This is a genomic window from Mycobacterium sp. 852014-52450_SCH5900713, from assembly GCF_001667075.1.
In the GTDB taxonomy this organism is placed as follows: domain Bacteria; phylum Actinomycetota; class Actinomycetes; order Mycobacteriales; family Mycobacteriaceae; genus Mycobacterium.
On the sequence record NZ_LZIL01000007.1, the window covers coordinates 1 to 57,671 of the forward strand.

Annotated in this window: 54 protein-coding genes (1 of these 54 running past the window's edge); 33 read left to right on the plus strand and 21 right to left on the minus strand. The window is 68.4% G+C overall.

The genetic code is table 11. The features are described from left to right. Nucleotides 1–128 precede the first annotated feature (128 nt). The 3 genes from A5773_RS02160 to A5773_RS02170 are packed head-to-tail and all read right to left on the minus strand — an operon-like array spanning nt 129 to nt 3,766. Nucleotides 129–1,403, minus strand: a complete 1,275-nt coding sequence (locus tag A5773_RS02160) for an alpha/beta hydrolase (protein ID WP_066958148.1) — start codon at nt 1,401–1,403, stop codon at nt 129–131. Beyond that, the gene (fadD12, locus tag A5773_RS02165; RefSeq protein WP_232001787.1) at nt 1,403–2,965 is read right to left on the minus strand and encodes an acyl-CoA ligase FadD12; all 1,563 of its coding nucleotides are present in this window, start codon (nt 2,963–2,965) and stop codon (nt 1,403–1,405) included. Before fadD12 ends, A5773_RS02160 begins: the two co-directional genes overlap by 1 nt. Nucleotides 2,966–3,025: 60 nt before the next feature. After that, a complete protein-coding gene (locus tag A5773_RS02170; protein ID WP_232001788.1) occupies nt 3,026–3,766 on the minus strand; it encodes a lysophospholipid acyltransferase family protein in 741 nt (246 codons plus the stop codon). A gap of 259 nt (nt 3,767–4,025) precedes the next feature. Between A5773_RS02170 and A5773_RS02175 the strand changes: the two genes are divergently transcribed. The 9 genes from A5773_RS02175 (at nt 4,026) to A5773_RS02215 (ending at nt 14,986) form a co-directional block, all read left to right on the plus strand. Continuing rightward, a complete protein-coding gene (locus A5773_RS02175; RefSeq protein ID WP_066958153.1) occupies nt 4,026–4,502 on the plus strand; it encodes a hypothetical protein in 477 nt (158 codons plus the stop codon). A 142-nt stretch (nt 4,503–4,644) separates the two neighbouring features. After that, nucleotides 4,645–6,456 carry a DUF3556 domain-containing protein gene (locus A5773_RS02180; protein ID WP_067789209.1) on the plus strand — a complete coding sequence of 604 codons (1,812 nt, stop codon included), beginning with the start codon at nt 4,645–4,647 and terminating at the stop codon, nt 6,454–6,456. Further along, a complete protein-coding gene (locus A5773_RS02185; protein WP_067789212.1) occupies nt 6,453–7,880 on the plus strand; it encodes an NAD(P)/FAD-dependent oxidoreductase in 1,428 nt (475 codons plus the stop codon). The genes A5773_RS02180 and A5773_RS02185 overlap by 4 nt, the downstream gene beginning before the upstream one ends. 116 nt (nt 7,881–7,996) lie before the next feature. Next, complete coding sequence (gene gap / locus A5773_RS02190; RefSeq protein WP_067789216.1) at nt 7,997–9,016, plus strand: type I glyceraldehyde-3-phosphate dehydrogenase; 1,020 nt, start codon at nt 7,997–7,999, stop codon at nt 9,014–9,016. Between the two features lie 2 nt (nt 9,017–9,018). Continuing rightward, a complete protein-coding gene (gene pgk, locus A5773_RS02195; RefSeq protein ID WP_067789219.1) occupies nt 9,019–10,257 on the plus strand; it encodes a phosphoglycerate kinase in 1,239 nt (412 codons plus the stop codon). After that, entirely contained in the window at nt 10,254–11,039 is a 786-nt protein-coding gene (tpiA, locus tag A5773_RS02200; protein ID WP_066958164.1) for a triose-phosphate isomerase, read from the plus strand. Before pgk ends, tpiA begins: the two co-directional genes overlap by 4 nt. A gap of 31 nt (nt 11,040–11,070) precedes the next feature. After that, the gene (gene secG / locus A5773_RS02205) at nt 11,071–11,304 is read left to right on the plus strand and encodes a preprotein translocase subunit SecG (RefSeq protein WP_040624202.1); all 234 of its coding nucleotides are present in this window, start codon (nt 11,071–11,073) and stop codon (nt 11,302–11,304) included. A gap of 45 nt (nt 11,305–11,349) precedes the next feature. After that, nucleotides 11,350–14,157, plus strand: coding sequence for a phosphoenolpyruvate carboxylase (gene ppc / locus A5773_RS02210; RefSeq protein WP_067789221.1), 2,808 nt, complete (start codon nt 11,350–11,352; stop codon nt 14,155–14,157). Between the two features lie 16 nt (nt 14,158–14,173). Continuing rightward, nucleotides 14,174–14,986 (plus strand): DUF1206 domain-containing protein, encoded by an 813-nt coding sequence (locus tag A5773_RS02215; protein ID WP_067789223.1) that lies wholly within the window; start codon nt 14,174–14,176, stop codon nt 14,984–14,986. A 12-nt stretch (nt 14,987–14,998) separates the two neighbouring features. Here A5773_RS02215 and A5773_RS02220 read toward each other — a convergent pair whose 3' ends face one another. From A5773_RS02220 to tkt, 6 genes are all read right to left on the minus strand, one after another. Then, a complete protein-coding gene (locus A5773_RS02220; protein WP_066958169.1) occupies nt 14,999–15,388 on the minus strand; it encodes an ATPase in 390 nt (129 codons plus the stop codon). Nucleotides 15,389–15,416: 28 nt separating this feature from the next. Next, nucleotides 15,417–16,172, minus strand: coding sequence for a 6-phosphogluconolactonase (pgl, locus tag A5773_RS02225; protein WP_066958171.1), 756 nt, complete (start codon nt 16,170–16,172; stop codon nt 15,417–15,419). Beyond that, nucleotides 16,169–17,080, minus strand: coding sequence for a glucose-6-phosphate dehydrogenase assembly protein OpcA (gene opcA / locus A5773_RS02230; RefSeq protein WP_066958279.1), 912 nt, complete (start codon nt 17,078–17,080; stop codon nt 16,169–16,171). The genes pgl and opcA overlap by 4 nt, the downstream gene beginning before the upstream one ends. Before the next feature lie 73 nt (nt 17,081–17,153). Continuing rightward, a complete protein-coding gene (gene zwf / locus A5773_RS02235) occupies nt 17,154–18,698 on the minus strand; it encodes a glucose-6-phosphate dehydrogenase (RefSeq protein ID WP_066958173.1) in 1,545 nt (514 codons plus the stop codon). Beyond that, nucleotides 18,695–19,813 (minus strand): transaldolase, encoded by a 1,119-nt coding sequence (gene tal, locus A5773_RS02240; RefSeq protein ID WP_067789227.1) that lies wholly within the window; start codon nt 19,811–19,813, stop codon nt 18,695–18,697. The genes zwf and tal overlap by 4 nt, the downstream gene beginning before the upstream one ends. Nucleotides 19,814–19,828: 15 nt before the next feature. Then, nucleotides 19,829–21,919, minus strand: a complete 2,091-nt coding sequence (tkt, locus tag A5773_RS02245; protein WP_067260554.1) for a transketolase — start codon at nt 21,917–21,919, stop codon at nt 19,829–19,831. A gap of 255 nt (nt 21,920–22,174) precedes the next feature. Here tkt and A5773_RS02250 point away from each other — a divergent pair, with 255 nt between their 5' ends. Then, nucleotides 22,175–23,104: a heme o synthase gene (locus A5773_RS02250; protein ID WP_066958179.1), complete on the plus strand. Its 930-nt coding sequence runs from the start codon at nt 22,175–22,177 to the stop codon at nt 23,102–23,104. A 9-nt stretch (nt 23,105–23,113) separates the two neighbouring features. Here the strand turns inward: A5773_RS02250 and A5773_RS02255 are convergent, their stop codons facing one another. Next, entirely contained in the window at nt 23,114–24,088 is a 975-nt protein-coding gene (locus tag A5773_RS02255) for a quinone oxidoreductase (RefSeq protein WP_067789230.1), read from the minus strand. Nucleotides 24,089–24,107: 19 nt separating this feature from the next. Between A5773_RS02255 and A5773_RS02260 the strand changes: the two genes are divergently transcribed. Next, a complete protein-coding gene (locus A5773_RS02260; protein WP_066958184.1) occupies nt 24,108–24,779 on the plus strand; it encodes a hypothetical protein in 672 nt (223 codons plus the stop codon). Here the strand turns inward: A5773_RS02260 and A5773_RS02265 are convergent. The 4 genes from A5773_RS02265 to mptB form a co-directional block, all read right to left on the minus strand. After that, entirely contained in the window at nt 24,729–25,673 is a 945-nt protein-coding gene (locus A5773_RS02265) for a heme A synthase (RefSeq protein ID WP_197507843.1), read from the minus strand. The two genes, A5773_RS02260 and A5773_RS02265, sit on opposite strands and share 51 nt — an antisense overlap. Before the next feature lie 140 nt (nt 25,674–25,813). After that, nucleotides 25,814–26,593, minus strand: coding sequence for an ABC transporter permease (locus A5773_RS02270; RefSeq protein ID WP_066958188.1), 780 nt, complete (start codon nt 26,591–26,593; stop codon nt 25,814–25,816). Then, entirely contained in the window at nt 26,590–27,525 is a 936-nt protein-coding gene (locus A5773_RS02275; protein ID WP_197507840.1) for an ABC transporter ATP-binding protein, read from the minus strand. The genes A5773_RS02270 and A5773_RS02275 overlap by 4 nt, the downstream gene beginning before the upstream one ends. After that, nucleotides 27,522–29,234, minus strand: a complete 1,713-nt coding sequence (gene mptB, locus A5773_RS02280) for a polyprenol phosphomannose-dependent alpha 1,6 mannosyltransferase MptB (protein ID WP_067789259.1) — start codon at nt 29,232–29,234, stop codon at nt 27,522–27,524. The genes A5773_RS02275 and mptB overlap by 4 nt, the downstream gene beginning before the upstream one ends. 87 nt (nt 29,235–29,321) lie before the next feature. Between mptB and A5773_RS02285 the strand changes: the two genes are divergently transcribed. After that, on the plus strand, nt 29,322–30,152 hold the full coding sequence (locus A5773_RS02285) for a HugZ family protein (RefSeq protein ID WP_067260590.1): 831 nt from the start codon (nt 29,322–29,324) through the stop codon (nt 30,150–30,152). Between the two features lie 42 nt (nt 30,153–30,194). Here A5773_RS02285 and A5773_RS02290 read toward each other — a convergent pair whose 3' ends face one another. After that, nucleotides 30,195–30,485: a hypothetical protein gene (locus A5773_RS02290; protein WP_066958195.1), complete on the minus strand. Its 291-nt coding sequence runs from the start codon at nt 30,483–30,485 to the stop codon at nt 30,195–30,197. A 126-nt stretch (nt 30,486–30,611) separates the two neighbouring features. Between A5773_RS02290 and A5773_RS02295 the strand changes: the two genes are divergently transcribed. Genes A5773_RS02295 through A5773_RS02325 form a run of 7 tightly spaced genes read left to right on the plus strand, consistent with a single transcriptional unit; the run spans nt 30,612 to nt 36,868 of the window. Next, complete coding sequence (locus A5773_RS02295; RefSeq protein WP_082948051.1) at nt 30,612–31,400, plus strand: metalloregulator ArsR/SmtB family transcription factor; 789 nt, start codon at nt 30,612–30,614, stop codon at nt 31,398–31,400. Then, nucleotides 31,397–32,857 (plus strand): Fe-S cluster assembly protein SufB, encoded by a 1,461-nt coding sequence (gene sufB, locus A5773_RS02300; RefSeq protein ID WP_066958201.1) that lies wholly within the window; start codon nt 31,397–31,399, stop codon nt 32,855–32,857. Before A5773_RS02295 ends, sufB begins: the two co-directional genes overlap by 4 nt. Next, on the plus strand, nt 32,854–34,020 hold the full coding sequence (gene sufD / locus A5773_RS02305) for a Fe-S cluster assembly protein SufD (RefSeq protein WP_067789238.1): 1,167 nt from the start codon (nt 32,854–32,856) through the stop codon (nt 34,018–34,020). The genes sufB and sufD overlap by 4 nt, the downstream gene beginning before the upstream one ends. Beyond that, nucleotides 34,017–34,799 (plus strand): Fe-S cluster assembly ATPase SufC, encoded by a 783-nt coding sequence (gene sufC, locus A5773_RS02310; protein WP_066958206.1) that lies wholly within the window; start codon nt 34,017–34,019, stop codon nt 34,797–34,799. The genes sufD and sufC overlap by 4 nt, the downstream gene beginning before the upstream one ends. Nucleotides 34,800–34,801: 2 nt before the next feature. Next, nucleotides 34,802–36,049, plus strand: coding sequence for a cysteine desulfurase (locus A5773_RS02315; RefSeq protein WP_067260524.1), 1,248 nt, complete (start codon nt 34,802–34,804; stop codon nt 36,047–36,049). After that, a complete protein-coding gene (sufU, locus tag A5773_RS02320) occupies nt 36,046–36,546 on the plus strand; it encodes a Fe-S cluster assembly sulfur transfer protein SufU (protein ID WP_066958212.1) in 501 nt (166 codons plus the stop codon). The genes A5773_RS02315 and sufU overlap by 4 nt, the downstream gene beginning before the upstream one ends. Then, nucleotides 36,521–36,868, plus strand: a complete 348-nt coding sequence (locus A5773_RS02325) for a metal-sulfur cluster assembly factor (protein WP_066958214.1) — start codon at nt 36,521–36,523, stop codon at nt 36,866–36,868. Before sufU ends, A5773_RS02325 begins: the two co-directional genes overlap by 26 nt. A 22-nt stretch (nt 36,869–36,890) precedes the next feature. On the opposite strand, the gene A5773_RS02330 is transcribed toward A5773_RS02325, so the two are convergent. The 3 genes from A5773_RS02330 to A5773_RS02340 form a co-directional block, all read right to left on the minus strand. Then, complete coding sequence (locus A5773_RS02330) at nt 36,891–37,628, minus strand: DUF5666 domain-containing protein (protein ID WP_197507841.1); 738 nt, start codon at nt 37,626–37,628, stop codon at nt 36,891–36,893. 103 nt (nt 37,629–37,731) lie between these two features. Further along, nucleotides 37,732–38,523, minus strand: a complete 792-nt coding sequence (locus A5773_RS02335; protein ID WP_067265233.1) for a DUF5666 domain-containing protein — start codon at nt 38,521–38,523, stop codon at nt 37,732–37,734. Between the two features lie 84 nt (nt 38,524–38,607). Next, nucleotides 38,608–40,434, minus strand: a complete 1,827-nt coding sequence (locus A5773_RS02340; RefSeq protein ID WP_067265229.1) for an acyl-CoA dehydrogenase — start codon at nt 40,432–40,434, stop codon at nt 38,608–38,610. Between the two features lie 267 nt (nt 40,435–40,701). Between A5773_RS02340 and trxA the strand changes: the two genes are divergently transcribed. From trxA to A5773_RS02360, 4 genes are read left to right on the plus strand one after another with little or no spacing between them, the layout of a single operon-like run. Beyond that, complete coding sequence (gene trxA / locus A5773_RS02345; protein ID WP_066958286.1) at nt 40,702–41,055, plus strand: thioredoxin; 354 nt, start codon at nt 40,702–40,704, stop codon at nt 41,053–41,055. A gap of 55 nt (nt 41,056–41,110) precedes the next feature. After that, on the plus strand, nt 41,111–41,920 hold the full coding sequence (locus A5773_RS02350) for an enoyl-CoA hydratase (protein WP_066958222.1): 810 nt from the start codon (nt 41,111–41,113) through the stop codon (nt 41,918–41,920). A 22-nt stretch (nt 41,921–41,942) separates the two neighbouring features. After that, nucleotides 41,943–43,571, plus strand: coding sequence for an ABC-F family ATP-binding cassette domain-containing protein (locus A5773_RS02355; RefSeq protein WP_067789243.1), 1,629 nt, complete (start codon nt 41,943–41,945; stop codon nt 43,569–43,571). Nucleotides 43,572–43,628: 57 nt separating this feature from the next. Continuing rightward, nucleotides 43,629–43,874 carry a helix-turn-helix domain-containing protein gene (locus A5773_RS02360; RefSeq protein WP_255360758.1) on the plus strand — a complete coding sequence of 82 codons (246 nt, stop codon included), beginning with the start codon at nt 43,629–43,631 and terminating at the stop codon, nt 43,872–43,874. Between the two features lie 38 nt (nt 43,875–43,912). On the opposite strand, the gene A5773_RS02365 is transcribed toward A5773_RS02360, so the two are convergent. Continuing rightward, on the minus strand, nt 43,913–44,494 hold the full coding sequence (locus A5773_RS02365; protein WP_066958233.1) for a TetR/AcrR family transcriptional regulator: 582 nt from the start codon (nt 44,492–44,494) through the stop codon (nt 43,913–43,915). Between the two features lie 9 nt (nt 44,495–44,503). After that, a complete protein-coding gene (locus A5773_RS02370; protein WP_197505480.1) occupies nt 44,504–47,323 on the minus strand; it encodes an aconitate hydratase in 2,820 nt (939 codons plus the stop codon). A 189-nt stretch (nt 47,324–47,512) separates the two neighbouring features. On the opposite strand from A5773_RS02370, the gene A5773_RS02375 reads away from it, so the two are divergent. From A5773_RS02375 to A5773_RS02415, 9 genes are all read left to right on the plus strand, one after another. Beyond that, on the plus strand, nt 47,513–48,055 hold the full coding sequence (locus A5773_RS02375) for a DUF6676 family protein (protein ID WP_067789246.1): 543 nt from the start codon (nt 47,513–47,515) through the stop codon (nt 48,053–48,055). Nucleotides 48,056–48,295: 240 nt separating this feature from the next. Further along, entirely contained in the window at nt 48,296–49,732 is a 1,437-nt protein-coding gene (gene ripA / locus A5773_RS02380) for an NlpC/P60 family peptidoglycan endopeptidase RipA (protein WP_066958241.1), read from the plus strand. Nucleotides 49,733–49,757: 25 nt separating this feature from the next. Then, a complete protein-coding gene (ripB, locus tag A5773_RS02385) occupies nt 49,758–50,495 on the plus strand; it encodes an NlpC/P60 family peptidoglycan endopeptidase RipB (protein ID WP_066958243.1) in 738 nt (245 codons plus the stop codon). Nucleotides 50,496–50,647: 152 nt separating this feature from the next. Beyond that, a complete protein-coding gene (locus A5773_RS02390; RefSeq protein ID WP_067789249.1) occupies nt 50,648–51,781 on the plus strand; it encodes a MoxR family ATPase in 1,134 nt (377 codons plus the stop codon). 38 nt (nt 51,782–51,819) lie between these two features. Further along, entirely contained in the window at nt 51,820–52,731 is a 912-nt protein-coding gene (locus A5773_RS02395) for a DUF58 domain-containing protein (protein ID WP_067789262.1), read from the plus strand. After that, nucleotides 52,728–53,735 (plus strand): VWA domain-containing protein, encoded by a 1,008-nt coding sequence (locus tag A5773_RS02400; protein WP_067789253.1) that lies wholly within the window; start codon nt 52,728–52,730, stop codon nt 53,733–53,735. The genes A5773_RS02395 and A5773_RS02400 overlap by 4 nt, the downstream gene beginning before the upstream one ends. 148 nt (nt 53,736–53,883) lie before the next feature. Beyond that, nucleotides 53,884–54,651 (plus strand): 3-oxoacyl-ACP reductase FabG1, encoded by a 768-nt coding sequence (gene fabG1 / locus A5773_RS02405; RefSeq protein WP_066958257.1) that lies wholly within the window; start codon nt 53,884–53,886, stop codon nt 54,649–54,651. 34 nt (nt 54,652–54,685) lie between these two features. Further along, on the plus strand, nt 54,686–55,495 hold the full coding sequence (inhA, locus tag A5773_RS02410; RefSeq protein WP_066958259.1) for an NADH-dependent enoyl-ACP reductase InhA: 810 nt from the start codon (nt 54,686–54,688) through the stop codon (nt 55,493–55,495). Nucleotides 55,496–55,501: 6 nt separating this feature from the next. Continuing rightward, a complete protein-coding gene (locus A5773_RS02415; protein ID WP_066958261.1) occupies nt 55,502–56,512 on the plus strand; it encodes a ferrochelatase in 1,011 nt (336 codons plus the stop codon). Nucleotides 56,513–56,601: 89 nt separating this feature from the next. Here A5773_RS02415 and A5773_RS02420 read toward each other — a convergent pair whose 3' ends face one another. Next, entirely contained in the window at nt 56,602–57,528 is a 927-nt protein-coding gene (locus tag A5773_RS02420; RefSeq protein WP_067789256.1) for a hypothetical protein, read from the minus strand. A 57-nt stretch (nt 57,529–57,585) separates the two neighbouring features. Between A5773_RS02420 and A5773_RS02425 the strand changes: the two genes are divergently transcribed. Next, nucleotides 57,586–57,671: the start of an NfeD family protein gene (locus A5773_RS02425; protein WP_066958268.1), read on the plus strand. The gene runs 352 nt beyond the window's last position; 86 of the gene's 438 nt are visible here — the first part of the coding sequence; the start codon lies at nt 57,586–57,588; its stop codon lies off the right edge, out of view.

Consider the following 57,671-nt stretch of genomic DNA (forward strand, 5'->3'; position numbering starts at 1 on the left):
CGATCTCCTCACGACTACTGACACCCACCCCTCAAACCCTACGAACACCCACCGACAAAAAAGACCACATTGTGACCTCTGAAGCCAAAGTGACACAAGGGATTTGCGAGAAAGTGCGGGATGCTCGGCTAGTCGCGGTCGGGTGGGTTCGTCGCGTACACCCAGGACAGGAACCGCGCGACGGCCTCGGCGGATCGATGCGCCCTGGGCGAACTGAAGATGTCGAAAGCGTGCTGCGCGCTTGGTAATTCGGCGTACGCGACAGGGGACTTCGACACCGCGCGCAGCTCCTCGATAAACTCCTGGGCCTCGCCGACGGGGATCAGCGAATCGTCGCAGCCGTGCAGGACGAAGAACGGCGGCGCGTCGGCCCGCAGCCGCCGGATCGGCGAGGCGTCGACGTAGACGTCGCGGTGCGCATCGTATTCCCGCTTCACCACGAACTTTTCGAGCAGGGAAACGAATTCGGGGCGGCCTTCGCCCTCGGTGGAAAACCAGTCGTAGCGGCCGTAGATCGGGACGGCGGCCGCCACCGAGGTGTCGGCTTCTTCGAAGCCCGGCTGGAATTGCGGGTCGTTGGGGGTCAACGCCGCCAATGCGCACAGGTGTCCGCCCGCGGAGCCGCCGGTGACCGCGACGAAGTCGGGGTCACCGCCGTAGTCGGCGATGTTCTCCTTGACCCACGCCAGCGCGCGTTTGACGTCGACGATGTGGTCCGGCCAGGTATGGCGGGGGGAGACGCGATACCCGATCGACACGCACACCCAGCCGCGGGCGGCCAGGTGGCTCATCAGCGGGTAGGCCTGCGGCCGGCGCATCCCGATCATCCAGGCCCCGCCCGGCACTTGCAGCAGCACGGGAGCCTTGGCGTCCCGCGGCAGGTCGCGGCGGCGCCAGATGTCGGCGAGGTTGGCGCGGCCGTTCGGGCCGTAGGACACCACGTTCGTCTTCTCGACGTACCGCCGGCGCGCCACGGTGTTGCCCAGCGGGAGGCTGCGCCGCCCGCTGCGCGTGGGCTTGGCGTGCGGCAGCTTGCCCAGCGCCTCTTCGTAGTCGTGACCGAGCTGCTCGCGCAGGCCCGCCTCGAGCACCGGGCCGGGGGTGGTGATGGCGCGGTAACGGATCACCCCCAGGATCGCCCACGACGCGGCCGTCATGGCCAGCGCCGCCTTGCCGCGCCGCCCCGCGAAGTGGCCGCGCCGCGCGCGTCGCAGCGCGTCCAGCAGCGAGACGGAGAAGTAGATGCCAGGCACCTCCGACGTCGGCCAACCGAACCAGAAGACCAGCACGGTGCTGTAACCCTTGCGCGCCAGCGGCCGTAATCCGTTGGCGGCGTTGGCCAGTTCCAGTGCGGCGCGTGCCAGCGGCCGGGGGCGCCGCAGGTCCGAGAGGCGGCGGCGCATCAGCCGTTGACCCGAGATTGCAGTTCGTTGCGCTGGATCTTGCCGGTGCTGCCCCGCGGGAGTTCGTCGAGGACGGCGATCTCGCGGGGCACTTTGTAGTTGGCCAGGTTTTCCCGGACATGCTGCTTGAGCGTCTCGGGCGTGGCCTGGGCGCCCGCGCTCAAAACGACGAATGCCGCCAAACGCTGGCCGTACTGCTCATCGTCGACGCCGATGACCGCGGCCTCGGCCACGTCGGGGTGCGCCGCCAGCGTCTTCTCGACCTCGATCGGATAGACGTTCTCGCCGCCGGAGACGATCATCTCGTCGTCGCGGCCGACCACGAATAACCGGCCGGCCTCGTCGAGGTAGCCGACATCGCCCGACGACATGAACCCCGCGTGAAAATCCTTGGTGGTGCCCGAGGTGTATCCCTCGAACTGGGTGTCGTTGCGCACGTAGATGGTGCCGACCTCACCGGCGGGCAGTTCGTTGAAATCGCTGTCCAGGATCCAGATTTCGGTCCCGCCTGCCGGGCGGCCCGCGGTGTCGGGTGCCGCCCGCAGGTCCTGCGGGGTGGCGGTGGCGATCATGCCGGCCTCGGTGGCGTTGTAGTTGTTGTAGATCACGTCGCCGAACTCGTCCATGAACGCAGTCACGACGTCGGGTCGCATCCGCGAGCCGGATGCCGCCGCGAATCGCAATGACTTGCAGCTGTACCGCTTTCGCACGTCGGGCGGCAGCTCCATGATGCGGTCGAACATCACCGGCACCACCGCCAACCCGGTCGCCTGGTTCCGGTCGATGAGGTCCAGCGTCGCCTCCGGGTCGAACTTGCGCCGGGTGACCACCGTGCACGCCATCGACGCCGCGAAGATCAACTGCGAAAAGCCCCACGCGTGGAACATCGACGCCACGACCACCACCGTCTCCTCGGCTCGCCACGGCGTCCGGTCCAGGATGGCCTTGAGGGTGCCGATGCCGGCGTTGCCTCCGGTTTGATTGGCGCCCTTGGGAGTTCCGGTGGTGCCGGAGGTCAGCAGGATCATCCTGCCCTTGCGGCCGGTGCGCTCGGGCTGTTGGCCGCTGTGCTCGGTGATGAGCTTCTCGACGGTCAGCTCGTGCTGCCCGTCGGTCCAGGCCACGATGCGGGTGGCGTCCGGCTTGTCGGCCAGCGCGCGGTCGACCGTCTCGGTGAACTCCTCGTCGTAGATGACGGCGTCGACGCCTTCGCGGTTGACCACCTCGGCGAGGGCCGGGCCGGCGAACGACGTGTTGAGCAGCACGACGTCGGAGCCGATCCGGTTGGTGGCCACCACCGCCTCGACGAAGCCGCGGTGGTTGCGGCACATGATCCCGACGACCTTGGGTTGCCCTGACGGCAGATCCTGCAGCGCCGCGGCGAGCGCGTTGATCCGCTCGTCGAGCTGGCGCCAGGTCAGCGTGCCGAGCTCGTCGACCAGGCCCGGCCGGTCGGGGCAGCGTTGCGCAGCGCTGGCGAAGCCCACGGTCATCCCCATGCCCTCGCGGCGCATGGCGGCGGCGATCTTCAGGTAGCGGTCGGGCCGCATCGGGGCGATCATGCCGGCGCGCCGCAGGGTGGTGAGGAGGCCGAGGGCTTGGTTGATCGGAGAGGCCACGGTTCAGCCCAGAATCGGGAAACGTCGCTTGGCGGCGAGGTCCTTGAGGGCCTGCTGCATCACCGATCGCACATGCTCGTCGACCTCGTCGACGTCCGGGGCGTCACCGAATTGCGCGGTGATGTCGATCGGCTTCAGCACCTGCGTGACGATCTTGGTGGGCAGCGGCAGATTGGGCGGGATCACCGCACTGAAGCCGAAGGGGAAGCCGAACGACAGCGGCAGGATGGCGCTGCGCAGCAAGCGTTTCACCCCCAACCGCTCGGCCAGCCAGGTGCCGCGCGACAGGTAGAGCTGCGTCTCCTGTCCGCCGATGGATACCGCGGGCACGATCGGGACGCCGGCCTCGATGGCCGTCCTGACGTATCCCTTCCGGCCGTCGAAGTCGATGACGTTCTCCGAGAGCGTGGGCCGGTATGCGTCGTAGTCGCCGCCCGGGAAGACGATGACCACCCCGCCGGACCGCAAGGCCTTGGCCGCGTTCTCCCGGCTGGCCCGGATGTATCCGGTGCGGCGGAAGAACTCGCCGGTGGGGCCGGTCATGAGGATGTCGTGGCTCAGCGTGTAGATCGGCCGGTCGTAGCCGAACTTCTCGTAGAAGTGGACGCTGAAGATGGGAACGTCCATCGGGAACATGCCGCCGGAGTGGTTGCCGACGACCAGCGCCCCGCCGGGCGGGAACGAACCCAGGCCGTGCACCTCCGACCGGAAGTATGTCTTCATGGCCGGGCGCATCACGCTCATCAGGCGCTGGGTCAAGACGGGGTCGAATTTGCCGATGTCGCCGACATCGGAGTGATCGTTGTCGGTCACGTTCCTCCCTTGACGCTCCCGCGAGGCCGCCCTAGGTATGAGGGGCCGCGTCGAGTTCCTCGATGGTAGCGACCGGCGCGCGGCGGCCGTCATGGTGTTTATCTCTTTCCGCGTCCGCGGATATGGTGCCCGCCGGTTCCCGGCGCTATTGTTACGACGCCCTCAGTGAAATCTCGAGAAACGGGACCCGATGGACGTTGCCGGTTTGTCCCCCGAGCGCAACGCCCGCTCGGGAGGCGCGCGCAGGAGTGCCCCCAGCGACCGGCGCTCCCGGCGGCCCCATGCCAGCGTGGTTCGCACCGAACCGGCCCGTCGCAGTCAGGGACCCGCGCCGTCCGCACCGGCCACCGACCGCCCGGCCGGTGACGTCGATCCGACCACCCCGGACGCGGCGGACCACCGCCAGGCCGACTACTTCGTGCGGCTGCTCTCGCAGAACCGCAGGCTCATCGAACAGCGGCTCGACGACTACCGGAAGGCGATCGTCGCCGCGCAAGCCAGCGGCGACGTCGACGCCGTCTGCAACCTTCGCCGGATGGCGCGAATCGAGGAACAGGACCGGGACAATCTCGACGGCATGCTCGAGAAGTTGCGCCGCCGGTTTGTTCGCCGGACGCCGGGGGACCCCGCCGCCCTCTCTGCACGGCCACGCTCCGCGGTCCGGTAGCAATTCGCTTATCGCGCAGCAATTTTCGTTGCTTGGGTGACCGACGACGGGGCGCGTCGCGCCGATTCAGCCCCAGCCGAGCGGCGGTGCCGATACATTTGACGGGCCAACTGGTTTCTTCCGACACCGAGCGAGGCCGCCCATGGGATTCATGACACCGGACCTTCCCGACGTCGATCGCAAGACCTGGCCCACACTGCCCCGGGCCACCCGGCTGCAGGTCGTGACGCGGCACTGGGCGGAACACGGCTTCGGGACACCGTATGCCGTGTATCTGCTGTACCTGATCAAGATCGCCCTGTACATCGCCGTCCCCGCCGCGATCATCTCGCTGACCCCGGGCCTCGGCGGCCTCGGCCGCATCGCCGACTGGTGGACGCAGCCGATCGTCTACCAGAAGGTCATCGTCTTCACGCTGCTGTTCGAGGTGACGGGCCTGGGTTGTGGGTCCGGCCCGCTCACTGGACGGTTCATGCCGCCCATCGGCGGAATCTTGTACTGGCTGCGGCCCAACACGATTCGGCTGCCGGCGTGGCCTGGGAAGGTGCCGTTCACCGCCGGTGACAGCCGTACCGTCGTCGACGTTGCGCTGTACGCAATCGTTTTGGCCGGCGGGGTGTGGGCGCTGCTGTCGCCCGGCCACGGCGGGCCGGTCACCGCTGCCGGCGACGTTGGTCTGATCGACCCCGTCCGCGTCATCCCGACGATCGTCGCGCTAGCGGTCCTGGGCCTGCGCGACAAGACCATTTTCCTGGCCGCGCGGGGCGAGCACTACTGGCTAAAGCTGTTCGTGTTCTTCTTCCCGTTCACCGATCAGATCGCGGCATACAAGCTCATCATGCTGTTGTTGTGGTGGGGCGCCGCAACATCCAAGCTCAACCACCACTTCCCGTATGTGGTGTCGGTCATGACGAGCAATAACGCGCTGTTGCGGCCCAAACTGTTCAACCCGATCAAGCACATGCTGTACCGCGACCACATCAACGATCTGCGTCCCACCTGGTTGCCGAAGATGATGGCCCACGTCGGTGGCACCACAGCCGAATTCGTGGTTCCGACGGTGCTGGTCTTCTTCGCCGGCGATCACCCGTGGCGGTGGTTCCTGATCGGATTCATGGTGATCTTCCACCTCAACATCATTTCCAACCTCCCGATGGGAGTTCCGTTGGAGTGGAACGTCTTCTTCATCTTCTCGCTCTTCTATCTGTTCGGGCACTACGCCTCGATCCGTGCCACCGACCTGCGTTCGCCGCTGCTGTGGGCCCTCGTCATCGCCACGGTGGCACTCGTGATCGCGGGAAACATGTTCCCCAAGAAGATTTCGTTCCTCCCCGCGATGAGGTATTACGCCGGCAACTGGGCGTCCAGCGTGTGGTGCTTCCGCACCGGCGCGGAGGAGACGGTCGACGCCGAGATCGTCAAGAGCTCCGCCCTCGTCGTCAACCAGCTGGCCCGGCTTTACGACCCCGAGACCGCGGAGATCATGGCGGACAAGACGGCCGCCTTCCGGGCCATGCACGTGCACGGCCGCGCGCTCAACGCCCTGGTGCCTCGCGCCCTGGGGGGAGAGGCCGACGAAGCCAATTACAAGATCCGCGAGGGCGAAATCGTCGCCGGGCCGCTCGTCGGCTGGAACTTCGGCGAGGGCCATCTGCACAACGAGCAGCTGCTCGAAGCCGTGCAGCGCCGTTGCCACTTCGAGGACGGCGACGTGCGGGTGATCGTCCTCGAGGGACAGCCCATCCACATCCAGAAGCAGTGGTACCGCATCTTCGACGCCAAGGCCGGACTGATCGAGGAAGGCTATGTCAACGTCGAGGACATGCTCGCCCGCCAGCCGTGGCCGGAGCCCGGTGACGAGTTGCCCGTGCATGTGATCGATGGCGGCGACCCGCCGCGCCCGGCTCCGCCGCGCTCGCGATCGCCGCGGACCACGCAACGCAGCGCTCGATGACCACCGCCGTCGTGGTCGGCGCCGGCCCCAACGGCCTGGCGGCGGCGATCCAACTCACTCGTCACGGCGTCGACGTGCAGGTGCTCGAGGCGTGCGACACCGTCGGCGGGGGAGCCCGCTCCGGCGAACTGACGATGGCCGGCGTCATCCACGACCACTGCTCGGCGTTCCACCCGCTGGGCGTCGGTTCGCCGTTCTGGAAGGAGATCGACCTGCAGCGCTACGGGCTCCGGTGGAAGTGGCCGGAGGTCGACTGCGCGCACCCGCTCGACGACGGTACCGCCGGCGTGCTCTATCAGTCGCTGGATGAGACCGTGGCCCGGATGGGGGCCGACGGCGCCCGGTGGCGGCGGGCGATAGGGGACCTGGCGGCGGGATTCGATGAACTGGCCGAGGATCTCATGGGGCCGGTGCTGGGCATCCCGCGTCACCCGCTCCGCCTGGCCGGTTTCGGGCCGCGGGCGCTGCTGCCGGCCACCACCATGGCCTGCTGGTTCCGCACCGAGCAGGCGCGCGCGCTGTTCGGCGGCGCGGCCGCGCACGTCTACACCCGGCTCGACCGGCCGCTCACCGCGTCCCTGGGGTTGATGATCCTGGCCAGTGGGCACCGCTACGGCTGGCCCGTCGCGCAAGGGGGCTCCGGGTCGATCAGCCAAGCGCTTTCCGCGGCCCTGCAGGAGTACGGCGGCTCGGTGGCTACCGGGGTGACCGTCAGCAGTCGCAAAGACATCCCGGACGCCGACATCGTCATGCTCGACCTCAGCCCGGCCGCGGCGCTCGCCATCTACGGCGACGTGATGCCGGGCCGGATCAGGCGGTCGTATCGGCGGTACCGCGAGGGCTCGTCGGCGTTCAAGGTCGACTTCGCCATCGAGGGCGACATCCCATGGACCAACCCCGATTGCGCCCGGGCCGGCACCGTGCACCTGGGCGGCACGTTCGCCGAGATGGCGGACACCGAACGTCAACGCGCGCAGGGCAAGATGGCCGACCGGCCCTTTGTGCTCCTCGGGCAGCAGTACCTTGCCGATCCGTCCCGCTCGGCGGGCAACGTCAACCCGATCTGGGCGTACGCGCACGTGCCGTTCGGCTACGACGGCGACGCCACCGCCGCCGTCGTCGGCCAGATCGAGCGGTTCGCGCCGGGGTTCTCCGACCGCGTCCTGGCGACGGTCAGTAAGGGGCCCGCCGAGTTGCAGGCCTACAACGCGAACTTCATCGGCGGCGACATCATCGGCGGCGCCAACGACGGGCTGCAGGTGATCTTCCGCCCCCGCATCGCCGTCGATCCCTACGCCACCGGGGTGCCAGGCGTCTACCTGTGCTCACAGTCCACGCCGCCGGGGGCCGGCATCCATGGCCTGTGCGGTTACCACGCCGCCGAGTCGGCGCTGAAGTGGCTGAAAAAGACCCGCCGCGACTGAGGTCACATTGTCCGCGGGAACCGGGGCGGCAACCGCGCATGTTGCTCATCTAGGCTGACCACGAGCGCGTATTCAGCGGACTCAGTAAAGACATCGCCAAGACAGGGAGAGATCAAGTGACGGTCCGAGTAGGCATCAACGGCTTCGGTCGAATCGGACGCAATTTCTACCGGGCCCTACTGGCCCAACAGGAGCAGGGCACCGCCGACATCGAGGTGGTGGCGGTCAACGACGTCACCGACAACCACACACTGGCGCATCTGCTCAAATTCGACTCGATCCTGGGCCGGCTGCCCTACGACGTCAGCCTGGAAGGCCAGGACACCATCGTGGTGGGCCCGCACAAGATCAAGGCCCTCGAGGTCAGGGAGGGTCCGGCAGCGTTGCCGTGGGGCGACCTGGGCGTCGACGTCGTCGTGGAATCCACCGGCCTGTTCACCAACGCCGCCAAGGCCAAGGGCCACCTGGACGCCGGCGCCAAGAAGGTGATCATCTCGGCGCCCGCCACCGACGAGGACATCACCATCGTCCTGGGCGTCAACGACGAGAAGTACGACGGCAGCCAGAACATCATCTCCAACGCGTCGTGCACCACGAACTGCCTCGGGCCGCTGGCCAAGGTCCTCAACGACGAGTTCGGCATCGTCAAGGGGCTGATGACCACCATCCACGCCTACACCCAGGACCAGAACCTGCAGGACGGGCCGCACAAGGACCTGCGCCGGGCGCGCGCCGCCGCGCTGAACATCGTGCCGACCTCCACCGGCGCGGCCAAGGCCATCGGGCTGGTGCTGCCGGAGCTGAAGGGCAAGCTCGACGGGTACGCGTTGCGGGTGCCGATCCCCACCGGCTCGGTGACCGACCTCACCGCCGAGCTGTCGAAATCCGCCAGCGCCGAAGACATCAACGCCGCCTTCAAGGCCGCAGCGGAAGGCAAGCTGAAGGGCATCCTGAAGTACTACGACGCCCCGATCGTCTCCAGCGACATCGTCACCGACCCGCACAGCTCGATCTTCGACTCCGGCCTGACCAAGGTGATCGGCAACCAAGCCAAGGTGGTGTCCTGGTACGACAACGAGTGGGGCTACTCCAACCGCCTCATCGACCTCGTCGTACTGGTCGGCAAGTCACTGTAAGCATGGCCGTTCCTACTCTGAAAGACCTACTGGCCGAAGGTGTTTCGGGTCGGGGCGTGCTGGTGCGTTCCGACCTGAACGTCCCGCTCGACGACGATGGCGCCATCACCGACCCGGGCCGGATCACCGCGTCGGTGCCGACGTTGAAAGAGCTCGTCGACGCCGGCGCCAAGGTGGTGGTCACCGCGCACCTGGGGCGGCCGAAAAACGGGTCCGACCCGAAGTTGTCGCTGGCGCCGGTGGTAGCGGCGCTCGGCGAGCAGCTCGGGCGGCACGTGCAGCTCGCCGGTGATGTCGTCGGCGGGGACGCGCTGGCCCGGGCCGAGGGACTCACCGACGGCGACGTCCTGCTGCTGGAGAACATCCGCTTCGATTCGCGCGAAACCAGCAAGGACGACGGCGAGCGGCTCGCGCTCGCCCGCGAACTCGCCGAATTGGTCTCGCCCGGAGGGGCTTTCGTCTCCGACGGGTTCGGCGTGGTGCACCGCAAGCAGGCCTCGGTGTACGACGTGGCCACGCTGCTGCCGCACTACGCCGGCACGCTGGTGGCCGACGAGATCCGGGTGCTGGAGCAGTTGACCAGCTCCACTACCCGGCCCTACGCGGTGGTGCTCGGCGGGTCGAAGGTGTCCGACAAGCTCGGCGTCATCGAGTCGCTGGCGACCAAGGCCGACAGCATCGTGATCGGCGGCGGTATGTGCTTCACGTTCCTTGCCGCACAAGGCTTTCCGGTGGGGAAGTCGCTGCTGGAAGAGGAGATGGTCGACACCTGCCGCCGGCTGCTGGACACCTACGTCGACGTGCTGCGGCTGCCCAGGGACATCGTGGTGGCCCAGCAGTTCGCCGCCGACTCGCCGCCGCAGACGGTGGCCGCCGATGCCATCCCGGACGACATGATCGGGCTGGACATCGGCCCGGAATCGGTGAAGCGCTTCGCGGCCTTGCTGTCCAACGCCCGGACGGTCTTCTGGAACGGTCCCATGGGCGTGTTCGAGTTCCCGGCGTTCGCCACGGGCACCAGGGGCGTCGCCGAGGCCGTCGCCGCGGCGACCGGCAAGGGCGCGTTCAGTGTGGTGGGCGGCGGCGACTCCGCGGCCGCGGTGCGCGCGCTGGGCATCCCGGAGGGCGACTTCTCGCACATTTCCACCGGCGGTGGCGCGTCGCTGGAATACCTTGAGGGCAAGACGCTGCCGGGCATCGAAGTTCTCGGGCGGCCGCAACCAAGTGGAGGAGACGCGTGAGCCGCAAGCCGCTGATCGCCGGCAACTGGAAGATGAATCTCAACCACTTCGAGGCGATCGCGCTGGTGCAGAAGATCGCGTTCGCGCTGCCGGACAAGTACTACGACAAGGTCGACGTCACGGTGTTGCCGCCGTTCACCGACCTGCGCAGCGTGCAAACCCTGGTCGACGGCGACAAGCTGCGGCTGACCTACGGCGGCCAGGATCTGTCTCAGCACGACTCGGGCGCCTACACCGGTGACATCAGCGGGGCCTTCCTGGCCAAGCTGGGCTGCAGCTTCGTCGTGGTCGGCCACTCCGAACGGCGCACCTACCACAACGAGGACGACGCGCTGGTGGCCGCCAAGGCCGCCGCGGCCCTCAAGCACGAGCTGACCCCCATCGTGTGCATCGGCGAGCACCTGGACGTCCGCGAGGCCGGCGGGCACGTCAGCCACTGCGAGGAGCAGCTGCGCGGCTCGCTGGCCGGGTTGTCCGCTGAGCAGATCGACAAGGTCGTGGTCGCCTACGAGCCCGTGTGGGCCATCGGCACCGGCCGGGTGGCCAGTGCCGCCGACGCCCAGGAGGTGTGCGCCGCGATCCGGGCGACGTTGACGACCCTCGCCTCGTCCAAGGTCGCCGACACCGTGCGGGTGCTCTACGGCGGCTCGGTGAATGCCAAGAACATCGGCGACATCATCGCCCGCGACGACATCGACGGGGCCCTGGTCGGCGGCGCGTCCCTGGACGGTGAGCAGTTCGCGACGCTGGCGGCGATCGCCGCCGGCGGGCCCCTGCCGTGACGCCGCGGCCCCGCCGGTAAGATTCAGCGTCATGGAGCTGGCCCTGCAGATCACCCTGGTGGTCACAAGCGTGCTCGTGGTGTTGCTGGTGCTGCTGCACCGCGCCAAGGGTGGCGGCCTGTCGACGCTGTTCGGCGGCGGTGTGCAGTCCAGCCTCTCCGGCTCGACCGTGGTGGAGAAGAACCTGGACCGCTTGACGCTGTTCATCACCGGCATCTGGCTGGTGTCCATCATCGGGGTGGCCCTGCTGATCAAGTACCGGTGACCCGTCGGCGGGCGGAGCGCGTGATCCGCACCGATACTGGGACGCATGGTTGACGTTTCCGACATCGCGCTCGAACCCATCGGCGCCGTGCAACGCACGCTCGTCGGTCGCGAGGCGACAGAGCCGATGCGCGCCGACATCCGGATGCTGGGCGCCATCCTCGGCGACACCGTGCGCGAGCAGAGCGGGGACGAGGTTTTCGACCTGGTGGAGCGCGCCCGGGTGGAGTCGTTTCGGGTGCGCCGCTCCGAGATCGAGCGGGTCGACGTGGCGCGCATGTTCGACGGCATCGACATTCACCAAGCGATCCCGGTCATCCGGGCGTTCAGCCACTTCGCGCTGCTGGCCAACGTGGCCGAGGACATCCACCGGGAACGTCGCCGCGCCATCCACGTCTCCGCCGGCGAGCCGCCGCAGGACAGCAGCCTAGCCGCGACCTACGCGAAACTCGATGGGGCCGAACTTGATTCGGCCACGGTGACCGACGCCCTGCGGGGCGCCCTGATCTCCCCGGTGATCACCGCCCACCCGACCGAGACCCGGCGGCGCACCGTCTTCGTCACCCAGCACCGGATCACCCAGCTGATGCGATTGCACGCCGAGGGGCACACCGAAACCGATGACGGGCGCAACATCGAGCGCGAGTTGCGCCGCCAGGTCCTCACCCTGTGGCAGACCGCGCTGATCCGGTTGTCCCGCTTGCAGATCACCGACGAGATCGAGGTCGGGCTGCGTTATTACGCCGCGGCGTTCTTCCAGGTCATTCCGCAGGTCAACGCCGAGGTCCGGGACGCGTTGCGGGCCCGGTGGCCCGACAGCGACCTGCTCGCCGCGCCGATCCTGCGGCCCGGCTCATGGATCGGTGGCGACCGCGACGGCAACCCGAACGTGACCGGCGACGTGGTACGCCAGGCCACCGCCAGCGCCGCGTTCACCGCGCTGTCGCATTACCTGGCCGAGCTCACCGCCCTCGAGCAGGATCTGTCGATGTCGGCGCGACTCGTCCCCGTCACCCCGGGGCTGGCGGAACTGGCCGAGGGCTGCGGGGAGGAGGCCCGCGCCGACGAGCCGTACCGGCGGGCGGTGCGGGTGATTCGCGCCCGGCTCACCGCGACGGGCGCCGAGATCCTGGACAGCCGACCGCAGCACGAGCTGGACCTCGGCCTGACACCGTATTCCGCGCCGGCCGAGCTGCAGGCGGACTTGGACATCATCGACGAGTCGCTGCGCGCACACGGCAGTGCGTTGCTGGCCGACGACCGCCTCGCCCTGCTACGAGAGGGCGTGAGCGTCTTCGGGTTTCACTTGTCCGGGCTGGACATGCGGCAAAACTCCGACGTCCACGAAGAGGTGGTGGGGGAGCTGTTGGCGTGGGCCGGGGTGCACCCCGACTACGCTTCGCTGCCCGAGGACGAGCGGGTCGAGCTGCTGGCCGGCGAGCTGGCTACCCGCCGCCCGCTGGTCGGCGACCGCGGGGGCCTGTCCGACCTGGCCCGCAAGGAGCTCGACGTCGTCGGCGCGGCGGCCTATGCCGTCGGGCGCTACGGCCCGGCCGCGGTACCCAACTACGTCATCTCCATGTGCCGCTCGGTGTCCGACGTCTTGGAGGTGGCGATCCTGCTGAAAGAGGGCGGGCTGCTGGATGCGTCCGGGCCGGAACCGTATTGCCCGGTTGCCATCTCACCGCTCTTCGAGACGATCGACGATCTGCACAACGGCGCGACCATCCTGGACGCGATGCTGGAGCTTCCGCTGTACCGGGCGGTCGTCGACGCGCAGGACGGGCGTCAGGAGGTGATGCTCGGCTACTCCGACTCGAACAAGGACGGCGGTTACCTCGCCTCCAGCTGGGCGGTCTACCGAGCCGAGCTGGCGCTGGTCGAGGTGGCCCGCAACGCCGGAATTCGCTTGCGGCTCTTCCACGGTCGCGGCGGTACCGTCGGCCGGGGGGGCGGACCGAGCTATCAGGCCATCCTGGCGCAACCCCCGGGCGCGGTGAACGGCTCGCTGCGGCTCACCGAGCAGGGCGAGGTGATCGCCGCCAAGTACGCCGAGCCGCAGGCGGCCCGGCGCAACTTGGAGAGCTTGGTGGCGGCGACGCTGGAGTCGACGCTGCTCGATGTGGAGGGCCTGGGGGATGCCGCGGAGCCGGCCTACGCGGTGCTCGACGAAGTGGCCACCCTGGCGCAGCGCGCCTATGCCGAATTGGTGCATGAAACACCGGGTTTCGTCGACTACTTCATGGCCTCGACGCCGGTCAGCGAGATCGGTTCGCTGAACATCGGCAGCCGCCCGACGTCACGCAAACCCACGTCGTCGATATCGGACCTGCGCGCCATCCCCTGGGTGCTGGCGTGGAGCCAGTCCCGGGTGATGCTTCCCGGCTGGTACGGCACCGGGTCGGCGTTCGAGCAGTGGATCGCGGCCGGGCCCGAAAGCGAGACCGAGCGGGTGGCGATCCTGCACGAGCTATACGAGCGGTGGCCGTTCTTCCGCGGCGTGCTCTCCAACATGGCCCAGGTGCTCGCCAAGAGCGACCTCGGCCTGGCGGCGCACTACTCGGAGCTGGTCGAGGACGAGGAACTGCGGGACCGGGTGTTCGACAAGATCGTGGACGAGCACCGGCGGACCATCGCGATGCACAAGCTGATCACCGGTCATGACGACCTGCTCGCCGACAACCCCGCCCTGGCCCGCTCGGTGTTCAACCGCTTCCCCTACCTGGAGCCGCTGAACCACCTGCAGGTGGAGTTGCTGCGCCGCTACCGCTCCGGTGACGACGACGAACTGGTGCAGCGCGGCATCCTGCTGACGATGAACGGATTGGCCAGCGCGTTACGTAACAGTGGGTGATGGGCATCCGTAAGCCATGCCTGACATCGCCTCGCCCGTCCCCGCGGCTGAGTTGGCCCAGAACGGCGTCTTCGAACGACTCGCGCGCGTCGGGTTCGTCGTCAACGGGGTGCTGCACCTGATCGTCGGCTATCTCGCGATCCGGGTTGCGCTTGGCGACGGCGGCACCGCGGACCAGACCGGCGCCCTGGCGACGCTGGCGGCCAAGCCGGGTGGCCCACTCGCACTCTGGATCGCCACGGCCGCCCTGCTGGCGATGGGCCTGTGGCGGCTCGTCGAAACCGCCCTCGGCCGATCATGCGACCGGAAGTCGGAGGGCCCGTCGTCGGATGCGTCCTCGCGGGCGAAGGCCCTTGGGCTGGCGGCTGTCTACCTGGCTTTTGCCTACTCCGCGTTCGGTTTCGCGCGTGGTGCCGGGAAGGCGGCGGATCAACAGAATTCGGGCATCAGCGCGCGCCTCTTGGAAACGACCGGCGGCACCATCGCGCTCGTCGCGGGCGGGCTGGTCATCGTCGTGGTCGGGTGCTACCACATCTACAAGGGCGCCACCCGCAACTTCGTCGACGATCTCCGGGGTAAGTCGGGTGACTGGGTGCGACGGCTAGGGGTGGCCGGGTATATCGGCAAGGGCGCCGTGATCACCCTGACGGGCGCGCTGGTGATCATCGCCGCGTGTCGCTCGGAACCGAAGAAGGCCACGGGGCTCGACGGGGCCCTGAAAACACTCGGGTCCCAGCACTATGGGGCGGCGCTGTTGATCGCGGCCGGCCTGGGACTCATCACCTACGGGCTGTACAGCTTCGTGATGGCCCGGTCGACGAAGATGTAGGCCTGCGAGGTCTCAGCGGTTCCGCAGTCGGTCCAGAGCTCCGCGCACGGCGTGCTCCGTCATCGCGAGCGGCGTCATCACCGTTTCGCCCACTTTCACCATGCCGTCGATCCGCCCGACGATCGCCTCCACGGGCTCGACCAGGACGATCAGTCGCCTGGCGAGATCGTCCAGTCGCGACAAGGTGCCGTCGAGGTGGTCCAGGCCGCTTTCCATGCGCTCGACCGTGGCGTTGAGGTTGGAAAGGGAAGTGTTGAGCTCTTTCATGGTCGTGCTCAGGCCGTCGAGGACGTCTTCGACCTGCTCCACCGTCTTGTCGGCGTTCAACGCAGCCTGGGTGAGGGTCTTGATCCGGCTTCGCTCTTGCCCACCGCGCACGGTTCTGTCTGCCATGCCCGTCATTATGACCCGGATCTCACCGGGTGCGGGACTAGCTTGGCTGACCCGGGCGCGAGGGGAGCTTGGCCGCGGCCTCCTCGTCGAGCAGCCACAGCGTGCTTTCCTGCCCGATCGCACCGGCGGCCGGCACCGAGACGGGTGGGGCGCCGCCGATCGCCGCGGCCACCGCGTCGGCCTTGGATGCCCCGGACACCATCAGCCAAACCTCGCGCGAACGCTGGATCGCGGGCAGCGTCAGGGTGATTCGCTGGGGAGGCGGTTTGGGGGAGTCCTCAACCGGGACCACCATGCGGCTCGTTTCCAGCACGGCGGGGGTGTCGGGGAACAGCGAGTTGATATGGCCCTCCGGCCCCATGCCCAACAGGTGCACGTCGAAATTCGGGACGGGCTGGCCGGGTTCGGCGTTGGCCGCCAGCAGCTGTTCGTAGGCCAGCGCGGCGGCGGCGAGATCGGTGCCGAATTCGCCGTCGCTGGCCGGCATCGTGTGCACATGGCTGGACGGAATGTCGATCCGGTCCAGCAACGCCTCCCGAGCCTGCTTGTCATTGCGCTCGTCGTCGTCCTCGGGGACGTAGCGCTCGTCGCCCCAGAACAGGTGCACCTTGGGCCAGGCGATCTCGTGCCCCGCCAGGGACTTGAGCAACCCGATGCCGTTGCCACCGCCGGTCAGGACGACGAGCGCCCGGTCCCGGGCCGCCACGGCGGTGCGGATGTTGTCGGCCAGTCGGTGGGCCGCGGCCTCGACCAGCGCCTGTGTCTCCGGGAAAACTTCGATGATGGTGCTCACACGTACTGCACTTTCTCAATGCCCTCTAGCGCTAACTGGTAAATCTCATCGGGATCCAGCCGCCGCAGGTCTTCGGCGAGGCACTCGCCGGTTTCCCTGCGGGCCAAGGGAAGCAGAGCCTCCGGCTTGGCGGTGCGGCTCAGTGTCGCCGTCCTGCCCTCTTGGGGCCGGCTCAAGACGATGGTCTCGCTTTTGCGTACGAGTTCCACCTTGAGCTCGCCGACCGCGCGGCGCACCGGGCCGTCGATGCAATTGGCCAGCCAACCCGCCAGGATGTCAAGGGCCGGTTCGGTTTTCAAACCGGACACCAGGGCCGACTCGATCGGTTCGTGGGGCGCCAGGTCGACCGCGGATGTCAACAGCGCCCGCCAGTAGGTGATGCGGGCCCAGGCCAGATCGGTGTCGCCGGCCGTGTACCCGGGCAGTCGACTCTTGATGGCCGACAGCGGATCGGTTCCGTTGGTGGCATCGGTGATGCGCCGAATCGCCAACTTGCCCAACGGATCCTGCGCCGGAACGGCCGGCGCGACGTCGGGCCACCATGCCACCACGGGGATGTCGGGGAGCAGGAACGGGGTGACCACGCTGGCGGCATGCCCGGCGAGCGCCCCGGACAGATTCAGGATCACCACCTCGGTGGCCCCGGTGTCTCCGCCCGCGCGCAGCTGCGCGTCCAGGCGTGGCTGGTCGGCGTACGCGTCACCCCGCATCGTGACGATGACCCGGCTGGGGTGCTCGTGGCTGGCGTTGTTGGCCGCCTCGAGCGACTCTTCGAGGATGGCGTCGCTGTCGGGCGCGATGATCAGCGTCAGCACCCGGCCCATCGTCACGGCGCCGACCTTCTCCCGCAGTTCCTCGAGTTTCTTGTTGACCGCGGTGGTGGTGGTGTCCGGCATGTCGATAATCAAGTGCGCCGCCCTCCCCCGCTAGCGGGTGGTGCCCCCACAGCATCACTTCGTTCTGCATCGTCGCCGGCGCGAATCACGGCCGCCGCCATTCCCGGCCGGTGCGGCGCAGCATCTCGAACGCCGACTCCGGACCCCAGGTGCCCGCCTCGTACGGCTCGGGCTTGCCGTCGGCCGCCCAGTTATCCAGGACGGGATCCAATATCTCCCAAGCCAATTCGACCTCTTCGTTGACCGGAAACAGGGACGGCTCGCCGAGCAGCACGTCGAGGATCAGCTGTTCGTAGGCCTCCGGCGACTCCTCGGCGAATGCCGAGCCGTAGGAGAAGTCCATGTTGACATCGCGGACCTCCATCGCGGTCCCCGGCACCTTGGAGCCGAACCGCAGCGTGATGCCCTCGTCGGGCTGCACCCGGATGACCATCGCGTTGGTGCCCAGCTCGTCGGTCATGGTGGCGTCGAACGGCAGATGCGGAGCGCGCTTGAAGACGAGCGCGATCTCGGTCACCCTGCGGCCCAGACGTTTTCCGGTCCGCAGATAGAACGGCACACCGGCCCAGCGGCGGGTGTCGACCTCCAGCGTGATGGCGGCGAACGTCTCGGTGGTCGAGTCCTTGGCGAACCCCTCCTCGTCGAGCAGCCCGACGACCTTCTCGCCGCCCTGCCAGCCGCCGGTGTACTGGCCGCGGCTGGTGGTCTCGTCGAGCGGCTCGGCCAGCTGGGTCGCCGAGAGCACCTTGATCTTCTCGGTCTGCAACGCCGCGGGATTGAAGCTGACCGGTTCTTCCATCGCGGTGAGCGCCAGCAGCTGCATCAGGTGGTTCTGGATGACATCGCGGGCGGCACCGATACCGTCGTAATAGCCTGCGCGCCCGCCCAATCCGATGTCCTCGGCCATGGTGATCTGCACGTGATCGACATAGTGTGCGTTCCAGATCGGGTCGAACAACTGATTGGCGAACCGCAGCGCCAAGATGTTGCGTACCGTCTCCTTGCCCAGATAGTGGTCGATGCGGAACACCGCTTCCTCGGGGAAGACGGCGTTGACCGAGTGGTTGAGGGCCTGCGCGCTCTCCAGGTCGTGCCCGAACGGCTTCTCGATGACCACCCGGCTCCAGCGATCACCCTGCGGACGGGCCAATCCGGACTTGTGCAGCTGTTCACACACCACCGGGAAGGACTTCGGCGGGATGGCCAGGTAGAAGGCGTGGTTACCGCCGGTGCCGCGCTCGGCGTCGAGTTTGTCCAGGGTTTCGGCCAGCCGGGCGAACGACGCGTCGTCATCGAAAGAACCTGGCACGAAACGGAATCCCTCGGCCAGCCGCTCCCAGTTCTCCTCCCGGAAGGGCGTCCGGCAGTGATCCTTGACGGCCTGATAGACGACCTTGCGGAAATCCTGGGTCTCCCAGTCCCGACGGGCGAAGCCCACCAGGGAGAAGCTCGGCGGCAGCAGCCCGCGGTTGGCCAGGTCGTAGATGGCCGGCATCACCTTCTTGCGGGCGAGGTCGCCGGTGACGCCGAAGATCACCATGCCGCAGGGGCCGGCGATCCTCGGCAGCCGCTTGTCGCGCTTGTCCCGTAACGGGTTATGCCATTGTGCAGCGGTACGAGCCGGGCTCATTTCGAGGCGGAACCCAGCTGTTTCTGCGTCTCCTCCAGCAGCTCGCTCCACGAGTCCACGAACTTCTCCACGCCCTCGTTCTCCAGCACCACGAACACGTCGGTCAGGTCGATCCCGATCCCGGCCAGCTTGTCGAACACCTCCTGGGCGCCCGAAGCCGTGCCGGTGACGGTGTCTCCCTTGATCTCGCCGTGCTCGGCCACCGCGTCAATCGTCTTCTCCGGCATGGTGTTCACCGTGTTCGGCGCGACCAGCTCGGTGACGTAGAGGGTGTCGGAGTAGTCGGGGTTCTTCACCCCGGTCGATGCCCACAGCGGACGCTGTACGCGGGCGCCGTTGCCCTTGAGCGCCTCGTAGCGATCGCCGCCCTCGAACACCTCCTGGTAGGCGGCGTAGGCCAGCCGGGCGTTGGCGACCCCGGCCTGGCCGCGCAACGCCAGCGCCTCCTCGGAACCGATCTTCTCCAGCCGCTTGTCGACCTCGGTGTCCACCCGGGACACGAAAAACGATGCCACGGAATGGATCTTGGACAAGTCGTGTCCCGCCTCGCGCGCCTTCTCCAGGCCGGCCAGGTAGGCGTCCATCACCTGACGGTGCCGCTCGACCGAGAAGATGAGCGTGACATTGACCGAAATCCCTTCCGCCAGAACCGCCGTGATGGCCGGAATGCCGGCCTTGGTGGCCGGGATCTTGATGAACAGGTTCGGCCGGTCGACGATCTTCCACAGCTCCACGGCCTGCGCCGTGGTCTTGTCGGTCTCGGCGGCCAGTCGCGGGTCCACCTCGATGGATACCCGACCGTCGACTCCGTCGGAGGCTTCCCACTGCGGCCGCAGCACGTCGCACGCGTTGCGGACATCGTCGGTGGTGACCGTGCGGATGGTGGCGTCGACATCGGCGCCGCGCTCGGCGAGCTCGGCGATCTGGTCGTTGTAGGTATCGCTGTCGGCGAGGGCCTTCTGGAAGATCGACGGGTTCGTGGTCACCCCGACAACGCTTTTGGTGTCGATCAGCTCCTGCAGATTGCCCGACTGCAGCCGCTGGCGCGACAGGTCATCCAGCCAAACGGAAACGCCCGCGGCGGACAGCGCCGCAAGGTTTGGGTTCTGAGTCATGTGAATCACCCTTTCTCAGTTATCCACTACCTGTTCCGCGGCGGCCGCGACGGCTTCTGCGGTGAAACCGAATTCACGGAACAAAGTCTCGTAGTCGGCGGATTCGCCGTAGTGCTCGATCGACACGATCTTGCCGGTGTCGCCGACGAGCTTGTGCCAGGGCTGCGCGACGCCCGCCTCGACGGCCACCCGGGCCGACACCGACGGGGGCAGCACGCTGTCGCGGTAGTCCTCGGGCTGAGATTCGAACCATTCCACGCACGGCATGGACACCACCCGCGCGACAATGTCCTTGTCCGCCAACAGCTTCTGGGCCCCCACCGCGAGCTGAACCTCCGAGCCGGTGGCGATCAGGACGACGTCCGGCTCGTCACCGCCCGGATCACCGAGGACGTACCCGCCCTTGGCCACTCCCTCGACGTTGGTGCCTTCGAGGATCGGCACGCCCTGGCGGGTCAGGATCAGCCCGACCGGACCGCTGCCGTTGCCGCGGGCCAGGATGGTGCGCCAGGCGTATGCCGTTTCGTTGGCGTCGGCCGGACGCACCACCGACAGCTTGGGGATGGCGCGCAGCGCAGCGAGGTGCTCGATCGGCTGGTGGGTCGGTCCGTCCTCGCCGAGACCGATCGAGTCGTGCGTCCACACGTAGATGGTGTCGATGTCCATCAGCGCGGCCAGCCGCACCGCCGGGCGCATGTAGTCCGAGAACTGCAGGAACGTGCCGCCGTAGGCCCTCGTCGGGCCGTGCAGCACGATGCCGGACAGGATGGCGCCCATCGCGTGCTCGCGCACACCGAAGTGCAGTGTGCGCCCGTACCAGTCCGCCGTGTAGTCCTTGGTCGAAATCGACGGCGGACCAAAGGATTTGACGTTGTCCATGGTGGTGTTGTTGCTGCCCGCCAGGTCGGCCGAGCCGCCCCACAATTCGGGAAGCTTCGGGCCCACGGCGTTGAGCACCTTGCCGGACGCCGCGCGGGTCGCCAGCGCCTTGTCGCCGGGTTCCCAGCGGGGGATGTCGGCGTCCCAGCCGTCGGGCAATTCCTCGGCGGTCAACCGGTCCAGCAGTGCCTTGCGGTCGGGTTCGCGCTCCGCCCAGGCGTCGAAATCCGCCTGCCACTTCTCGTGCGCTTCCTTGCCCCGGTCCACCAGCTTGCGGGTGTGGGCGATGACCTCGTCGCGCACCTCGAACTTCTTCTCGGGATCGAAGCCCAGGATCTCCTTGACGGCCGCGACTTCCTCGTCGCCCAGCGCCGCGCCGTGCGCCTTGCCGGTGTTCATCAACTTCGGTGCCGGGAAGCCGATGATGGTGCGCATCGAGATGAACGACGGGCGGTCGGTGGTCGCCTTGGCGTTGGCGATGGCCTCCTCGATCGCGACGACGTTCTCGCCGCCCTCGATCTCCTGCACGTGCCAGCCGTAGGCGCGATAGCGCGCGGCCGTGTCCTCGCAGAGCGCGATGTCGGTGTCATCCTCGATCGAGATCTCGTTGTGGTCGTAGAACACGATGAGGTTGCCGAGCTGCTGCACCGCGGCCAGCGACGAGGCCTCGGAGGTGACGCCTTCCTCGATGTCGCCGTCGGAGGCGATCACGTAGATGAAGTGGTCGAACGGGCTGGTGCCCGGCGCGGCGTCGGGGTCGAACAGCCCGCGCTCGTAGCGCGACGCCATCGCCATGCCCACCGCCGAGGCCAGGCCCTGGCCGAGCGGACCGGTGGTGATCTCAACGCCCTTGGTGTGCCGGAACTCTGGGTGCCCGGGCGTCTTGGATCCCCAGGTGCGCAACGACTCGATGTCGGACAGCTCCAGGCCGAACCCACCCAGGTAGAGCTGGATGTACAGCGTCAGGCTGCTGTGCCCGCAGGACAACACGAACCGGTCCCGACCCAGCCAGTAGGTGTCGGTGGGGTCGTGTTTCATCGTGCGCTGGAACAGCGTGTACGCCAGGGGAGCCAGGCTCATCGCCGTTCCGGGATGTCCATTGCCAACCTTTTGGACCGCGTCGGCGGCCAGCACCCGAATGGTGTCGACGGCGGCCGAGTCGAGCTCGGACCAGTCGTCGGGGAGGTGTGGTTGGGTCAGCGTCGAGATCTCTTCGAGTGTGGTCACAGACTCAGTCCTTGGGGTCATCAAGCTGATCAATCCCACCCTAGTGCGGGAGGGCCGGCTCTTGCAGCGCAGGTTTTGGGTACCCGCCACCGGCTGTTGTGAAAATTACGCGGTGGCCGTCGACCCGTAACATGCAGTTCGGAAATCGGGGAGAAGTCTCCCGTGATTGGACCCTGCGGGCAGGCCGTTATCGGCCCGCGGTCTACCATCGTGTGTAGTAGATGCTGCGCGGCTGCGACCCCAAGGAGTTATTGCGTGAGCGTTCGCGGGCGCGTGATCCCGAGTCGAGAAGTACCGAGCCGAGTACAGGGCACGGTGCTGGCGTATCTGGCACTGACCAAGCCGCGGGTCATCGAGCTGCTGCTCGTCACCACCATCCCGGCCATGCTGCTTGCCCACCGCGGCGCCGTGAACCCGCTGCTGATCCTCAACACGTTGGTCGGCGGGATGCTGGCCGCCGGGGGAGCCAACACCCTCAACTGCGTGGCCGACGCCGACATCGACAAGGTGATGAAGCGCACGGCGCGGCGGCCGCTGGCCAGGGCCGCGGTCCCGCGCAGCCACGCGCTGGTGTTCGGGTTGGCGCTGTCGGTGGCGTCGTTCTTCTGGCTGTGGTGGACGACGAACATGCTGTCGGCACACCTGGCCGGCGCCACCATCGCCTTCTACGTGCTGGTCTACACGCTGCTGCTCAAGCGGCGCACGTCGCAGAACGTCGTGTGGGGCGGCGCTGCCGGCTGCATGCCGGTGATGATCGGCTGGTCGGCCGTCACCGGCACCATCGGCTGGCAGGCGCTGGTGATGTTCGCCATCATCTTCTTCTGGACGCCGCCGCACACCTGGGCGCTGGCGATGCGTTACAAGGACGATTACAAGGCGGCCGGCGTGCCGATGCTGCCCGCCGTCGCGACCGAGCGTCAGGTCACCAAGCAGATCCTGATCTACACCTGGCTGACGGTGGCGGCGACGCTGGCGCTGGCGCTGGCCGCCGGCTGGCTCTACGCGGCGGTCGCCGTGGTCGCCGGGGTGTGGTTCCTGGCGATGGCGCACCAGCTGAACGCCGGGGTCCGCGCCGGCGAGCCCGTCAAGCCGCTGCGGTTGTTCCTGCAATCGAACAACTACCTCGCGGTGGTGTTCTGCGCATTGGCGGTCGACTCGGTCATCGCGCTGCCGCACCTGTTCTGACGCCGCGCCTCAGGGCAGCAGCACGATGGAGCCGGCGGTCTTGCGGCCCTGCAGGTCCTGATGCGCGCGCGTGGCTTCCGCGAGCGGATAGCGTCCGCCGACTTCGACGGTGATGGCCCCGCCGGCGATCGCATCGAACAATTCCTCGGCCCGCCAGCTGAATTCCTGGCCGGTGCGGATGAAGTGCGCCAGCGACGGCCGGGTCAGGAACACCGAGCCGGCGGCGTTGAGGCGCTGCGGGTCGAACTTGGCAACGGGCCCGCTGGCCGCCCCGAACAGCGCCAGCGTCCCCCGCACGGCCAGGCTGGCCAGGCTGGCGTCGAACGTCGTGGCGCCCACGCCGTCGTATACGGCCTCGACGCCGGCGCCGTCGGTGAGCCCGCGAATCTGCCGGCCGAACTCGTCCGCGTAGTCGGGGTAGGACAGCACCTCGTCGGCGCCGGCCTGCCGGGACAGCCGGGCCTTCTCCGGGGTGGAGACCGTGGTGATGACCCGGGCGCCGAGCAGGTGGGCCCACTGCGTCAGGATCAACCCGACGCCGCCGGCTCCGGCGTGCACCAGGATGGTGTCGCCGGCCTGCACCGGATACACCGACTTGAGCAGGTAGTGCGCGGTCAGGCCTTTCAGCAGCACCGAAGCCGCCACGTCGGAGCTCACGCCGTCCGGCACATGTGCCGTCAAAGTCGCTGGGGCGGCGGCGAATTCGGCGTAACCGCCCGACGCCGACGCGCTGACCACCCGGTCGCCGACGCGGAAACCGTCGACGCCGTCACCCGCCGCGGCGACGGTGCCGCACAATTCCGAACCCAGGATGAACGGCAACTCGCGCGGGTACTGGCCCGAGCGAAAGTAGGTGTCGATGTAGTTGACGCCGATCGCCTCGGCCTTGATCAACACCTCGCCGGATCCCGGCGTGGGCTGGGGCGCGTCGATGTAGCGCAACACCTCGGGGCCGCCGGTTTCGCTGACTTCGATTGCGTGCATGTGCTTATCATGCCCGGGCATGAAACTCGCCCGTCCGGACATCTTCCATCCCCGCATCGTGCTGGCGGGTCCTCCCGGGCGCGCGGGCGGCGACCCCGACGACAGCGGGCTGGTGCCCGCGCTGCGAACGCGTGGGCTGCACGCCCGCTGGCGGTCCTGGGACGACCCCGAGGTCGCGCGCGCTGACCTGGTCATCCTGCGTGCGACCGCGGACGATCCGGACCGGCGCGCCGAATTCTCGGCCTGGACGCGGCGGGTGCGCCACCTGCTCAACCCGCCCGACGCGGTCGCTTGGAACCTCGATGAGCGGTACCTGCGCGACCTGGACGACGCCGGGGTGCCGACTGTCCTTGGCGGGCGGCGTGCCGTAACGCAGTCGGCGTTGATCTTCCTGGGCGGCAAGCAGTCGCACGCCTGGCCGGACGAGCCGGAGTTCGAAGCGTGGGACCTCGGCTACACCGCGCTCGCGGTGGCCGCGGATCGCGCCGGAATCGCCGTGCGCGACCTGCTCTACGCGCGCGCCGACGTGGCCGGGGATCGGCTGGTGCGGCTCGACCTCGTCGCGCCGGCGCTGGGCTGGCGGCACCTGGACGCCGCCACCCGCGAACGCGCCCAGCGCGACTTCGCGCTGGCCGTGGAGTCAGCCTGCGAGCGGCTCGGGCTCGGCCCGTTCTCGCATCGACGCCCATAGCGCGGCGGTCGCCGCGGTGCACGCCGCGGCCCCGGCCACGTGCAGGGCGACCAGCGCGGCGGGCACCCCGGTGAAGTACTGGGCGGTGCCGACCGCGGCCTGCGCGCACACCAGGGCCAGCAGCACGATCAGGCGCCGCAGGATGGGCCGGCCGGCGCGCACCGCCAGCAGGCCGAAGCCCAGCCCGACCAGCAGCGCGAGGTAGGCGATCAGCAGCGAGGAGTGCGCGTGGACCAGGGTGTCGACGGCGATCTTCAGCCGCGGCACGGTGCGGGTGGGGCTGCGGTCGCCCGCGTGCGGTCCGGCGGCCGTCACCAGCGTGCCGGTGACCAGCACCACGGCCAGGTCCAGGCCGATCAGCGCCGTCAGGGCGCGCAACGGCCGGGGGACCGGCCGGCGCACCACTCCGGCCCCGTCCCCATCGGGCTCGCCGATCTTGACGTAGAGCAGCACCGACAGCCACACCATCGTCATCGAGGTGAGCAGGTGGATGGCCACCGTCCACCACAGCAGCCCGGTACGCACGGTGATGCCGCCGATGACGGCCTGCACCACCGTCGACACCGGCATCAGCCACGCGTACACTAGGACTTCCCGGCGTCGGCGGGCCCGGGTCACGGCCAACACGGCCAGCGCCGCGGCGACGACCACCGCGAAGGTGATCATGCGATTGCCGAACTCGACCGCCTGGTGCACGCGCGGCACCTCTGCGTGCGCGACCGGGACGAAGCTGCCCGGAAAGCATTGCGGCCAGGTAGGACAACCCAGCCCCGACGCGGTGACCCGGACGATCGCCCCGGTGACGGCGATGCCGCCCTGGGTGAGGATGACGGCCGCGGCGACGAGGCGCTGGACACGCACGCTCGGATTGGGCAGGAGGTCCACCAACCGCATCAGCGTTCGTCCCACGGGCATGGCCCGATGGTAGGCCAACGAAAACTACGTCCTGTAGTAAACCCTTGCGTCGTCGAGATTGCCGTGACGGCTGTTCTGGCGGCGCCGACCACGACCATGGCGGCAATCTCGCCGCCCGGTCAGGTGAACCGGAACCAGCGCAGCGCCGCCAGCGCCGCGAGCGCACCCCACGCCGCCAGGACGAGGACGCCGAACCAGTCCACCGACAGGACCATCGCCCGCGACAGCGCCTCGGTCAGCGCGCCCGACGGGGTGAGCCGGGCCGCCCACTTGACGCCGGTCGGGATCATCCCGGATTCCACCGTCAGCGCGCCGAGCCCGGCGAAGACGAACCACAGCAGGTTGGCGACCGCGAGCACGATCTCGGCCCGCAGCGTCCCGCCCAGCAACAGTCCGAGGGCGGTGAAGCCCGCGGTGCCCAGCGCGATGACCGCCGCACCCAACGCCAACGCGGCCAGGGCGGGGCGCCAGCCGAGCGCAAACCCGATGGCGCCCAACAGAATTGCCTGCAGGAACACCACGGTGACCACGGCCAGCGACTTGCCGGCGATGATGCCCCAGACCGGCAGGGGGGTCGCCCCCAACCGCTTGAGCGCGCCGTAGCGGCGGTCGAAGGCGACCGCGATGGCCTGCCCGGTGAAGGCGGTCGAGATGACCGCTAGGGCCATGATGGCCGGGACGAAGGTGGCGGCGCGGTTGTGCCCGAAGGAGCCGAACGGCAGCAACGTGAGCCCGATCAGGAGCGTGATCGGGATGAACATGGTCAGCAGCAGCTGCTCGCCGTTGCGCAGCAGCAGCTTGAGCTCGAGGCCGAACTGCGCGGCCAGCATCCGCGGAACCGTGCTGGGTCGCGGGTCGGGGGTGAAGGTCCCCGCGGGGAAGACGTTCGATTGGGTCACTGCCGCAACTTCCTGCCGGTGAGGTCGAGGAACACATCCTCGAGGCTGCGCTGCTCGACGCGCATGTCGGTGGCCAGCACGTCGATCCGCGCGCACCACGCCGTCACGGTGGCCAGCACCTGCGGGTCGACCGGGCCCTCGACCAGATACTCGCCGGGCGTCACCTCGCTGGCGCGGTAGTCCTCCGGCAGGGCGGCGGTCAGCAGCGACAGGTCGAGCCGCGGCGGCGCGGTGAACCGCAGCTCGTCCTTCGCGCCGGTGCGCATCAGCTCCGTCGGTGTGCCGGCGGCCACCGTTTTCCCGTGGTCGATGATGACCAGCCGATCGGCGAGTTCCTCGGCCTCCTTGAGCTGATGGGTGGTCAACAGCACCGTCACGCCGTCGCGGCGCAGCGCGTCGATCAGTTCCCACACCAGCAGCCGGGCGTGCGCATCCATGCCCGCGGTCGGTTCGTCGAGGAAGACCAGTTCGGGGCGGCCGACCAGCGCGCACGCGAGCGCGAGCCGCTGCTGCTGCCCGCCGGACAGCCGCCGATAGGTGGTGCGGGCGGCATCGGTGAGGCCCAGGGTGTCCAGCAGCCACGCCGGGTCCAGCGGGTCGGCGGCGTAGGAGGCGACCAGGTTGAGCATTTCGCCCGCCCGGGCGCTGGGGTAGCCGCCACCGCCCTGCAACATCACCCCGATGCGGGTGCGCAGGCGGGCGTTGTCGGCGATCGGGTCCAGCCCGAGCACCTCGATGGTGCCGGCGTCCGGGCGCACGAAGCCTTCGCACATTTCGACCGTCGTGGTCTTGCCGGCGCCGTTGGGGCCCAGCAGGGCGAGCACTTCGGCGGCGTGCACCTCGAGGTCGAGATCGGCGACGGCCGTGGTGGATCCGTAGTGCTTGCTCACCCCGCGCAGTCGCACGACTGTTTCAGGAGCGTCCGAGCTCACGTGGAATCAGCGTAGGCGTCGGGCACCGCCTGGGAACGAGGGGTGGCCAGGGGGGCCGCAGCGTTCTCGGGCGCGGGCGCGGTTTCGGCGGCCGTCTCCGGCGCTTCGGCACCCTCGGTCGGGAGCCGCCGCCACGGCAAGCGGGTGTACGTCAGCGCGATGAGCGCCGCGACGATGACGGTGCTCGCCAAGGTGGCGTCGACGATCTGGAAGAGCGCGAAGCGGTCCCCGTTGGCCGTCGGGCCGAAGATGCCGACGACGAGGGTGATGACGATGACCGCCGCCCGGAAGCCGCTGCGGGTCGCCCAGGCGGCCAGCGGAATGATCGCCCACAGCAGGTACCAGGGCTGTACGACGGGAAACAGCAGCACCGTGACGCCCAGCGCCACGCCGAGGCCGCCGATAGGGTGCAACCGGCCGCGGAAGACGGCCACCAGCAGCCAGCCCACCATCACCGTGATGATCAGCACGCCGATGGCGCGGGTGAGCCCCAGCACCGCGGTGGTGTGATCGCCGAATCCCAGCAGGATCCCGACCTGCCCGGTGCCCAGGGCGAGCAGGGTGGGCGGCGACATCCAGCTGCGGACGACGTTCGCCGTGCCGAGCGTGTTGATCCAGCCGAACCCGAGGCCGCTGGCCCAGCCGACCGCCGCCATCACCGCCAGCGACAGCGTCGTCATCGCGCCGCCCGCCAGCAGCAGCGCCCGCAGGTTGCCCCCGCAGCGGTAGGCCAGCGCCATCGTGACGAACCCGAGCGCCAGCAGCGACGGCAGTTTCACCTGCGACGACAGCGTGATCAGGACGGCGCCGGCCAGCAGCATGCCCAGCGGCTCCCAATCGGGACCCGGCCGCCAGGAGGCCGGCAACAGCCGCGGAGAGTCGATGCCCCGCAGCGCGAACTCGGCCCCCGCGAGCATCAGCCCGAGCATCAGCGCCTCGTTGTGCACGCCGGCGACCAGATGCATGATCAGCAGCGGATTGGCCGCGCCCAGCCACAGCGCGCTGACCTCGGCGACGCCGCATCGCCGGGCCAGCCGCGGGGTCGCCCACACGATCAACCCCACCCCGATCAGCTCCACCAACCGGTGACACAGCACGGCGGCGACGATGTTCTCCCCGGTGACCGCCGAGATGCCGCGCCCGATCCACAGGAAGAGCGGGCCGTAGGGCGCCGGCGTCTCCCGCCACAGCGTGGGGACCGACAGCGTGAAGACGTGCGACAGGCCGAGCCCGGACGCCGGCCCCACCCGGTACGGGTCGAGTCCTTCCAAGGAGATCTGGCTCTGGGCCAGGTAGGAGTAGACGTCCTTGCTGTACATCGGCGGCGCGATCAACAGCGGCAGCGTCCACAGCAGCAGGGTGCGGTCCAGGTCGCCCCGGGACATTCGCCGGTTGCCCAACGCGAACCGGCCGAGCATCAGCCAGGCCAGCGCCATCATGACCGCGCCGGTCGTCGTCATCGTCAGCGACACCGTCTGAATCCGCGACGGCAGGTTGAGCAACCGCACCCCGAAGGTGGGGTCCTGCACGACGGGCCGGGCCCCGGCGCCCAGCGCGCCGATCGCCATCAGGACGGTGCCGGTGGCCCCGAACAGCCGGGTGCGCTGCAGCGCGGTGAGCTCGGTGTCGTTCAGCGGCGTGCCCACCGCCTGCTCGTCGCCATGCAAGCTGGCGATCGACGAGCTCAGCACGTGGTGGCGGGCTGCCATCAGAGCAGCGTAGCCGTCGGGGCGGGCCGGCACCCCGGCCAACCCGGGTGTGACCAGCGCAACGCCCTTCGCGCTAGCCTCGCCTTCGTGGCGATTCGCGACCATGGCGACCCCGGGGACGCACCCTCCGTGCCGCCACCCCTGCGCCCGCCGACTAACGACGCCCGCCCGTCCGCGGCGGAGCAGGCCCGCAGCATCGCCGCCGCCACCAACGCCGCCACGCTGGCCACGTTGACCGCTGACGGCGACCCGTGGGCGTCGTTGGTGGCCTATGGACTGCTGGACGGGATGCCCGTGCTGTGCGTCTCGAGCCTGGCCGAGCACGGCCGCAACCTCGCGCGAGACCCGAGGGCCAGCCTGTCGATCGTGGCGGCGAGCGACGACACCGACCCGCTGGCCGGCAGCCGAATCACGCTGGCCGGGACGGCCGCCGAGCCCACGCGCTCCGAGCGCGGCGACGCCCGGGCGGCATTCCTGACGGCGGTCCCCGCCGCCCGGCGCTACCTGGACTTCAGCGACTTCAGCCTGTGGGTGTTACGGGTTCAGCGGGTGCGCTGGGTAGGTGGATACGGTCGGATGGACTCGGCCACCGGCGATCAGTACGCGGCCGCCTCCCCGGATCCGGTTGCGCCCGTGGCGGCCCGGGCCCTCGCGCATCTCAACGCCGACCACGCCGACTCCCTGGCCGCCATGGCCCGAATCTTCGGCGGCTACCCCGACACCGGGACCGCTTTGTGTACCGGCGTCGACCGCTACGGCCTGGACCTGCGGGTGCACACCCCCCGCGGCGTGGCCTACGCCCGGATCGGGTTTCCCGCAAGGCTGGAATCCGCCAACGAATTGCGTTCGGCCACAGCGGCATTGGCCCGTGCCGCGGATCAGGCTGTCGACGAACACGGCCCGCATGAAGGCGTTTGATCCGCAGCACTGACACGAGCCGGCGAAAGGCCCCCGCCCTGGCTACTTCCGTTCGCCGTCGGCCTTGCTCAGCGCCCGGTCCGCGGTCGAGACCAGCCTGCGGTTGAACTGATACTGGGCGGCGACGAGCTTGTCCGCCAGTTCGATAGCGGCGTCGACAATCTTGGTGCGCAGCGGTTGCACTGCCTCCGGGATTGCCTCGTCAAGGGTCTTGTGGAACGCCCGAAGCGCCTCCGCCGCGGCGTGCTGGCCGGCTTTTGCCGACTCGCGTACCTCGTCGAGCAGGTCGGTCGAATACGATGCGACGGACTTCGATTCAGTCGTCTGAGCCATGTCAATTCCTTCTTTGGGAGTTTTCAATACCACCGCCGACGCTATTCGGCGCGGGGGTTCGGCCACTATGGGCGAAGGTCCCAAAGTGGGCGGGTGTGACCAGCGCAACGGCCGCTCAGGGCACCCTTGGTGGACCGATCCCCGGAATTGCGTCACACTGGTGTTGTGAAAATCCGAACCGACCTCGACGACGCTGCCGTGGGTGCAGCGGCCGCCGCGGTGCGGGACGGTCACACCCGGCGCGCCATCGTGGGCCTGCTGGTGGAGTCTGGATCGATCACCGCCGGCGAGATCGGCGAGCGGCTCGGGTTGACGGCCGCCGGCGTGCGGCGCCATCTCGACGCCCTGATCGAGGCGGGCGACGCCGAGGCGGTGCCCGCCGCGTCCTGGCAGCAGGTGGGGCGCGGGCGCCCCGCCAAGCGTTTCCGGCTCACCGCGGCGGGCCGCGCCAAGCTCGAGCACGCCTACGACGACCTCGCGTCGGCCGCCATGCGGCAGCTGCGCGAGATCGGCGGGGAGGACGCCGTCCGCACGTTCGCCCGGCGCCGCATCGACGCGATCCTGTCCGGCGTGCCCGCGGCGGACAGCGACGACGACGCCGAGGTCGAGGCGGCCGCCGAACGGGTGGCCGGCGCGCTGACCAAGGCCGGCTACGTCGCCACCACGACACGGGTCGGCGGCCCGATCCACGGCGTGCAGATCTGCCAGCACCACTGCCCGGTGTCGCACGTCGCCGAGGAATTCCCGGAGCTGTGCGAGGCCGAGCAGCAGGCCATGGCCGAGGTGCTCGGGACCCACGTGCAGCGGTTGGCGACCATCGTCAACGGGGACTGCGCCTGCACCACCCACGTACCACTGACCCCGGCGCCCAGCCCGCGTCGCGACACCACGAGCATCGAAGGAGCGTCGTTATGACCCTCACGCCAGAGGCCCAAAAGGCCTTTAAAGCGGGAGAAGCTGAGCCGTTGACCCAGGAGCAGGCGATCGCCTCGCTGGGCCGCTACGGCTACGGCTGGGCGGACACCGACGTCGCGGGGTCCAGCGCCCAGCGCGGGCTGTCCGAGGCGGTGGTCCGCGACATCTCGGCGAAGAAGAACGAGCCCGAATGGATGCTGCAGACGCGGCTGAAGGCGTTGCGCATCTTCGAGCGCAAGCCGATGCCGACGTGGGGTTCGGACCTCGGCGGCATCGACTTCGACAACATCAAGTACTTCGTGCGCTCCACCGAGAAGCAGGCCGCCTCTTGGGACGACCTGCCCGAGGACATCCGGAACACCTACGACCGGCTGGGCATCCCGGAGGCCGAGAAGCAGCGCCTGGTCGCCGGTGTGGCCGCCCAGTACGAGTCCGAGGTGGTATATCACCAGATCCGCGAGGACCTGGAGGCCCAGGGCGTCATCTTCCTCGACACCGACACCGGGTTGCGGGAACACCCCGAGCTGTTCCAGCAGTACTTCGGCACCGTGATCCCGGCCGGGGACAACAAGTTCTCCGCGCTCAACACCGCGGTGTGGAGTGGCGGTTCGTTTATCTACGTTCCGCCGGGGGTGCAAGTCGACATTCCGCTGCAGGCCTACTTCCGGATCAACACCGAGAACATGGGCCAGTTCGAGCGGACGCTGATCATCGTCGACGAAAATGCCTATGTCCATTACGTGGAGGGCTGCACCGCCCCCATCTACACGTCGGACTCGCTGCACTCTGCGGTGGTGGAAATCATCGTAAAGCCCGGTGGCCGTTGCCGTTACACGACCATTCAGAACTGGTCGAACAACGTGTACAACCTGGTCACCAAGCGGGCCCGCGCCGAGGCCGGCGCCACCATGGAGTGGGTCGACGGCAACATCGGGTCCAAGGTGACCATGAAGTACCCGGCGGTCTGGATGACCGGGGAGCACGCCAAGGGCGAGGTCTTGTCGGTCGCCTTCGCCGGGGAGGGCCAGCACCAGGACGCCGGCGCCAAGATGCTGCACCTGGCGCCGAACACGTCGAGCAACATCGTGTCCAAGTCGGTCGCCCGCGGCGGTGGCCGCACCTCCTACCGCGGCCTGGTGCAGGTGAACAAGGGCGCGCACGGGTCGCGCTCCAGCGTGAAATGCGATGCGCTGCTGGTCGATACGATCAGCCGAAGCGACACCTACCCCTACGTCGACATCCGCGAGGACGACGTCACGATGGGCCACGAGGCCACCGTGTCCAAGGTCAGCGACAACCAGCTGTTCTACCTGATGAGCCGCGGACTGACCGAGGACGAGGCGATGGCGATGGTGGTTCGCGGCTTCGTCGAGCCGATCGCCAAGGAACTGCCCATGGAGTACGCGCTCGAGCTCAACCGGCTCATCGAGCTGCAGATGGAGGGCGCGGTCGGATGACCGCTTCTGCTGCTGCTGCCCTGAACAAGGGTGAGTTGTTCGCGTCCTTTGACGTGGACGCGTTCGAGGTGCCCGGCGGCCGCGACGAACTCTGGCGGTTCACCCCGCTGCGTCGGCTGCGGGGCCTGCACGACGGCTCGGCTCAGGCGACCGGCAAGGCGCAGATCAGCGTCGGTGAACAGCCGGGCGTGCGGGTCGAGACCGTCCGCCGCGGCGACGAACGGCTAGGCCGTGGCGGTGTGCCCACCGATCGCGTTGCGGCGCAAGCGTTTTCGTCGTTCAACTCCGCGACGCTGGTGAGCATCGGGCGCGACACGCAGATCGCCGAGCCGGTCAACATCACCGTGACGGGCCCCGGCGCCGGCGCGGTGGCGTACGGCCACCTGCAGATCAGCGTCGCCGAACTCGGCGAGGCGGTCGTGGTGATCGACCATCGGGGCAGCGGAACCTACGCCGACAACGTCGAATTCATCGTCGACGACGCCGCCCGGCTCACCGTCGTGTGGATCGCGGACTGGGCCGACGACATGGTTCACGTGTCCGCGCAGCACGCCAGGCTGGGCAAGGACGCGGTGCTGCGGCACGTCGCCGTCACCCTGGGCGGCGAAGTGGTGCGGATGTCGGCCAACGTGCGGTACGCCGCCCCGGGCGGTGACGCGGAACTGCTCGGGTTGTACTTCGCCGACGACGGGCAGCACCTGGAGTCGCGGCTGCTGGTCGACCATGCGCAGCCCAATTGCAAGTCCAACGTGCTCTATAAGGGTGCGCTGCAAGGGGATCCGGCATCGCAGCGGCCAGACGCGCACACGGTCTGGGTGGGCGACGTGCTGATCCGCGCCGAGGCCACCGACACCGACACCTTCGAGGTGAACCGCAACCTGGTGCTCACCGACGGGGCGCGGGCCGACTCGGTGCCCAACCTGGAGATCGAGACGGGCGAAATCGTCGGCGCCGGGCACGCCAGTGCCACCGGGCGATTCGACGATGAGCAACTGTTCTACCTGCGTGCCCGCGGCATCCCCGAAGATCAGGCGCGCCGGCTGGTGGTGCGCGGCTTCTTCGGCGAGATCATCTCGAAGATCGCCGTACCCGAGATCCGCGAGCGCCTGACCGCCGCCATCGAACACGAACTGGAAATCACGGAGAAGGCAACAGCGTCATGACGACATTGGAAATCAAAGACCTGCACGTCAGCGTCGAAGACCCGAACGCGCCCGAGGGAAGCCGCGAGATCCCCATCCTCAACGGCGTCAACCTGACCGTGAATTCAGGTGAGACGCACGCGGTGATGGGGCCCAACGGCTCGGGCAAGTCCACGCTGTCCTACGCGATCGCCGGTCACCCGAAGTACCGGGTGACGTCCGGGTCGATCACGCTGGACGGCCAGAACGTCCTCGACATGAGCGTCGACGAGCGCGCCCGCGCCGGACTGTTCCTGGCCATGCAGTACCCGGTCGAGGTGCCGGGCGTGTCGATGTCGAACTTCCTGCGCAGCGCCGCGACCGCCGTCCGCGGCGAGCCGCCGAAACTGCGGCACTGGGTCAAGGAGGTCAAGGCCGCCATGGGTGACCTCGACATCGACCCGGCGTTCGCCGAACGCAGCGTCAACGAGGGGTTTTCCGGCGGCGAGAAGAAGCGCCACGAGATCCTGCAGCTGGGCTTGCTCAAGCCCAAGATCGCCATCCTCGACGAGACCGACTCCGGCCTGGACGTGGACGCGCTGCGGGTGGTCAGTGAGGGCGTGAATCGCTACGCCGAGGCGGAGCACGGCGGCATCCTGCTCATTACCCACTACACCCGGATCCTGCGTTACATCCGGCCGCAGTTCGTGCACGTGTTCGTCGGCGGCCGGATCGTCGAATCCGGCGGCCCGGAGCTGGCCGACGAGCTCGAGGAGAGCGGGTACGTGCGCTTCACCGAAGCGGCGGCCGCGGGGGCTTAACCATGACGGGGACAGCACTGGACGTCGACGCGATCCGCGCCGACTTCCCCATCTTGAAGCGCGTGATGCGCGGCGGGAAGCAGTTGGCGTACCTGGATTCCGGCGCGACGTCCCAGCGCCCGCTGCAGGTGCTCGACGCCGAGCGCGAGTTTCTGATCACCTCCAACGGCGCGGTGCATCGTGGTGCGCACCAGCTGATGGAGGAGGCGACCGACGCCTACGAGCAGGGTCGCGCGGACATCGCCGCGTTCGTCGGCGCCGACGCCGACGAACTGGTGTTCACCCGCAACGCCACCGAGGCGCTCAACCTGTCGTCATACGTGTTGGGCGACAGGCGGTTCGACCGTGCCGTGGGCTCCGGTGACGTCATCGTCACCACCGAGCTGGAGCACCACGCCAACATTGTCCCGTGGCAGGAGCTGGCCCGCCGCAGCGGCGCCACGCTGCGCTGGTACGGCGTTACCGACGACGGGCGCATCGACCTGGATTCGCTGGAGCTCGACGAACGCGTGAAAGTCGTTGCTTTCAGCCATCATTCGAACGTTACGGGCACTGTGGCGCCGGTGGCCGAACTGGTCCGGCGCGCTCACGCGGTGGGCGCGGTGACGGTGCTGGACGCCTGCCAGTCGGTGCCCCACCAGCCGGTCGACCTGCACGCGCTCGGCGTCGACTTCGCCGCCTTCTCCGGTCATAAGATGTTGGCCCCCAACGGGGTCGGCGTGCTTTACGCCCGTCGCGAGGTGCTGTCGCAGCTGCCGCCGTTTCTCACCGGTGGGTCGATGATCGAGACGGTGACGATGGAGGCGTCGACCTACGCGCCCGCGCCGCAACGGTTCGAGGCCGGCACGCCGATGACCTCCCAGGTCGTCGGGTTGGGCGCGGCCGCAAGATATTTGGGCGCCATCGGCATGGACGCCGTCGAGGCGCACGAGCGCGAGCTGGTCGCCGCGGCACTCGAGGGCCTGTCGGGCATCGACGGAGTGCGGATCGTCGGGCCGACCGTCATGGAAAACCGTGGCTCGCCCGTCTCTTTCGTGGTCGACGGCGTGCACGCGCACGACGTGGGGCAGGTGCTCGACGACGACGGCATCGCGGTTCGCGTGGGGCATCACTGCGCGATGCCGCTGCACCGCCGGTTCGGCGTGGCGGCCACCGCACGGGCGTCGTTCGCCGTCTACAACACCCCCGACGAGGTCGAGCGGCTGGTGGCCGGAGTCCGACGCGCGCTCGAATTCTTTGGGAGACAATGACAGTGCGCCTGGAGCAGATGTATCAGGACGTGATCCTCGACCACTACAAGCATCCGCAGCACCGCGGGCTGCGGGACCCGTTCGGGGCGCAGGTCCACCACGTCAATCCGGTCTGCGGTGACGAGGTGACGCTGCGGGTCGCGCTGTCCGACGACGGCAGACGCGTCGCGGACGTCTCCTATGACGGCCAAGGCTGCTCGATCAGCCAGGCGGCCACCTCGGTGCTCACCCAGCAGGTGATCGGCCAGACCGTGCCCGAGGCGCTGCACACCGTGACCGCATTCACCGAAATGGTGTCCTCGCGCGGCAGCATCGAGGGCGACGAGGACATCCTGGGCGACGGGATCGCCTTTGCCGGGGTGGCCAAATACCCGGCCCGGGTGAAATGCGCACTGCTGGGATGGATGGCGTTCAAGGACGCATTGGCGCAGGCTTGCACTGACAGGGGCGCGGACTTCGAGGAGGAAGAAAATGAGCGAGACCGCCGCACCGGATGACGAATTCCTTGCCGACCTCGAGGAGGCGATGCGCGACGTCGTCGACCCCGAATTGGGCATCAACGTCGTCGATCTCGGACTGGTTTACGGCCTCAACGTGGAAGAGGGCGACGAGGGAACCGTCGCCCTGATCGACATGACGTTGACCTCGGCGGCCTGCCCGCTGACCGACGTCATCGAGGACCAGTCACGCAGCGCGCTCGTCAGCAGCGGGCTGGTCGACGAGCTGCGGATCAACTGGGTGTGGAACCCGCCGTGGGGGCCCGACAAGATCACCGAAGACGGGCGCGAACAGCTGCGTGCCCTCGGGTTCACCGTCTGACGCCGAACCCACGTCCTCGCCGCTAGAGGTGGAAGGGCAGATGCGGCAGGTGCAGGTGATGGTGCGGGTGCCCCATCGGCGGGCAAGTCTGCAGGCTGATGGTCATCGCGTGCAGCACGCCGGCGTCCTGAATTCCCTGAGCCCCCATGCACTTACCGTTCGCGATCGCCTGGGCGTCCGACGGCGTCTGCAGCTGGTATGAGGTCGAGTTGACGACCGTCACGGTGGTCGGTTTCGGCTGCGCACCGATACCGTTGACCGCGATCGTGTCACCCGCGACCGACGTGACCGTGCCGTAGAAGCCCGCCGGCGGCGGGCACTTGCCGTCGACGGCGGAGGCGATGGTCACCGCCTGCGCGGTGATCGCGCCACCGGTCGGCGCGCTCTGGGGGGTGGCCCGCACGTTGACGCAACTGCCGGGGGTGACGTCGGTCAGCTTGGCCGGGGCGACCTGCACGACCCGCGTCGACGGCGCGAAATCCACCGTCGCGCTTCCGGTTCGTGTCCTGAGCGCAATCGTGCCGCCCGATACCGACTCGATCAGCCCTTCCACATAGTCCTTGGGCACGGGCGGGGGTGCCGGGGGGGGGGCCGCGCTCGGCGCCGCGCTGGGCGGGGCGGCCGCCGGCACCGACGGGTTGGCGGGGCTGCTGGTTTTGGTGTCGTTCGAACGGCACATGGCGACGCACAGCAGGATCACCGCGATGACGGCGACGAGCGCGAGCCGGGCGAGCCGGGGTTTCACCGGGGTGGCAGGCATCGTCACTTCTCCGATCGCGCGGGTTACCCTCGCCAGCGAGTACCCAGGCGAGCGCGGTTATCACAGCCGCGCTCGCCTGGAGTGACGGTAATCTCAGCCGCGATCAGCCACCCTGGCCGGGCTGCTTGGGCTTGCCGCATTTGCCGTCGGTGGCCTGCCGCACGTTGATGCTGGTCGCCTGCAGCGCGCCCCCGTTGTCCATCGTTCCGCGCGCCCAGAGGCACTTACCCTGCGCAATCGCGTCGGTGGTGGCGGAGGCCTGCTTGCTGTACTTGGTCTTGTCATCGACCGTCACCGCGGTCTGCGTGGTGTTGCCGCTGGGGTCGGTGCCGGTGACGTTGATGGTGTTACCCGACACCGACGCCACCGACCCGCGGACCGGGGCCGGCTTCGGGGTCGGCGCGGGCGAGCCTGGGGGCGCCGGGGTGGTGGAACTCGGTCCCGAACCCTGCCCCGCCGGCTTGGCCGGGCAGGCGCCGTTCACGGAGGGGCTGACCTTCACGGACGCCGCGGTGACGGGTTGCCCGCCCTGGGGCGGCTGAGTCGGCCGCACGGTGACGCAGCTGCCGGAGGTGACGTCGGTCAGTGCGGCGGGGATGGTCTCGGTGATCTTGGTGGTCGAGGTGAAGTTGACCGCGGCGGTCGATTTGTCTTCCTTGGTGACCTGGATGGAATTGCCCGCGACGGATGCGATCATGCCGCTGACCCGGGCTTCGCCGCTGGCCGGGGCCGGCCACGTGGTCGTCGAGGTCACCACCGAGGTGGACGTCGAGGTCGACGTCGTCGGCGTTGCTTTGTTCGACGAACTGCATGCGGCGACGGACAGCGCGGCGACCCCGGTGACCGCGAGGACTGCGAACCGGGTGCGCCGGGGCGTTGGACAGCTGGCAGACATCAACGTTTCTCCAATCATGGTTGGACCCAACGGAATGGGTATTACCCGTCGAAGCTGTAGCTAACCTGTGTGTAATGCCGGTGGTCAGAATGCCTGTTCCGGAACGCGCATGATCTCGCCGTCGATGGACTCGATGACCTTGCGCAGGGATGTGAGCTTCGGAAGCATGTTCTTGGCGAAGAACGCCGCGGTCGCCACCTTGCCCCGATAGAAGGCGGCGTCGGTCGCGGCCGCGTCGGCCAGCGCCGCGTGCGCGACGCCCGCCTGCACCAGCAATCGCCAGCCGATCAGGAGATCCCCCACCGCGAGCAGGTAACGCACCGATCCGAGCCCCACCTTGTAGATCTCGCCTGGGTGCTGGGCGGCGGACATCAGGTAACCGGTCAACGCGCCCGTCATCGCCATGACCTCGTCGAGCGCGGTCTGCAGCAGTTGGGCCTGCGGCTCGAGGGCCTCGTCGCAGGCATCGATGGTCTCGCTGATCTGAGCCGTCACGAACTGCAGGGCCTCACCGCGGTCGCGAACGATCTTGCGGAAGAAGAAGTCCAGCGCCTGGATGGCGGTGGTGCCCTCGTAGAGGGAATCGATCTTGGAGTCCCGGATGTACTGCTCGAGGGGATAGTCCTGCAGGAAGCCCGAACCGCCCAGCGTCTGCAGCGACTCGGTGAGGATTTCGTAGGCCCGTTCGGAGCTGACGCCCTTCACGATCGGCAGCAGCAAGTCGTCGACGCGGTGCGCCATCCCGTGGTCTGCCCTCGAAACATGTTGCGCCACAGCGTCATCCTGGTGCGCGGCGGCGTAGAGGTACAGCGCCCGTAAACCCTCGGCGTAGGCCTTCTGCGTCATCAGGCTGCGGCGCACGTCGGGGTGGTGGATGATGGTGACCCGCGGCGCGGTCTTGTCGGCCATCTGCGTCAGGTCCGCGCCCTGCACCCGCTCTTTGGCGAAGGCCAGCGCGTTCAGATAGCCCGTGGACAGGGTGCCGGCGGCCTTCACGCCGATCGTCATGCGCGCGTGCTCGATCACGGTGAACATCTGCGCGATCCCGTTGTGCACGTCGCCGACCAGGTAACCGACGGCGGGCAAATCCGTTGCGCCGAAGGTTAATTCGCATGTCGGCGAGGACTTGATCCCCATTTTGTGTTCCAGGCCGGTGGCGAAGACCCCGTTGCGCGCGCCGAGTTCGAACGTTTCCGGGTCGAACAGGAATTGCGGGACGTAGAACAGGCTCAGCCCTTTGGTGCCCGGGCCGGCGCCCTCGGGCCGGGCCAGCACGAGGTGAAAGACGTTGTCGGCGGTGGTGCCCACGTCCCCGCCGGAGATGAATCGCTTGACGCCCTCGATGTGCCAGGTGCCGTCGGGCTGTGCGATGGCCTTGGCCCGACCGGCGCCGACGTCGGAGCCCGCGTCGGGCTCGGTGAGCACCATGGTGGCCGCCCAGCCGCGCTCCACGCCCTCCGCCGCCCAGCGCCGCTGCTCCTCGTTGCCCTCGACGTACAGGGCCTGGGCCATCAACGGGCCGAGGCAGAAGAAGTTGGCGGAAGGATTGGCGCAGATGATCATTTCGTTGACCGCCCACGCCAGCGGTGGGGGTGCGGCCATGCCGCCGATCTCCTCGTCGAGCATCAGCCGCCACCAGCCGGCCTCCTTGATCACCTGCACGGTCTTGACCAACTCGTCCGGCACGCTGATCGTGTGCTCGGCGGGGTCGAAGACCGGCGGGTTGCGGTCGGCGAACGCGAAGGATTCGGCCACCGGGCCCTCCGCCAGGCGAGCGGCTTCGGCCAGGATGGTTCGCGCCGTTTCGACGTCGAGGTCGCTATAGCTTCCGGCGCCCAGCGCAGCGCCCAGACCGAGCACTTCGAACAGGTTGAACTCGAGATCACGGACGTTAGCGATGTAATGGCCCAACGCGATTTCCTCACTGGTCCCTGAGGCGGCGAATCGTCCGCATCAGTGTGTCCGACGTGGGAAAACGTACGCAACCGTAACCTACGGCGGGCCGCGGCCCGATTACGCGTCGATGTCGACGCGGCGAACCGCGCGCGAGCCCGCATCCATTGCGCGGCAGGCAAACCCGGGAAGGGGGTCCGGATGGCCCGGCAGGTCCGGCGTGGTGGGGTATCGGCGGCCTGGCAACCGGGGAACATCAAGCCGCGTTCGGGCGTTATGGCAAATGTGACAACACTCGATCTCACCGCTGAGAAGTTCAACGAAACCATCGAGGGCAACGACATCGTGCTCGTCGATTTCTGGGCGTCCTGGTGCGGGCCGTGCCGCCAGTTCGGGCCCACCTTCCAGGCGTCCGCGGAGAAGCACCCCGACATCGTGCACGCCAAGGTCGACACCGAGGCCGAGCAGCAGTTGGCCGCGGCCGCCCAGATCCGTTCCATCCCCACGCTGATGGCCTTCAAAAAGGGCAAACTGCTGTTCAACCAGGCCGGGGCGCTGCCGCCGGCGGCTCTCGAAGACTTGGTGCAGCAAATCAAGGCGTTCGACGTCGACGCGGCCCAGGCCGGTCAAGCCGAATAGTCCCGACACCGCGGCGCGCGCAGGGCGGTGCCCGGCTACGCGCTAGGTTGCTTGGGTGAGTCTGGTACTGGTAGAGCACCCGCGGCCCGGCGTCGCGCTGATAACCCTCAATCGGCCCGAGCGGATGAACTCCATGGCTTTCGACGTCATGGTGCCGCTCAAAGAGGCCTTGGAGAAGGTCAGGTACGACAATTCGGTGCGCGTGGTCGTGCTGACCGGGGCGGGCCGGGGCTTCTCCTCGGGCGCCGACCACAAGTCCGCGGGCTCTGTGCCCCACGTCGAGGGGCTGACCCGCCCGACCTACGCGCTGCGTTCCATGGAGATCCTCGACGAGGTCATCCTGGGGCTGCGCCGCCTGCATCAACCGGTGATCGCCGCGGTCAACGGCCCGGCCATCGGCGGCGGCCTGTGTTTGGCGCTGGCCGCCGACATCCGGGTCGCCGCCACGAGCGCGTACTTTCGCGCCGCCGGCATCAACAACGGCCTGACCGCCAGCGAACTGGGGCTGAGCTACCTGCTGCCCCGGGCCATCGGCTCGTCGCGGGCGTTCGACATCATGCTGACCGGCCGCGACGTCACCGCCGAGGAGGCCGAGCGCATCGGGCTGGTGTCGTGCCAGGTGCCCGACGAGCAGCTGCTGGACACCTGCTACGCCATCGCCGCGCGGATAGCGGCGTTCTCGAGGCCGGGAATCGAGTTGACCAAGCGCACACTGTGGAGTGGACTGGACGCCGGTAGCCTGGAAGGGCACATGCAAGCCGAAGGCTTGGGTCAGCTGTTCGTTCGTCTGCTCACCGCCAACTTCGAAGAAGCGGTTGCCGCGCGCGCGGAGCGACGCCCGCCGGTATTCACCGACGACAAGTAGCCGTAGCAAAAGGGGAGAAGATGTGATCACGGCCACGGACCTCGAGGTCCGCGCTGGTGCGCGCATCCTGCTCTCACCCGACGGCCCGGATCTGCGCGTTCAGCCCGGCGACCGCATCGGGCTGGTCGGCCGCAACGGCGCGGGCAAGACGACGACTTTGCGCATCCTGGCGGGGGAGACCGAGCCGTACGCCGGATCCGTCGTGCGCGCCGGCGAAATCGGTTATCTGCCACAGGATCCCAAAGAAGGCGACCTCGAGGTGCTGGCTCGCGACCGCGTCCTGTCGGCCCGCGGCTTGGACGTTCTGCTCACCGATCTGGAAAAGCAGCAGGCGTTGATGGCCGAGGTGGCCGACGACGACGCCCGCGACCGCGCCATCCGCCGCTACGGGCAGCTGGAGGAGCGGTTCGTCGCGTTGGGCGGCTACGGCGCCGAGAGCGAGGCCAGCCGCATCTGCGCCAGCCTCGGCCTGCCGGATCGGGTGCTGACGCAGAAGCTGCGCACGCTGTCCGGCGGGCAGCGCCGCCGGGTGGAGCTGGCGCGCATCCTGTTCGCCGCGTCCGACACCGGGGCGGGCTCGTCGACCACCCTGCTGCTCGACGAGCCGACCAACCACCTGGACGCGGATTCGGTGGGTTGGCTGCGCGATTTCCTGCGGTCGCATACCGGCGGTCTGGTCATCATCAGCCACAACGTTGAGCTGCTCGCCGATGTGGTGAACCGGGTGTGGTTCCTGGACGCCGTCCGCGGCGAGGTCGACGTCTACAACATGGGCTGGCAGAAGTACCTGGACGCCCGGGCCACCGACGAACAGCGGCGCCGTCGTGAACGCGCCAACGCCGAACGCAAGGCCGCCGCGTTGCGCACGCAGGCCGCCAAGCTGGGCGCCAAGGCCACCAAAGCCGTTGCGGCACAGAATATGTTGCGTCGCGCCGACCGGATGATGGCCGCTCTCGACGAGGAGCGGGTCGCCGACAAGGTGGCCCGGATCAAGTTCCCCACCCCGGCCCCGTGCGGGCGCACGCCGCTGGTCGCCAAGGGGCTGAGCAAGTCATACGGGTCGCTGGAGGTGTTCAGCGGTGTCGATCTTGCCATCGACCGCGGCTCGCGGGTGGTGGTGCTGGGGCTGAACGGCGCCGGCAAGACCACGCTGCTGCGTCTGCTGGCGGGCGCCGAGGAGCCCGACACCGGCGGGCTTGAGCCCGGACACGGTTTGCGCATGGGCTATTTCGCGCAGGAGCACGACACACTCGACAACGACGCGAGCGTCTGGGAGAACATCCGACACGCCGCACCGGATTCGGGTGAGCAGGATCTGCGCGGCCTGCTCGGCGCGTTCATGTTCAGCGGGCCCCAACTCGACCAGCCGGCGGGCACCCTGTCGGGCGGTGAGAAAACCCGGCTCGCGCTCGCGGGCCTGGTGGCGTCCACGGCGAACGTCCTGCTGCTCGACGAGCCGACGAACAACCTCGATCCCGCCTCCCGCGAACAGGTGCTGGACGCGCTGCGCAGCTACCAGGGCGCGGTGGTGCTGGTGACGCACGACCCGGGTGCCGCCGAAGCCCTCGACCCGCAGCGCGTTGTGCTGCTGCCCGACGGCACCGAGGATTTCTGGTCCGACGAATACCGGGACCTGATCGAGCTCGCCTGACTTCTGGGTGCTTTTCGGCCAATTCCGCCCGCGGCCGACGGCGGGTTCTTACTCTGGGTGCTTGTCGATCGTGTTCGGGCGCGGAGGGCATCCATGAAAAGGACACCGCAAAGGTCGAAGCAGACCCGGGAACAGTTGCTGTTCGAGCTGCGCAACGCCTACGAGGGCGGGGCCAGCATCCGCACGCTGGCCGCGTCCACCGGCAGGTCGTACGGATCGGTCCACAGCATGTTGCTGCAGGCCGGCGCAACGATGCGCGGTCGTGGTGGGCCCAACCACACCTCGCGATCTGCGCGGGTATAGCGTCACTGCGAAATCACGTCCCCTTGTTCGCAGTGACGCTATGCCTGCGGCCCAGAGTCCTTGCGGCGTACCGAATTCTCCACCAGGTCGAGCACGGCGGACAACCGGCGCGGATCTTCGCCTGACGCCAGCCGGGCCACCAGGCCGTCGAGCACCAACTCCAGGTAGCACTGCAAAACGTCGCCGGGAACGTCGTCGCGGACCCGGTGCGCCTCCTTCTGCCGGCGCAACCGATCGGTCGTCGCCGCCGCCAATTCCGCGGACCGCTCCGCCCAACCGCGGCTGAACTCCGGGTCGTTGCGCAGCTTGCGTGCGATCTCCAACCTGGTCGCCAGCCAGTCGAACTGGTCCGGCGCGGCGAGCATGTCGCGCATCACCTGGATGAGGCCCGCGCGCGACGCCACGTCGGCCATCCGCTCGGCATCCTCGTGCGCCAGCGCGAAGAACAGCGCGTCCTTGTCGCGGAAGTGGTGGAAGATCGCACCGCGCGACATCCCGATCGCTTGTTCCAGCCGCCGAACCGTGGCCTTGTCGTAGCCGTATTCGGCGAAGCAGTGGCGAGCTCCGTCGAGGATCTGGCGGCGGCGCGCCGCCAGATGGCCCTCGCTTACCTTGGGCACGACTAGGGACTAGCCGGACTTAAGCATGTTGCGCAGCACGTACTGCAGGATGCCGCCGTTGCGGTAGTAGTCGGCTTCCCCGGGGGTGTCGATGCGCACCACCGCGTCGAACTCGACCGGGTCGCCGCCATCCTTGGTGGCCTTGACGCGCACCGTCTTTGGCGTCTTGCCGTCGTTGAGCGCCTCGATGCCGGTGATGTCGAACACCTCCGTGCCGTCCAGCCCCAATTCCTTGGCGGACTTGCCCTCCGGGAACTGCAGCGGGATCACGCCCATCCCGATCAGGTTGGAGCGGTGGATGCGCTCGAACGACTCGGCGATCACCGCCCGCACGCCCAGCAGCAGCGTGCCCTTGGCCGCCCAGTCGCGTGAGGAGCCGGACCCATATTCCTTACCGCCCAGCACCACCAGCGGAATGTCCTGCGCCGCATAGTTTTGCGCGGCGTCGTAGATGAACGCCTGCGGGGCGCCGTCCTGGGTGAAGTCGCGGGTGTAGCCGCCGGAAACGTCATCGAGCAACTGGTTGCGGAGCCGGATATTGGCGAAGGTGCCGCGGATCATCACCTCGTGGTTGCCGCGCCGGGAGCCGAATGAGTTGTAGTCCTTGCGATCGACGCCGTGCTCGTCAAGGTACTGCGCCGCGGGCGTCCCCGGCTTGATGGCACCGGCGGGGGAGATGTGGTCGGTGGTCACCGAGTCACCCAGCAGCGCCAGCACCCGCGCGCCGGTGATGTCGCTGACTGGCTCGGGCTCCGCCGACATCCCCTCGAAGTACGGGGGCTTGCGCACGTAGGTCGAATCCTGGTTCCACTCAAAGGTATTGCCGCTCGGAGTGGGCAGGTTGCGCCAGCGCTCGTCGCCCTTGAACACGTCGGCGTAGTTCTTGGTGAACATCTCCTGGCTGATCGCCGAGGCGATGGTGTCCGACACGTCCTTCTGCGACGGCCAGATGTCTTTGAGGAAGACGTCGTTGCCGTCCTTGTCGGTGCCCAGCGGCTGCTTATCGAAGTCGAAGTCCATGGTCCCGGCCAACGCGTAGGCCACCACCAGCGGCGGGGACGCCAGGTAGTTCATCTTCACGTCGGGGTTGATCCGGCCCTCGAAGTTGCGGTTACCGGACAGCACCGCCGACACCGACAGGTCGTTGTCGTTGATCGCCTTGGAAATCTCCTCGGGCAGCGGGCCGGAGTTCCCGATGCACGTGGTGCAGCCGTAGCCGACGAGGTAGAAGCCGAGCTTCTCCAGATAGGGCCACAGGCCGGCCTTGTCGTAGTAGTCGTGGACCACCTGCGAGCCCGGCGCCATCGTCGTCTTCACCCAGGGCTTGGACGCCAGCCCCTTCTCGACGGCGTTGCGCGCCAGCAGCGCCGCGCCCAGCATCACCTCGGGGTTGGAGGTGTTAGTGCACGACGTGATGGCCGCGATCACCACCGCGCCGTGGTCGAGCTCGAATTCGCCACGGTCGTCGGACTTTACCCGCACAGGGTTGCTCACCCGGCCCTTGGCATGTGCCGCAGCCGATTCGAACTTCGGGGCGTCGTCGGCATGGCCGTTCTCCAGCGCGCCGGGGTCGCTGGCCGGGAAGGACTCGTCGACGGACTCGTCGAGCTTGGAGTACTCCTTCTTGTCGGGGTCGTCGCCGACGTAGTCGCCGATCTGCCCACGGAAGGTGGACTTGGCCTCCGACAATGGGATTCGGTCCTGCGGGCGCTTCGGTCCGGCGATCGACGGCACCACGTCGGACAGGTCGAGTTCGAGGTATTCGGAGAAGGCCGGCTCGTGCTTGGGGTCGTGCCACATGCCCTGCTCTTTGGCGTACGCCTCGACCAGCGACAGCTGCTCTTCGGAGCGGCCGGTGAACCGCAGGTAGGAGATGGTCTCCTCGTCGATCGGGAAAATCGCTGCGGTGGAACCGAATTCGGGGCTCATGTTGCCCAGGGTGGCGCGGTTGGCCAGTGGCACCTCGGCCACGCCCTCGCCGTAGAACTCGACGAACTTGCCGACCACGCCGTGCTTGCGCAGCATCTCGGTGACGGTGAGCACGACGTCGGTGGCGGTGACGCCCGCCTGGATCTCACCGGTCAGCTTGAACCCGACGACCCGCGGGATCAGCATCGACACCGGCTGACCGAGCATCGCGGCCTCGGCCTCGATGCCGCCGACGCCCCAGCCCAGCACACCCAGGCCGTTGACCATCGTGGTGTGCGAGTCGGTGCCCACGCAGGTGTCCGGGTAGGCCACCCCGTCACGGTCCATCACCACGCTGGCGAGGTACTCGATGTTCACCTGGTGGACGATGCCGGTGCCCGGCGGCACCACCTTGAAGTCGCGGAAAGCGCCTTGGCCCCAACGCAAGAACTGATAGCGCTCCCCGTTGCGCTGGTACTCGATTTCGACGTTGCGCTCGAAGGCGTCGGCGGTGCCGAACAGGTCGGCGATCACCGAGTGGTCGATCACCAGGTCGGCCGGCGCCAGCGGGTTCACCTTCTCCGCCTTGCCGCCGAGGTCGCCGATTGCCTCGCGCATGGTGGCCAAGTCGACGATGCACGGCACCCCGGTGAAGTCCTGCATCACGACGCGAGCGGGCGTGTACTGGATCTCAATGCTGGGGTCCGCCTTGGGATCCCAGTTCGCGATGGCCTCGATGTGGTCCTTGGTGATGTTGGCGCCGTCCTCGTTGCGCAGCAGGTTCTCGGCGAGGACTTTGAGGCTGTAGGGGAGTTTTTCAGTGTTGGGGACGGCGTCGAGGCGATAGATCTGATAACTCTTGTCGCCGACCTTCAGGGTGTCGCGTGCTCCGTATGAGTTCACAGAATCTTCTTTAGTCACTTCAACTCCCGGGATTAAGTTCTTCCGCCGACGGGCCGTGTCGGCGGCGCGGTGCTACTTTAACAGTACGCTTGTCCTGCATTACGACGGGGCGCCCGTAGGTCCAGTCTTATCGCGTAAGTCGACGGTTTAAACCCCCCGAAATGAAGTCGCGTACGGTGCCTGTAGCGCTACGGCAGGAGGGACATCATGACCTTGCATCCGGTCCTACCCGTCTACATCCCGCAAGACGTCGACATGACCGCGGTCAAGGCCCAGGTCGCCGCGACCGGCGTCAGCGCGCCGGCGGCGGACATGCCGGGCCTGCTGCACATCGTCGACGAGGCCCATGCCAAGGGCATCAACCTCAAGATCGTGCTGCTCGACCACAACCCTCCGAACGACACCCCCCTGCGGGACATCTCCACGGTGGTCGGCGCCGACTACCACGACTCCACCGTCCTGACGCTGAGCCCGAGCTACGTCGGCAGCTACAGCACTCAGTTCCCGCGGGTCACGCTGGAGGCGGGCGAGGACATCGCCAAGACCGGTAACCCGGTGGTCTCGGCGCAACACTTCGTCAACGAGCTGAGCGCCCCGGAATTTCCCTGGACGGGCCTGACCATCTTCCTGTTGCTGGCCGTGCTCGCGGCGGCCGTCGGGACCCGAATCCTGCAGGTGCGCGGCAGGCGCTCAGCAACGCCGGCGGATTCGGGGGGAGCGCAGGAAGTGACGCCCACCAACACGGCCTAGCCACCCGCATCCGCCCCGGCCGGCTCCGTCGGTCGGGCCCTGGGACGTCGTCCCGGCAAACCCGGTAGATAACCGTTCGGTCACATTAAACGCACGTAGAGAGTGCGATTTCTGTGGAGCGTTTGCGCGCCCAAAGGTGTGACGTACGGTGCAAATGATGCTGGTGTTGTCTTTGGCGCCCTTAACGAACTCTGTGGCCGGCGCCGCCCGTCGCGTTGAGCCGTAGGAGACCTGAGTCGAATGAGACGCACACGCCGGGGCTCTACTGCGCAGCCGGTCGCAAGGCTGGTGCGGCCGGTCGTGCCGTCGGTCGTGAGCGTGGCCCTGCTGCTCTGCACGCCCGGGCTGGCGCACGGTGATCCCGCCGCCGACAGCCTGGCCGGGCTGATCGCCAACGTCGCCAAGGCCAACCAGCGCCTGGAAAACCTGAGCGCCGAAATTCAGACGGAACAGGAGAGCGTCAACAAGGCCCTGGTCGACGTCGAGACCGCCCGGGACAACGCCGCCGCCGCCCAACACGACCTCGAGACCAGCCAGCAGTCGGTCAAAGACGCCAACGCCGCGATCGCCGCGGCGCAGCAGCGGTTCGACACGTTCGCGGCGGCCACCTATATGAATGGCCCTTCGAGCGGATACCTGACCGCCAGCAGCCCCGACGACATCATCGCCACCGAGGCCGCCGCCCAGACGCTGTCTTCGAGTTCCCAAACGGTGATAGCCAAGCTGCAGCGGGCGCGGACCGAACAGGTGAACAAGGAGTCGGGGGCGCGGCTGGCCAAGCAGAAGGCCGACAAGGCCGCGGCCGACGCCAAGGGCAGCCAGGACGCCGCGGTGGCGGCGCTGACCGACTCCAAGCGCAAGTTCGACGAACAGCGCGACCAAATCGCTCGCCTGGCCGCCGAACGCGACGAGGCTCAGGCCAAACTGGAAGCGGCCAAACGGCAGTGGGCTTCCGGCCCGGGCGGCCCCGCGGCTCCAGCGTCGGGCGACCGGTGGGAGACCGGCTCGCCGGGCGCGCCGGCGCCGCAGGCCGGGGCTCGCCGCTGGGACGGTGGGTGGGACCCGACCCTGCCGATGATCCCCAGCGCCAACGTGCCCGGCGACCCGATCGCGGTCATCAACCAGGTGCTGGGCATCTCGGCGACCTCCACGCAGGTCACCGCCGGGCTGGGCCGCAACTTCCTGCAGCAGATGGGCATCCTCAAGCCCGACGACACCGGCATCACCAACGCGTCCCCCGGTGCGACGGCCGGGCGGATCCCGCGGGTCTACGGCCGGCAGGCCAGCGAATACGTGATTCGGCGCGGGATGTCGCAGATCGGCGTCCCGTACTCCTGGGGCGGCGGCAACGCGGCGGGGCCGAGCAAGGGCATCGACTCCGGCGCCGGCATCACCGGCTTCGACTGTTCGGGGCTGGTCCTGTACTCGTTCGCCGGGGTGGGCATCAAGCTGCCGCACTACTCGGGCTCGCAGTACAACCTGGGCCGCAAGATTCCGTCCTCGCAGATGCGCCGCGGCGACGTCATCTTCTACGGCCCCGGCGGCAGCCAGCACGTGACGATCTACCTCGGCGACGGCCAAATGCTCGAGGCTCCGGACATCGGTCTGAAAGTCCGCGTGGCGCCGGTGCGCACCAGCGGTATGACGCCCTACGTGGTCCGCTACATCGAGTGGTGAACGAATGAGAACTGAACGGGGAGTCATGCGCCGCAAGCGGATTCGTCTGATCAACTTCGCCTGGATCACCACCGTGGTGACCGGGCTGATGTTGTCTTCGGCCATTTCCGGGGCCGCCCCCGCCACCGCCGACCCCGGCGGGTGGGATCCCACCCTGCCGGCGACCATCAGCGCCGGCGCCCCGGGTGATCCGCTCGCCGTCGCCAACGCCTCGCTGCAGGCCACCGCGCAGGCCACCCAAACGACGATGGACCTCGGCAGGCAGTTCCTTGGCGGCCTCGGAATCAACATCCTGGGCGATCCCGCTCCCACCGCGGCCAGCCCCACCAACCCCGGCGGCAAGATCCCGCGGGTCTACGGTCGGCAGGCCATCGAGTACGTGATCAAGCGGATGGGATCGCAGATGGGCGTCCCGTACTCGTGGGGTGGTGGCTCGCTGGACGGTCCCAGCAAGGGCGTCGGCGACGGCGCCGACATCAACGGCTTCGACTGCTCGGGCCTGATGCGCTACGGCTTCGCCGGGGTCGGCGTGCTGATCCCGCGGTTCTCCGGCGACCAGTACAACGCGGGCCGGCACATCCCACAGGACCAGGCCAGGCGCGGTGACCTCATCTTCTACGGGCCGAACGGCGGCCAGCACGTCACCATGTATCTGGGCAACGGCCAGATGCTGGAGGCGTCCAGCCTCGCCGGCAAGGTGACCGTCAGCCCGGTGCGCAAGCCCGGCATGACGCCGTTCCTGACTAGGATCATCGAGTACTGATCCAGGTGTGTTCGCCCGGCGGGATCCCGGGGGCGAACCACCAGCGTCGACGGAATCCGGCGGGCCTGGAATAGTTGGACGCGGGCACGTCGCGGCCCCACGACAGTCGTGGTGCAAGCAGTCGTGTCCGATTGAGCTGTGGAGGGTTATTGATGACAGCAGCAGGTGGGCCGCCTCCGGGCGCCAGCGGTTACTCGGGCCCGGGTGGTCCTTCCGGCTCGCCGGCCCAGGAAGCGCCGTCCGGCGGCGGTAACGGCCTGGCCGCCGAGGTCCACACCCTGGAGCGCGCCATCTTCGAGGTCAAGCGGATCATCGTCGGGCAGGACCAGCTCGTCGAGCGCATGCTGGTCGGTCTGCTCTCCAAGGGCCACGTGTTGCTCGAGGGTGTCCCCGGCGTGGCCAAGACGCTGGCCGTCGAGACCTTCGCCAAGGTCGTGGGCGGCACGTTCGCCCGCATCCAGTTCACGCCCGACCTGGTGCCCACCGACATCATCGGTACCCGCATCTACCGGCAGGGCAAGGAAGAGTTCGACACCGAGCTCGGCCCGGTGGTGGTGAACTTCCTGCTCGCCGACGAGATCAACCGCGCGCCGGCCAAGGTGCAGTCGGCGCTGCTGGAGGTCATGCAGGAACGCCAAGTGTCCATCGGTGGCAAGAGGTTCCCGCTGCCCAACCCGTTCCTGGTGATGGCCACCCAGAACCCGATCGAGCACGAGGGCGTGTACCCGCTCCCCGAGGCCCAGCGGGACCGCTTCCTGTTCAAGATCAACGTCGGCTACCCGTCCCCGGAAGAGGAGCGGGAGATCATCTACCGCATGGGCGTGCGGCCGCCGGAGCCCAAGCAGATCCTGAACACCGGCGACCTGTTGCGGCTGCAGGACATCGCGGCCAACGGCTTCGTGCACCACGCGCTGGTCGACTACGTGGTGCGCGTCGTCATGGCCACCCGTTATCCCGAGCAACTCGGGATGAACGACGTCAAGACGTGGATCTCGTTCGGTGCGTCCCCGCGTGCCTCGCTGGGCATCATCGCCGCGTCCCGGTCGCTCGCGCTGGTGCGCGGCCGCGACTACGTGATCCCGCAAGACGTCGTCGACGTGATTCCCGACGTGCTGCGGCACCGCTTGGTGCTCACCTATGACGCGCTCGCCGACGAGATCTCGCCGGAGATCGTCATCAACCGGATCCTGCAGACGGTCGCCCTGCCTCAGGTGAACGCCGTTCCGCAGCAAGGGCAGTCGGTGCCCCCGGTGATGCAGGCCGCCGGCGCGGCTAGCGGTCGGTGACCGACCCCCAGCAGCCGGCGGTGCCGCATCCGCCATCGATGCAGCGCGGGCAGATCGTCGACCCGAAGCTGGCGGCGGCGCTGCGGCAGCTCGAGCTGACGGTCAAGCGCAAGCTCGACGGCGTCCTGCACGGCGACCACCTCGGCCTGATCCCCGGGCCGGGCTCGGAGCCGGGGGAGTCACGCGAATACCAGCCCGGCGACGACGTCCGGCGGATGGACTGGGCCGTGACCGCGCGCACCATGCACCCCCACGTCCGGCAGATGATCGCCGACCGCGAGCTGGAGACCTGGATGGTCGTCGACATGTCGGCCAGCCTGGACTTCGGCACCGTCGGGTGCGAGAAGCGGGACCTGGCGGTGGCCGCCGCGGCCGCGATCACGTTCCTCAACAGCGGCGGCGGCAACCGGCTGGGCGCGCTGATCGCCAACGGCGAGACGATGGTCCGGGTTCCGGCGCGCTCTGGGCGCCAGCACGAGCAGACGCTGCTGCGCACCATCGCCACCACCCCCAGGGCGCCGGTCGGGGTGCGCGGGGACCTGGCGATGGCCATCGACGCGTTGCGCCGCCCGGAACGCCGCCGCGGCATGGCGGTGATCATCAGCGACTTCCTGGGGCCGATCAACTGGATGCGCCCGCTGCGGGCGATCGCGGCTCGGCACGAGGTGCTTGCCATTGAGGTGCTCGACCCCCGCGACGTCGAACTGCCCGACATCGGCGACGTCGTGCTGCAGGACGCCGAGTCCGGCGTGACCCGCGAATTCACCATCGATGCGCAGCTGCGTGACGATTTCGCCAAGGCGGCCGCGGCGCACCGCGCCGAGGTGGCGCGCACCATCCGCAGCTGCGGGGCCCCGGTGCTCTCGCTGCGCACCGACCGCGATTGGATCGCCGACATCGTCCGTTTCGTGGAGTCCCGCAGGCGCGGTGCATTGGCGGGGCGGCAGTGACATTGCCGCTCCTCGGTCCGATGTCGTTGTCGGGCTTCGAACACTCGTGGTTCTTCCTGTTCCTGCTCGTCGTCGCCGGGCTCGCCGCGATGTACGTCCTCATGCAGCTGGCGCGACAGCGGCGGATGCTGCGATTCGCCAACATGGAGCTGTTGGAAAGCGTTGCGCCCAAACGGCCTTCGCGTTGGCGGCACGTGCCGGCCATCCTGCTGGTGGCGTCGCTGGTGCTGTTTACCATCGCGATGGCCGGGCCGACGCACGACGTCCGCATTCCACGCAACCGCGCGGTCGTGATGCTGGTGATCGACGTGTCGCAATCGATGCGGGCCACCGACGTGCAGCCCAACCGGATGGCGGCCGCACAGGAGGCGGCCAAGCAGTTCGCCGACGAGCTGACCCCGGGCATCAACCTGGGGCTGATCGAGTATGCGGGGACCGCCACCGTGCTGGTGCAACCGACGACCAACCGGGACGCGACCAAGAACGGGCTGGACAAGCTGCAGTTCGCCGACCGCACCGCCACGGGCGAGGGCATCTTCACCGCGTTGCAGGCCATCGCGACCGTGGGCGCGGTGATCGGGGGCGGCGACAAGCCGCCGCCGGCGCGCATCGTGCTGTTCTCCGACGGCAAGGAGACGATGCCGACCAACCCGGACAACCCGAAGGGCGCGTTCACCGCCGCGCGCACCGCCAAAGACCAGGGTGTGCCCATCTCGACGATTTCGTTCGGCACCCCGTATGGCTTCGTCGAGATCAACGACCAGCGCCAGCCGGTGCCCGTCGACGATTCCACGATGAAGAAGGTCGCCGAGCTCTCCGGCGGGAGCTGGTACAGCGCCGGCAGCTTGGCCGAGCTGAAAAACGTGTACGCGACGCTGCAGCAGCAGATCGGCTACGAGACGATCAAGGGCGACGCCAGCGTCGGCTGGGTGCGGTTGGGTGCGCTGGTGTTGGCGTTGGCGGCGCTGGCGGCGCTGCTCATCAACCGCCGCCTGCCGACGTAGCTGCCGCCTTTGCCCCTTTTTGCTCCCCTTTTGCTCCCGAGCGTCACGCCAGCGTGGCTGTGGCAGTCGAGTGTCACGCCAGCGTGACCGGGGCGACATCCCAGGGGGACATTTCAACCACGCGGGACCCAGGCGCTAGGTTGACGGGGTGACTGACACGGCCACCGAGAACACCACCGAAAGTGCCGCCGACGGCGGCAAACCCGCATTCGTCTCCCGTTCCGTCCTGGTGACGGGCGGAAACCGGGGCATCGGTCTGGCGATCGCGCGGCGGCTGGCGGCCGACGGCCACAAGGTTGCCGTCACGCACCGCGGATCCGGGGCGCCCGAGGGGCTGTTCGGCGTCGTATGTGACGTCACCGACAACGATGCGGTCGACCGCGCGTTCAAGGAGGTCGAGGAGCACCAGGGTCCGGTCGAGGTGCTGGTGTCCAACGCCGGGATCTCGAAGGACGCCTTCCTCATCCGGATGACCGAGGAGCGTTTCGCGGAGGTCATCAACGCCAACCTCACCGGGGCGTTCCGCGTGGCACAGCGGGCATCGCGCAGCATGCAACGCAAGCGGTTCGGCCGCATCATCTTCATCGGATCGGTCTCCGGCATGTGGGGCATCGGCAACCAGGCCAACTACGCCGCCGCCAAGGCCGGCCTGATCGGCATGGCACGCTCGATCTCCCGCGAGCTGTCCAAGGCCGGGGTGACCGCCAACGTGGTCGCCCCCGGCTACATCGACACCGAGATGACCCGCGCGCTGGACGAGCGGATCCAGGCGGGCGCACTGGAATTCATCCCGGCCAAGCGGGTCGGCACCGCCGAGGACGTCGCCGGGGCGGTCAGCTTCCTGGCGTCCGAAGATGCGGGCTATATCGCCGGCGCGGTGATCCCGGTCGACGGCGGCATGGGCATGGGCCACTGAATTCACCCACGACACAAGGATATTAAGGACTGACATGGCAGGACTGCTCGACGGCAAACGGATTCTGGTCTCCGGGATCATCACCGACTCGTCGATCGCGTTTCACATCGCCAAGGCGGCCCAAGAAGCGGGGGCGCAGTTGGTGCTGACCGGGTTCGACCGGTTGCGCCTGATCCAGCGCATCGCCGACCGGCTGCCGGAGAAGGCCCCCCTGATCGAGCTCGACGTGCAGAACGAGGAGCACCTCAACAGCCTCGCCGAGCGGGTCACCGCCGAGATCGGTGAGGGCAACAAGCTGGACGGGGTGGTGCACTCGATCGGCTTCATGCCGCAGACCGGGATGGGCATCAACCCGTTCTTCGACGCGCCCTACGAGGATGTCTCCAAGGGCATCCACATCTCCGCGTATTCGTATGCGTCGCTTGCCAAGGCGCTGCTGCCGATCATGAACCCCGGCGGGTCCATCGTCGGCATGGACTTCGACCCCAGCCGGGCCATGCCGGCCTACAACTGGATGACGGTGGCCAAGAGCGCGCTGGAATCGGTCAATCGGTTCGTTGCCCGCGAGGCGGGCAAGTTCGGGGTGCGCTCTAATCTCGTTGCGGCGGGCCCCATCCGGACGCTGGCGATGAGCGCGATCGTCGGCGGCGCGCTCGGCGAGGAGGCCGGCGCCCAGATGCAGCTGCTGGAGGAGGGCTGGGACCAGCGCGCACCGATCGGCTGGAACATGAAGGACCCGACGCCGGTCGCCAAGACGGTGTGCGCCCTGCTCTCCGACTGGCTACCGGCCACCACCGGCACCATCATCTTCGCCGACGGCGGCGCCAGCACCCAATTGCTCTAGGTTCCAATGGAATTCGACGCTATCCTGCTGCTGTCCTTCGGCGGCCCGGAGGGACCCGAGCAGGTGCGGCCGTTCCTGGAGAACGTCACCCGCGGGCGCAACGTGCCCCCCGAACGCCTGGACGACGTCGCACAGCACTACCTGCATTTCGGTGGCGTGTCACCGATCAACGGGATCAACCGCGCCCTGATCACCGAGCTCCAGGCGGAGCAGGACCTGCCGGTCTACTTCGGCAACCGCAACTGGGATCCCTATGTCGAGGACACCGTAAAGAGCATGCGTGACAACGGCGTCCGGCGTGCCGCGGTGTTCACCACGTCGGCGTGGAGCGGCTACTCGAGCTGCACGCAGTACACCGAAGACATCGCCCGGGCGCGGGGCGCGGCCGGACCCGACGCGCCCGAGCTGGTCAAGCTTCGGCCCTATTTCGACCACCCGCTCTTCGTCGAGATGTTCGCCGGCGCCGTCGAGGCGGCGGCGCAGAGCGTGCCCGATGGCGCGAGGCTGGTGTTCACCGCCCACTCGGTTCCGGTGGCCGCCGACCGGCGCCTGGGCCCGAGCCTGTACAGCCGTCAAGTCGCCTATGCCACAAGGCTTGTCGCGGCCGCGGCGGGATACTCCGATTTCGATCTGGCCTGGCAGTCGCGCTCGGGCCCGCCGCAGGTGCCGTGGCTGGAACCCAGTGTCGAGGACCATCTCTCCGCGCTGGCCGCGGCGGGCACCGAGGCCGTCATCGTCTGCCCGATCGGGTTTGTCGCGGACCACATCGAGGTGGTCTGGGACCTTGACGAAGAGTTGCGAGCCCAGGCCGAGGCGGCGGGGCTGGCGTTCGCCCGGGCCGCCACACCCAACGCCGATCGCCGATTCGCCCGGCTGGCCGCCGATCTCATCGATGAGCTGCGCACCGGCCGACGGCCGGCCCGGGTGGCCGGCCCCGACCCGGTGCCCGGTTGTTTGGCCAGCGTCGACGGCGCGCCGTGCCGTCCGCCGCACTGCGTCGCCTCGGAAGCGGGCTAGCGGCGATCGCGAGCGCGGCAGAGCGGGCGAAGTGGGTTGCCGCCATAAGGGGGCATAGCCGGGCGAAGCGGGTCGCCTCGGAAGCAGGGCTAGTCGGCCCACGCCGAGTGCAGGATCGCGGTGACGGCGGCCATCCGCGCCGAACGCACCACCGCGGTCAGCGGCCGCAGCGCGTCGCTGGCGATGCGGGCCTCCGAAGACGATTGGGCGCCAAACGGCTCCGGGCCGGCGACGACGGGAGCGGTGAACCGCTCCGGCGAGTCGGGTGACCGACTGAGTCCGGCGCTGACCGCGACGATGGCGTCGACGTGCGCGGCATTCTCCAGCACCCGCAGCGCCCGGGTCGGCGCATGTTCGGGAACCCGGTGCTGCCGTGCGGATTCCAGCAGTTGCTCGACGAGTCCCCGCGGATCGTCGACGTCGGCCGCCGCCGCTCCCAGCCCGATGGCGCCGAGCGCGTCGGCGGCCGACCGGACTGCCGAGCGCAGCTCGTATTCGGCATCGCCGAGCTCGTAATGGTCGAGGACCGGCGCGCCCGGCAGCGAGTACACCGTCCAGGACAGCGCGCACAGGTCGGCGAAGTCCTCCGGCTCGTCGTCGTAGGAGAACTCGGGGACCAGCCCCACGGCGGTGGCGGGATCGTGGGGGTTGGCGATGATGATCGCCTCGCCCGCGGACAGGGCATCACGCTCGAACTGCGTCCCGGGGGCAAGCCCGCGCACGTCGCCGGGCACGGGCAAAAGCATATTGATCGTCCCGCGCAGCCGGCCCGGGCCATCCGGGGTGGGCGCCGACCGGCCGACCGCGGCGCGCAGCGTCTGCAGCAGCGTCACCGTTCCGGCGTCGTGCACATCGGGCCACGGCAGCCCGGTGTGGCCGGCGGCGACCGCATCATACGCGGTGACCGATTGCTTTGGCGCCCATGCCGATAACGCGTCCAAGACGTCGTCGGGCGCGGCCTTGCCTGCGAGCCAGGCGTTGGCCCACAGGGACAGCGAGACACTGGGACACCACACGATTCCGCAGTGTAGTTGTTTTGCCCGGCAAAGGCGGATCACGCGTATTCTGGCCGCATGCACGCCGCGGTGCTTTGGCTAATATTCGCGCTGGTGCTTGCCGGTGCGGAGGCGCTCACCGGCCATATGTTTTTGGTGATGCT

Coding starts and splice junctions, on each gene's coding strand:
- A5773_RS02180 (WP_067789209.1), top strand. CDS start 4,645: ATGGGATTCATGACACCGGACCTTCCCGACGTCGATCGCAAGACCTGG.
- A5773_RS02220 (WP_066958169.1), bottom strand. CDS start 15,388: ATGACGGGCATGGCAGACAGAACCGTGCGCGGTGGGCAAGAGCGAAGC.
- A5773_RS02160 (WP_066958148.1), bottom strand. CDS start 1,403: ATGCGCCGCCGCCTCTCGGACCTGCGGCGCCCCCGGCCGCTGGCACGC.
- A5773_RS02335 (WP_067265233.1), bottom strand. CDS start 38,523: ATGTCTGCCAGCTGTCCAACGCCCCGGCGCACCCGGTTCGCAGTCCTC.
- sufD (WP_067789238.1), top strand. CDS start 32,854: ATGACCGCTTCTGCTGCTGCTGCCCTGAACAAGGGTGAGTTGTTCGCG.
- A5773_RS02395 (WP_067789262.1), top strand. CDS start 51,820: ATGCAGCGCGGGCAGATCGTCGACCCGAAGCTGGCGGCGGCGCTGCGG.
- A5773_RS02215 (WP_067789223.1), top strand. CDS start 14,174: ATGCCTGACATCGCCTCGCCCGTCCCCGCGGCTGAGTTGGCCCAGAAC.
- fadD12 (WP_232001787.1), bottom strand. CDS start 2,965: ATGATCGCCCCGATGCGGCCCGACCGCTACCTGAAGATCGCCGCCGCC.
- ripA (WP_066958241.1), top strand. CDS start 48,296: ATGAGACGCACACGCCGGGGCTCTACTGCGCAGCCGGTCGCAAGGCTG.
- A5773_RS02330 (WP_197507841.1), bottom strand. CDS start 37,628: ATGCCTGCCACCCCGGTGAAACCCCGGCTCGCCCGGCTCGCGCTCGTC.
- inhA (WP_066958259.1), top strand. CDS start 54,686: ATGGCAGGACTGCTCGACGGCAAACGGATTCTGGTCTCCGGGATCATC.
- A5773_RS02170 (WP_232001788.1), bottom strand. CDS start 3,766: ATGAGCGTGATGCGCCCGGCCATGAAGACATACTTCCGGTCGGAGGTG.
- mptB (WP_067789259.1), bottom strand. CDS start 29,234: ATGGCAGCCCGCCACCACGTGCTGAGCTCGTCGATCGCCAGCTTGCAT.
- A5773_RS02390 (WP_067789249.1), top strand. CDS start 50,648: ATGACAGCAGCAGGTGGGCCGCCTCCGGGCGCCAGCGGTTACTCGGGC.
- A5773_RS02260 (WP_066958184.1), top strand. CDS start 24,108: ATGAAACTCGCCCGTCCGGACATCTTCCATCCCCGCATCGTGCTGGCG.
- A5773_RS02265 (WP_197507843.1), bottom strand. CDS start 25,673: ATGCGGTTGGTGGACCTCCTGCCCAATCCGAGCGTGCGTGTCCAGCGC.
- sufU (WP_066958212.1), top strand. CDS start 36,046: ATGACAGTGCGCCTGGAGCAGATGTATCAGGACGTGATCCTCGACCAC.
- pgk (WP_067789219.1), top strand. CDS start 9,019: ATGGCCGTTCCTACTCTGAAAGACCTACTGGCCGAAGGTGTTTCGGGT.
- secG (WP_040624202.1), top strand. CDS start 11,071: ATGGAGCTGGCCCTGCAGATCACCCTGGTGGTCACAAGCGTGCTCGTG.
- zwf (WP_066958173.1), bottom strand. CDS start 18,698: ATGAGCCCGGCTCGTACCGCTGCACAATGGCATAACCCGTTACGGGAC.
- sufB (WP_066958201.1), top strand. CDS start 31,397: ATGACCCTCACGCCAGAGGCCCAAAAGGCCTTTAAAGCGGGAGAAGCT.
- A5773_RS02290 (WP_066958195.1), bottom strand. CDS start 30,485: ATGGCTCAGACGACTGAATCGAAGTCCGTCGCATCGTATTCGACCGAC.
- A5773_RS02255 (WP_067789230.1), bottom strand. CDS start 24,088: ATGCACGCAATCGAAGTCAGCGAAACCGGCGGCCCCGAGGTGTTGCGC.
- ripB (WP_066958243.1), top strand. CDS start 49,758: ATGCGCCGCAAGCGGATTCGTCTGATCAACTTCGCCTGGATCACCACC.
- tal (WP_067789227.1), bottom strand. CDS start 19,813: ATGACTCAGAACCCAAACCTTGCGGCGCTGTCCGCCGCGGGCGTTTCC.
- sufC (WP_066958206.1), top strand. CDS start 34,017: ATGACGACATTGGAAATCAAAGACCTGCACGTCAGCGTCGAAGACCCG.
- ppc (WP_067789221.1), top strand. CDS start 11,350: ATGGTTGACGTTTCCGACATCGCGCTCGAACCCATCGGCGCCGTGCAA.
- A5773_RS02185 (WP_067789212.1), top strand. CDS start 6,453: ATGACCACCGCCGTCGTGGTCGGCGCCGGCCCCAACGGCCTGGCGGCG.
- A5773_RS02375 (WP_067789246.1), top strand. CDS start 47,513: ATGACCTTGCATCCGGTCCTACCCGTCTACATCCCGCAAGACGTCGAC.
- A5773_RS02415 (WP_066958261.1), top strand. CDS start 55,502: ATGGAATTCGACGCTATCCTGCTGCTGTCCTTCGGCGGCCCGGAGGGA.
- A5773_RS02315 (WP_067260524.1), top strand. CDS start 34,802: ATGACGGGGACAGCACTGGACGTCGACGCGATCCGCGCCGACTTCCCC.
- A5773_RS02325 (WP_066958214.1), top strand. CDS start 36,521: ATGAGCGAGACCGCCGCACCGGATGACGAATTCCTTGCCGACCTCGAG.
- A5773_RS02175 (WP_066958153.1), top strand. CDS start 4,026: ATGGACGTTGCCGGTTTGTCCCCCGAGCGCAACGCCCGCTCGGGAGGC.